Origin of the sequence: Kitasatospora dryopteridis, assembly GCF_050749075.1 — a bacterium.
Classification (GTDB): Bacteria; Actinomycetota; Actinomycetes; order Streptomycetales; family Streptomycetaceae; genus Kitasatospora.
The window spans coordinates 628,047-684,059 of the sequence record NZ_CP192749.1 but is presented as its reverse complement, the minus strand read 5'-3'; the positions used below and the strand labels follow the sequence as shown (position 1 = coordinate 684,059).

At 73.6% G+C, this 56,013-nt stretch carries 50 protein-coding genes, 3 tRNA genes and 2 pseudogenes (1 of these 55 cut by a window edge); 30 read left to right on the top strand and 25 right to left on the bottom strand.

Annotation, left to right across the window (positions count from 1 at the left end):
- Positions 1–70 precede the first annotated feature (70 nt).
- On the bottom strand, positions 71–1,078 hold the full coding sequence (locus tag ACQ614_RS03030) for a GlxA family transcriptional regulator (protein WP_431676578.1): 1,008 nt from the start codon (positions 1,076–1,078) through the stop codon (positions 71–73).
- Between the two features lie 153 nt (positions 1,079–1,231).
- On the opposite strand from ACQ614_RS03030, the gene ACQ614_RS03025 reads away from it, so the two are divergent.
- A complete protein-coding gene (locus ACQ614_RS03025) occupies positions 1,232–1,987 on the top strand; it encodes a hypothetical protein (protein WP_431676577.1) in 756 nt (251 codons plus the stop codon).
- A gap of 60 nt (positions 1,988–2,047) precedes the next feature.
- Here ACQ614_RS03025 and ACQ614_RS03020 read toward each other — a convergent pair whose 3' ends face one another.
- Together ACQ614_RS03020 and ACQ614_RS03015 are read right to left on the bottom strand one after the other, a co-directional pair.
- Positions 2,048–2,452: a hypothetical protein gene (locus ACQ614_RS03020; protein WP_431676576.1), complete on the bottom strand. Its 405-nt coding sequence runs from the start codon at positions 2,450–2,452 to the stop codon at positions 2,048–2,050.
- Positions 2,453–2,504: 52 nt separating this feature from the next.
- Positions 2,505–3,821: an IS701 family transposase gene (locus ACQ614_RS03015; protein WP_431676575.1), complete on the bottom strand. Its 1,317-nt coding sequence runs from the start codon at positions 3,819–3,821 to the stop codon at positions 2,505–2,507.
- Positions 3,822–3,924: 103 nt separating this feature from the next.
- Here ACQ614_RS03015 and ACQ614_RS03010 point away from each other — a divergent pair, with 103 nt between their 5' ends.
- The 3 genes from ACQ614_RS03010 (at position 3,925) to ACQ614_RS03000 (ending at position 7,460) form a co-directional block, all read left to right on the top strand.
- Positions 3,925–5,040 carry a DUF7594 domain-containing protein gene (locus ACQ614_RS03010; RefSeq protein WP_431676574.1) on the top strand — a complete coding sequence of 372 codons (1,116 nt, stop codon included), beginning with the start codon at positions 3,925–3,927 and terminating at the stop codon, positions 5,038–5,040.
- Positions 5,041–5,151: 111 nt separating this feature from the next.
- Positions 5,152–6,471: an MFS transporter gene (locus ACQ614_RS03005; protein WP_431676573.1), complete on the top strand. Its 1,320-nt coding sequence runs from the start codon at positions 5,152–5,154 to the stop codon at positions 6,469–6,471.
- Positions 6,468–7,460: a TolB family protein gene (locus ACQ614_RS03000; RefSeq protein ID WP_431676572.1), complete on the top strand. Its 993-nt coding sequence runs from the start codon at positions 6,468–6,470 to the stop codon at positions 7,458–7,460. Before ACQ614_RS03005 ends, ACQ614_RS03000 begins: the two co-directional genes overlap by 4 nt.
- Before the next feature lie 199 nt (positions 7,461–7,659).
- Here the strand turns inward: ACQ614_RS03000 and ACQ614_RS02995 are convergent, their stop codons facing one another.
- Positions 7,660–9,255 carry a M4 family metallopeptidase gene (locus ACQ614_RS02995; protein WP_431676571.1) on the bottom strand — a complete coding sequence of 532 codons (1,596 nt, stop codon included), beginning with the start codon at positions 9,253–9,255 and terminating at the stop codon, positions 7,660–7,662.
- Positions 9,256–9,527: 272 nt separating this feature from the next.
- Positions 9,528–10,715 carry an acyltransferase family protein gene (locus ACQ614_RS02990; RefSeq protein WP_431676570.1) on the bottom strand — a complete coding sequence of 396 codons (1,188 nt, stop codon included), beginning with the start codon at positions 10,713–10,715 and terminating at the stop codon, positions 9,528–9,530.
- 340 nt (positions 10,716–11,055) lie between these two features.
- Between ACQ614_RS02990 and ACQ614_RS02985 the strand changes: the two genes are divergently transcribed.
- Entirely contained in the window at positions 11,056–11,409 is a 354-nt protein-coding gene (locus tag ACQ614_RS02985; protein ID WP_431676569.1) for a hypothetical protein, read from the top strand.
- Between the two features lie 27 nt (positions 11,410–11,436).
- On the opposite strand, the gene ACQ614_RS02980 is transcribed toward ACQ614_RS02985, so the two are convergent.
- The gene (locus ACQ614_RS02980) at positions 11,437–11,943 is read right to left on the bottom strand and encodes a DinB family protein (RefSeq protein ID WP_431676568.1); all 507 of its coding nucleotides are present in this window, start codon (positions 11,941–11,943) and stop codon (positions 11,437–11,439) included.
- 245 nt (positions 11,944–12,188) lie between these two features.
- On the opposite strand from ACQ614_RS02980, the pseudogene ACQ614_RS02975 reads away from it, so the two are divergent.
- Positions 12,189–13,465 (top strand): annotated as a pseudogene (locus ACQ614_RS02975) (hypothetical protein).
- A 72-nt stretch (positions 13,466–13,537) separates the two neighbouring features.
- On the opposite strand, the gene ACQ614_RS02970 reads toward ACQ614_RS02975, so the two are convergent.
- The 3 genes from ACQ614_RS02970 to ACQ614_RS02960 form a co-directional block, all read right to left on the bottom strand.
- Entirely contained in the window at positions 13,538–15,427 is a 1,890-nt protein-coding gene (locus ACQ614_RS02970; RefSeq protein WP_431676567.1) for a transglycosylase domain-containing protein, read from the bottom strand.
- A gap of 268 nt (positions 15,428–15,695) precedes the next feature.
- The gene (locus ACQ614_RS02965; protein ID WP_431676566.1) at positions 15,696–16,145 is read right to left on the bottom strand and encodes a DUF2306 domain-containing protein; all 450 of its coding nucleotides are present in this window, start codon (positions 16,143–16,145) and stop codon (positions 15,696–15,698) included.
- Complete coding sequence (locus ACQ614_RS02960) at positions 16,130–16,321, bottom strand: hypothetical protein (RefSeq protein WP_431676565.1); 192 nt, start codon at positions 16,319–16,321, stop codon at positions 16,130–16,132. The genes ACQ614_RS02965 and ACQ614_RS02960 overlap by 16 nt, the downstream gene beginning before the upstream one ends.
- A gap of 188 nt (positions 16,322–16,509) precedes the next feature.
- Here ACQ614_RS02960 and ACQ614_RS02955 point away from each other — a divergent pair, with 188 nt between their 5' ends.
- Positions 16,510–17,742, top strand: a complete 1,233-nt coding sequence (locus ACQ614_RS02955) for a histidine kinase (RefSeq protein ID WP_431676564.1) — start codon at positions 16,510–16,512, stop codon at positions 17,740–17,742.
- Positions 17,739–18,413, top strand: a pseudogene (locus ACQ614_RS02950) (response regulator); the annotation flags it as partial. The gene ACQ614_RS02955 and the pseudogene ACQ614_RS02950, both read left to right, overlap by 4 nt.
- Positions 18,414–18,453: 40 nt before the next feature.
- Here the strand turns inward: ACQ614_RS02950 and ACQ614_RS02945 are convergent.
- Together ACQ614_RS02945 and ACQ614_RS02940 are read right to left on the bottom strand one after the other, a co-directional pair.
- Positions 18,454–19,365 (bottom strand): SDR family oxidoreductase, encoded by a 912-nt coding sequence (locus ACQ614_RS02945; RefSeq protein ID WP_431676563.1) that lies wholly within the window; start codon positions 19,363–19,365, stop codon positions 18,454–18,456.
- A complete protein-coding gene (locus ACQ614_RS02940; RefSeq protein WP_363487207.1) occupies positions 19,362–19,973 on the bottom strand; it encodes a TetR/AcrR family transcriptional regulator in 612 nt (203 codons plus the stop codon). The genes ACQ614_RS02945 and ACQ614_RS02940 overlap by 4 nt, the downstream gene beginning before the upstream one ends.
- Before the next feature lie 293 nt (positions 19,974–20,266).
- Here ACQ614_RS02940 and ACQ614_RS02935 point away from each other — a divergent pair, with 293 nt between their 5' ends.
- From ACQ614_RS02935 to ACQ614_RS02920, 4 genes are all read left to right on the top strand, one after another.
- Positions 20,267–21,181: an ABC transporter substrate-binding protein gene (locus ACQ614_RS02935; protein ID WP_431676562.1), complete on the top strand. Its 915-nt coding sequence runs from the start codon at positions 20,267–20,269 to the stop codon at positions 21,179–21,181.
- A gap of 197 nt (positions 21,182–21,378) precedes the next feature.
- Positions 21,379–22,059: a VanZ family protein gene (locus ACQ614_RS02930; RefSeq protein WP_431676561.1), complete on the top strand. Its 681-nt coding sequence runs from the start codon at positions 21,379–21,381 to the stop codon at positions 22,057–22,059.
- A gap of 129 nt (positions 22,060–22,188) precedes the next feature.
- Positions 22,189–22,884, top strand: coding sequence for a response regulator transcription factor (locus ACQ614_RS02925; RefSeq protein ID WP_431676560.1), 696 nt, complete (start codon positions 22,189–22,191; stop codon positions 22,882–22,884).
- Positions 22,877–23,956 (top strand): sensor histidine kinase, encoded by a 1,080-nt coding sequence (locus tag ACQ614_RS02920; protein WP_431676559.1) that lies wholly within the window; start codon positions 22,877–22,879, stop codon positions 23,954–23,956. Before ACQ614_RS02925 ends, ACQ614_RS02920 begins: the two co-directional genes overlap by 8 nt.
- 23 nt (positions 23,957–23,979) lie before the next feature.
- Here ACQ614_RS02920 and ACQ614_RS02915 read toward each other — a convergent pair whose 3' ends face one another.
- Positions 23,980–25,470 (bottom strand): MFS transporter, encoded by a 1,491-nt coding sequence (locus ACQ614_RS02915; protein ID WP_431676558.1) that lies wholly within the window; start codon positions 25,468–25,470, stop codon positions 23,980–23,982.
- 246 nt (positions 25,471–25,716) lie between these two features.
- On the opposite strand from ACQ614_RS02915, the gene ACQ614_RS02910 reads away from it, so the two are divergent.
- From ACQ614_RS02910 to ACQ614_RS02885, 6 genes are all read left to right on the top strand, one after another.
- Positions 25,717–26,088 (top strand): YciI family protein, encoded by a 372-nt coding sequence (locus ACQ614_RS02910; RefSeq protein WP_431676557.1) that lies wholly within the window; start codon positions 25,717–25,719, stop codon positions 26,086–26,088.
- Entirely contained in the window at positions 26,085–27,296 is a 1,212-nt protein-coding gene (locus ACQ614_RS02905; protein ID WP_431676556.1) for an RNA polymerase sigma factor, read from the top strand. The genes ACQ614_RS02910 and ACQ614_RS02905 overlap by 4 nt, the downstream gene beginning before the upstream one ends.
- Positions 27,297–27,458: 162 nt before the next feature.
- On the top strand, positions 27,459–28,436 hold the full coding sequence (locus ACQ614_RS02900) for a hypothetical protein (protein ID WP_431676555.1): 978 nt from the start codon (positions 27,459–27,461) through the stop codon (positions 28,434–28,436).
- 149 nt (positions 28,437–28,585) lie between these two features.
- A tRNA-Gln gene (locus ACQ614_RS02895) sits at positions 28,586–28,658 on the top strand.
- A 12-nt stretch (positions 28,659–28,670) separates the two neighbouring features.
- Positions 28,671–28,755, top strand: a tRNA-Ser gene (locus ACQ614_RS02890).
- Between the two features lie 72 nt (positions 28,756–28,827).
- Positions 28,828–28,910: transfer RNA gene (locus tag ACQ614_RS02885), tRNA-Tyr, on the top strand.
- Positions 28,911–29,117: 207 nt separating this feature from the next.
- Here the strand turns inward: ACQ614_RS02885 and ACQ614_RS02880 are convergent.
- Positions 29,118–29,966 carry a DUF4253 domain-containing protein gene (locus ACQ614_RS02880; protein ID WP_431676554.1) on the bottom strand — a complete coding sequence of 283 codons (849 nt, stop codon included), beginning with the start codon at positions 29,964–29,966 and terminating at the stop codon, positions 29,118–29,120.
- Between the two features lie 143 nt (positions 29,967–30,109).
- Complete coding sequence (locus ACQ614_RS02875) at positions 30,110–30,262, bottom strand: hypothetical protein (protein ID WP_431676553.1); 153 nt, start codon at positions 30,260–30,262, stop codon at positions 30,110–30,112.
- A gap of 107 nt (positions 30,263–30,369) precedes the next feature.
- Here ACQ614_RS02875 and ACQ614_RS02870 point away from each other — a divergent pair, with 107 nt between their 5' ends.
- The 3 genes from ACQ614_RS02870 to ACQ614_RS02860 all read left to right on the top strand — a co-directional run bounded on the left by ACQ614_RS02870 (position 30,370) and on the right by ACQ614_RS02860 (position 32,730).
- Complete coding sequence (locus tag ACQ614_RS02870) at positions 30,370–30,990, top strand: GNAT family N-acetyltransferase (protein WP_431676552.1); 621 nt, start codon at positions 30,370–30,372, stop codon at positions 30,988–30,990.
- A 336-nt stretch (positions 30,991–31,326) separates the two neighbouring features.
- Positions 31,327–31,917, top strand: coding sequence for a DinB family protein (locus ACQ614_RS02865; protein WP_431676551.1), 591 nt, complete (start codon positions 31,327–31,329; stop codon positions 31,915–31,917).
- A gap of 183 nt (positions 31,918–32,100) precedes the next feature.
- Positions 32,101–32,730: an SUKH-4 family immunity protein gene (locus ACQ614_RS02860; RefSeq protein WP_431676550.1), complete on the top strand. Its 630-nt coding sequence runs from the start codon at positions 32,101–32,103 to the stop codon at positions 32,728–32,730.
- A gap of 78 nt (positions 32,731–32,808) precedes the next feature.
- On the opposite strand, the gene ACQ614_RS02855 is transcribed toward ACQ614_RS02860, so the two are convergent.
- Complete coding sequence (locus ACQ614_RS02855) at positions 32,809–33,675, bottom strand: AraC family transcriptional regulator (protein ID WP_431676549.1); 867 nt, start codon at positions 33,673–33,675, stop codon at positions 32,809–32,811.
- Between the two features lie 542 nt (positions 33,676–34,217).
- Here ACQ614_RS02855 and ACQ614_RS02850 point away from each other — a divergent pair.
- From ACQ614_RS02850 to ACQ614_RS02835, 4 genes are all read left to right on the top strand, one after another.
- The gene (locus tag ACQ614_RS02850) at positions 34,218–35,468 is read left to right on the top strand and encodes a hypothetical protein (RefSeq protein ID WP_431676548.1); all 1,251 of its coding nucleotides are present in this window, start codon (positions 34,218–34,220) and stop codon (positions 35,466–35,468) included.
- 40 nt (positions 35,469–35,508) lie between these two features.
- A complete protein-coding gene (locus ACQ614_RS02845; protein ID WP_431676547.1) occupies positions 35,509–36,477 on the top strand; it encodes an endonuclease/exonuclease/phosphatase family protein in 969 nt (322 codons plus the stop codon).
- A 90-nt stretch (positions 36,478–36,567) separates the two neighbouring features.
- Positions 36,568–37,335: a class I SAM-dependent methyltransferase gene (locus ACQ614_RS02840; RefSeq protein WP_431676546.1), complete on the top strand. Its 768-nt coding sequence runs from the start codon at positions 36,568–36,570 to the stop codon at positions 37,333–37,335.
- 526 nt (positions 37,336–37,861) lie between these two features.
- Entirely contained in the window at positions 37,862–38,386 is a 525-nt protein-coding gene (locus tag ACQ614_RS02835) for a hypothetical protein (protein ID WP_363487237.1), read from the top strand.
- 72 nt (positions 38,387–38,458) lie between these two features.
- Here the strand turns inward: ACQ614_RS02835 and ACQ614_RS02830 are convergent, their stop codons facing one another.
- Positions 38,459–39,763, bottom strand: a complete 1,305-nt coding sequence (locus ACQ614_RS02830; protein ID WP_431676545.1) for an MFS transporter — start codon at positions 39,761–39,763, stop codon at positions 38,459–38,461.
- Positions 39,760–40,995, bottom strand: coding sequence for an aminotransferase class V-fold PLP-dependent enzyme (locus tag ACQ614_RS02825; RefSeq protein WP_431676544.1), 1,236 nt, complete (start codon positions 40,993–40,995; stop codon positions 39,760–39,762). Before ACQ614_RS02825 ends, ACQ614_RS02830 begins: the two co-directional genes overlap by 4 nt.
- Between ACQ614_RS02825 and ACQ614_RS02820 the strand changes: the two genes are divergently transcribed.
- Entirely contained in the window at positions 40,994–42,415 is a 1,422-nt protein-coding gene (locus ACQ614_RS02820; RefSeq protein WP_431676543.1) for a PLP-dependent aminotransferase family protein, read from the top strand. The two genes, ACQ614_RS02825 and ACQ614_RS02820, sit on opposite strands and share 2 nt — an antisense overlap.
- Before the next feature lie 100 nt (positions 42,416–42,515).
- Here the strand turns inward: ACQ614_RS02820 and ACQ614_RS02815 are convergent, their stop codons facing one another.
- From ACQ614_RS02815 to ACQ614_RS02795, 5 genes are all read right to left on the bottom strand, one after another.
- Positions 42,516–44,609, bottom strand: coding sequence for a hypothetical protein (locus ACQ614_RS02815; protein WP_431676542.1), 2,094 nt, complete (start codon positions 44,607–44,609; stop codon positions 42,516–42,518).
- Complete coding sequence (locus tag ACQ614_RS02810) at positions 44,606–46,414, bottom strand: HSP90 family protein (RefSeq protein WP_431676541.1); 1,809 nt, start codon at positions 46,412–46,414, stop codon at positions 44,606–44,608. Before ACQ614_RS02810 ends, ACQ614_RS02815 begins: the two co-directional genes overlap by 4 nt.
- Positions 46,415–46,656: 242 nt before the next feature.
- Positions 46,657–47,493 (bottom strand): universal stress protein, encoded by an 837-nt coding sequence (locus tag ACQ614_RS02805; protein ID WP_431676540.1) that lies wholly within the window; start codon positions 47,491–47,493, stop codon positions 46,657–46,659.
- A gap of 334 nt (positions 47,494–47,827) precedes the next feature.
- The gene (locus ACQ614_RS02800) at positions 47,828–48,199 is read right to left on the bottom strand and encodes a fic family toxin-antitoxin system, toxin component (protein WP_431676539.1); all 372 of its coding nucleotides are present in this window, start codon (positions 48,197–48,199) and stop codon (positions 47,828–47,830) included.
- 167 nt (positions 48,200–48,366) lie between these two features.
- A complete protein-coding gene (locus ACQ614_RS02795; protein WP_431683810.1) occupies positions 48,367–48,702 on the bottom strand; it encodes an amidohydrolase family protein in 336 nt (111 codons plus the stop codon).
- Positions 48,703–48,776: 74 nt separating this feature from the next.
- Here ACQ614_RS02795 and ACQ614_RS02790 point away from each other — a divergent pair, with 74 nt between their 5' ends.
- Positions 48,777–49,163: a hypothetical protein gene (locus ACQ614_RS02790; protein ID WP_431676538.1), complete on the top strand. Its 387-nt coding sequence runs from the start codon at positions 48,777–48,779 to the stop codon at positions 49,161–49,163.
- Positions 49,164–49,436: 273 nt separating this feature from the next.
- On the opposite strand, the gene ACQ614_RS02785 is transcribed toward ACQ614_RS02790, so the two are convergent.
- Positions 49,437–50,957, bottom strand: a complete 1,521-nt coding sequence (locus ACQ614_RS02785; protein ID WP_431676537.1) for a glycoside hydrolase family 6 protein — start codon at positions 50,955–50,957, stop codon at positions 49,437–49,439.
- 286 nt (positions 50,958–51,243) lie between these two features.
- Between ACQ614_RS02785 and ACQ614_RS02780 the strand changes: the two genes are divergently transcribed.
- Positions 51,244–51,942 (top strand): DUF6882 domain-containing protein, encoded by a 699-nt coding sequence (locus tag ACQ614_RS02780; protein ID WP_431676536.1) that lies wholly within the window; start codon positions 51,244–51,246, stop codon positions 51,940–51,942.
- A gap of 507 nt (positions 51,943–52,449) precedes the next feature.
- On the opposite strand, the gene ACQ614_RS02775 is transcribed toward ACQ614_RS02780, so the two are convergent.
- Complete coding sequence (locus ACQ614_RS02775; RefSeq protein ID WP_431676535.1) at positions 52,450–53,067, bottom strand: TetR/AcrR family transcriptional regulator; 618 nt, start codon at positions 53,065–53,067, stop codon at positions 52,450–52,452.
- Between the two features lie 107 nt (positions 53,068–53,174).
- Between ACQ614_RS02775 and ACQ614_RS02770 the strand changes: the two genes are divergently transcribed.
- A complete protein-coding gene (locus tag ACQ614_RS02770) occupies positions 53,175–54,743 on the top strand; it encodes an MFS transporter (RefSeq protein WP_431676534.1) in 1,569 nt (522 codons plus the stop codon).
- A gap of 153 nt (positions 54,744–54,896) precedes the next feature.
- Here the strand turns inward: ACQ614_RS02770 and ACQ614_RS02765 are convergent, their stop codons facing one another.
- Positions 54,897–55,688 carry a hypothetical protein gene (locus ACQ614_RS02765; RefSeq protein ID WP_431676533.1) on the bottom strand — a complete coding sequence of 264 codons (792 nt, stop codon included), beginning with the start codon at positions 55,686–55,688 and terminating at the stop codon, positions 54,897–54,899.
- Positions 55,689–55,970: 282 nt separating this feature from the next.
- On the opposite strand from ACQ614_RS02765, the gene ACQ614_RS02760 reads away from it, so the two are divergent.
- A protein-coding gene (locus tag ACQ614_RS02760) for an MBL fold metallo-hydrolase (protein WP_431676532.1) crosses the window boundary here: on the top strand, positions 55,971–56,013 show its beginning. It continues 785 nt past the right edge of the window; 43 of the gene's 828 nt are visible here — the first part of the coding sequence; its start codon is at positions 55,971–55,973; its stop codon lies beyond the right edge, outside the window.

Below are 56,013 nucleotides of genomic sequence, written 5' to 3'. Positions count from 1 at the left end.
GACGGGCGGCGGCCCGGGCGGGCGCCGTCCTGCCCGGGGACGGATGTCGGGGACGGAGGTGCGGGGACGGTCAGGCGGCCGGGGGAGCCGCCGCGTCGGGGGAGCGGAAGCGGCGGCGGTACTCGGCGGGCGTGGTGCCCAGCCGGTTCCTGAAGACGCGGTGCAGGGTCTCGACGGAGCCGAGCCCGGTGCCGGCGGCGATGGCCGGCAGGCTGCGGTCGCTCTCCTCCAGCAGGCGCCGGGCGGCCTCCAGCCGGACGGCTTCCAGATAGTCGGCCGGGGTGCGGCCGGTGCGGCGGCGGAACAGCCGGGAGAAGTGACGCACGCTCAGGTTCAGCCGGTCGGCGAGGACCTGGGCGGGCAGGTCCTCCGCCAGGTGGTCCTGGATCCACAGGCGCAGGCCGTCGATGCGGTCGTCGGCCGGGGCCTGGAGGGACAGCGGGACGCTGAACTGGCTCTGCCCGCCGGGGCGTTTGACGTACATCACCATGGCCCGGGCCACCTCGAGGGCCAGCGCCTGGCCGTGGTCCTCGGCGACCATGGCGAGCGCCAGGTCCAGCACCGCGGTGACTCCGGCACACGTCCACACCCGCCCGCTGCGGACGAAGATCGGATCCGGGTCGACGTCGACCGACGGGTGGCCGGCGGCGAGCTGCCCGGCGGTGAGCCAGTGCGTCGTCGCCGGCAGGCCGTCCAGCACTCCGGCGGCCGCCAGCAGGTGGGCGCCCGCGCACAGCCCGGCCACCCGGCGTGCCTGCGGGGCGGCCCGGGGGAGCCACTCGGTCACGACGGGGTCGACCACCGCCTCGACCCGGCCCGCAGAGAGGTCCATCGCACCCGCCACCAGCAGGGTGTCGACGCCGTCGACCGCCTCGTCCAGTGCCACGCCCGCGACGAGCCGGACGCCTGCGGAGGTCCGGAGCTCCCCGGCCGCCGCCGCTGCGATCTCCACCCGGTAGCCGGGCCGGTCGGGGCCGAGCAGACGCGTGGCGACGGAGAACACCTCCGCCGGCCCGGTGACGTCCAACAGCTCGACGCCCGGGAACGCGGCGACGACAACTCTGCGCGGTTCGGCCATGCCACGATCCTCGCCGCCCTGCTGGCGCGTCTGCAATGACCAGGTTCTGTCAGAAACGGCCACACCCCGCCGTGCGCTGCTGTCGGCGCAGGCCGCTAGGGTCACCCGGACCGACGGGCAGGAGGGCTGCCCGCAGAGCAGGGGGCATACACGATGGCAGGACGAGCGCTGCGCTTCCACGGCCGCGCGGCGACGCTGGCCGGGATGGACCCGGAGGTGTCGGCGGAGGCCGCGGCGGCACTGGACCGCTTCGAAGCCGTGCACGGGCGCGCCGTGCCGGCCTCGGTGCGCGAGTGGTTCGCGCTGGCACAGGGCGCCGACGTACTGCGGGAGTTCAGCAACGACGACGCGGTGTACGGCGCCGACCGGCTGGGCCGCGAAGAGGTCTACTACTGGCCCGAGGACAACGGGGACTGGCCGGACGACGTGGAGGAGCAGGAGGAACGGCCGATCGACCCGGTCGGGGCGCTCGGCCTGCTGCCGTTCCTGGTCGAGAACCAGGGCGTCTGGGTGATGGCCGTCCGCCTCGACGGCTCGGAGGACCCGCCGGTGGTCATCTCCTTCGACGACGTGACACCGTCCGCGGCCTGGCGGCCGTGCGCCGACCGCTTCTCCGACCTGGTCCACGCCCGGATCTGGGACGCACCGGTGCACCGGCACGGCACGCAGCTCGCCACACACGAGGGCACCGAGCCGCCCGCCCTCCTGGACGTCCTGCGGCGGGACTTCACCCCCGGCCCGCCGACCGTCGACGGCATCCAGCGGTACTCCCGCGACGGCGACCGCCAGCGGGTCCTGATCGAGCAGTGGCGCGGCCGGTGGCACACCACGACATGGGCGGCGGACGAGGCCTCAGCGGCGGCCCTGGCCGCCGCCCTCGGCACGGACACCGGCGCCGCCGAGCAGTGATGCCGCAGCGGAGACCCGGCCCGGAGGCCCGGCCCGGGGTGGCGGGCCGGGCGGGTGGCGTCAGGAGGCCGGGTCGAGGCGGGAGAACTCCGGACGCAGCATCAGCTCCCGCAGCTGGGTGCGGCTGACGGGCGCCTCCTTCAGCGGCTCGACACCCGGGTAGTGGGTCGCCGAGTAGGAGCGCATCTCGAGGATGCGTCCGTCCGGGAAGTACCGGAGGGCCATCCAGTACGGCGTGTGGATCGGCGAGATGCCCTTGTTCTTCGCGGCCTCGGCAACCTCCTCGGGGTCGGGAACGGTCCGGCCCCACACGGTCAGCCTGCTGCCGTCGGACAGCCGCTCACTGGTGCACCCCGGGAGCGGCTTGACGTAGAACCCCGGCCCGCAGCGGTCCCCTTCGAGGTTCGACCGGTGCACGACCGGCTCGGGGCTCAGCTTCGTCGGCGTCAGGCCGATCGACAGCACACCGGTGCCGCGGAGAACTCGTCTTTCGCGGTTTTCTTGATCGTCTTGTGGGCTACGCGGCTGCGGCGGCCCAGGCCCGGTGGACGGCGGCGATTTCGTGGTCGGTGGGCTGACCTGCGTGTTCGGGCATATTCCTGGCCGCAATGACGGTGCGCCGGAGCTTGACGACCATGTCCTGGAAGGACGGGGTGGTCTTGGTGGTGTACCAGGGGGCGCGGGCCCGGTGCTCGGCGACGTCGGCGGGGTGGTGGCCGTGAAGGGCGTACCAGATGACGGTGAGGCTGTAGACGTACAGGCCGAACGGCACGGTGCGCTCGACCGCCGCCCGGACCCTGTTCTGGGCCTGGCCGACGCCCAGGTGTTCGCGGACTTCCTCGAAGGTGGTCTCGATCGACCAGCGGCCGGCGTAGCGTTCCACCAGCTCGGCGGCGGGGGTGGTCAGGTCGGTGGTGACCAGGGCCAGGTCGAAGGGCTTGGTCGAGCCCGGGTCGCGGACGAGCAGGACGCGGATGGTGCGGGTGTGGAAGCTGCCGTACCACAGGCAGACGAGCTCGGCGATGTGCACGGTCGCGGGCGGCCGGTTGTACCGGGTGACGGTGTGCGCGGTGAAGACTGCCTGCTCGGCCCAGCTCTTCGGGGTGCCGATCTTGGCGCCCTTCAGGCACGGCCGGCCACGGCGGCCGGTCGGCGGCGGGGCGAGTTCGTACAGGGCGGCGTTGACCGGCAGCCGGCACGTCCACGTCACCGTGCCGGGCAGCTCGCGCAGGGCGCGGCCGTGGTAGGCGCCGTCGGCCACCACGTCGATCCGCCGGTCGGTGAACGCGCGGGCCAGCAGCGCGACCAGGTCGAGGGCGAGATCGACTTTCGTCTTCCCCTGTTTGGGGCGCCACAGCCGGGCCAGGATGGGCAACGCGATCGGGCGGGTGAGGAAAGGCAGGCGCACCACCAGGGCGACCACCACGAAGCAGGTCCCCCGCCCGATGGGCTTCGGTCCGGTGGCCGCACCGTCGTACTGCCACGCGGCACCGAAGACCTTGCGCCCCGTGCGCTTGAACAGCGTGTCGTCGACGGCGACCTGCAGCGCAGCCCCCGCGGGCAGCAGCCGCTCCACGATCAGACGGGCCAGCACGAGGCCGACCCGGTCCAGGTCCCACACCCCGGCGGCGAAGAACCGGTGGGCCCGGTCGTGCGGCCACCGGGCCGACAGTCCGGCGCCGGTCAGCATCCCGGTCACCGTCCGCCGCCCAGTACGTGTCACCGTCCCCGTGACCAGCGCCGCGAGCGTCTCGAACGACGGCGCGGTGAAGCAATCCCGGAAGACCGCCAGCACGAGTAACAGCGAAGGGGGTACGGTCCCCGGTGGAAGCATCGACGGCCCCTCGACAGAGGTGGAACAGACCCGTCGATGCTTCCGCACGTCTACGACACAAGCCCCCTCTTTCGATCATGAAAACCGCGAAAGACGAGGGGCGATGAGCAACACCACCTGGTCCGAGACCGGGGTCACCTGGAACAACCAGCCCGCCGTCGACGGCCAGGTGCTGGGCGCGCTGGGCGCGGTGGCGCGCAACGGCTGGTACGAGGTGGACGTGACCTCGTACGTCAAGGCCAACGGCACCTTCAGCATCGGCGTGACGTCCACCTCGAGCAACGGCGCCGACTACGACTCGCGGGAGTCCGGTGCCACCGCGCCGCAGCTCGTGGTCACCACCGACTCCGGCTCCCCGTCCCCCTCCCCGACGCCGAGCGGCTCGCCGACCGCGAGCCCGACCCCGTCGCCGTCCCCGACGCCGACCGGCGGCGGCGACCCGGTGCTGGTGGGCGCCGGCGACATCGCCAACTCCGGCTCCGGCGACGAGGCCACCGCGAAGCTGCTGGACGGCATCCCCGGCACGGTGTTCAACGCGGGCGACAACGCGTACCCCGACGGCTCCGCCGCCGACTACGCCAACTACTACGCGCCCACCTGGGGCCGCCACAAGGCGCGGACCAAGCCGGCGCCCGGCAACCACGAGTACAACACCCCCGGCGCCACCGGCTACTACGGCTACTTCGGTGCCGCGGCCGGCACCGCCGGCGAGGGCTACTACTCGTACGACCTGGGCAACTGGCACGTCGTCGCACTGAACTCCAACATCGCCACCTCGGCGGGCTCCGGCCAGGAGCAGTGGCTGCGCGCGGACCTGGCCGCCAGCACCAAGCCGTGCACCCTGGCGTACTGGCACCACCCCCGCTTCACCTCGGGCGCCAACCACGGCCCCAGCACCTCGGTCGGCCCGCTGGTGCAGGCGCTGTACGACTACAACGCGGACGTCGTCGTCACCGGCCACAACCACCAGTACGAGCGCTTCGCGCCGATGAACCCGAGCGGCACCCTCGACACCACCCGCGGCATCCGGCACTTCGTGGCCGGCATGGGCGGCGCCAGCCACTACGCGTTCGGCACCATCCAGCCCAACAGCGAGGCCCGCAACAGCGACACCTACGGCGTGCTCAAGTTCACCCTGCACGCCGACAGCTACACCTGGCAGTTCGTCCCGGAGGCGGGCAAGACCTACGGCGACAGCGGCACCACCGCCTGCCACTGATCCCGCCCGCCGCGGCGAGGGGCACGGCCGCACCGCCGCCCCTCGCCGCGCGCGGCCCGCACGCTGCCCCGCCCGCGGGTCGTCACGCAAAGCCAGGCGAAAGGCCACCTCGTGTACCTCTCCACCATCGACCGTCCGGGCGCCGCCGGCCCCGCACCGGCGCGGCACCGCTGGGCGCTGGTCGGCGGCAACGTCCTCGCGCTCGGCACGGTCAGCCTGATCACCGACGTCTCCTCCGAAATGGTCACCGCCGTCCTGCCGTTGTACCTGGTGACGGCACTGAACCTGGGCCCCGCCGCCTACGGCCTGGTCGACGGACTGTACGGCGGCGCGACCGTGCTGCTGCGCCTGGTCGGCGGCTACCTCGCCGACCGCACGCAGCGCCGCAAGGCGGTCGCCGGGGCCGGCTACGCGCTCTCGGCCGTCGCCAAGCTGGGTCTGCTGGCGGCCGGTTCGTCGCTGACCGCATTGGGCGCGGTGATCACCGCGGACCGCGCCGGAAAGGGCCTGCGCAGCGCACCGCGGGACGCGCTGATCACCCTCTCCGCGCCGGCCGACTCGCTGGGCCGGGCCTTCGGGCTGCACCGCACCATGGACGCGGTCGGCGCCTTCGCGGGCCCGCTGGCCGCGCTGGCGGTGCTGGCCGCGGCCGGGCAGGCCTTCGACGCGGTGTTCGTGACCAGCTTCTGCGTGGCCCTGTTCGGTGTGCTGGTGCTCGTCCTCTTCGTCCGCGACCGGCGGGCCGTGCTCCCGGCGACCGGCGCCGTGTCGCCCGCTGCGGCCCTCGGTCTGCTGCGGCTGGCGCCGGTGCGCCGCCTGGTCCTGGCCGCCGCCCTGCTGGGGCTGGCCACCGTCGGCGACGGCTTCGTCTACCTGCTGCTGCAGCGGCGCGAGGCGATCTCGCTCGGCTGGTTCCCGCTGCTGGCCGCCGGCACCAGCCTCGGGTACCTGCTCCTGGCCGCCCCGCTGGGGGCGGTAGCCGACCGGATCGGCCGGCTGCCGGTGCTGCTCGGCGGGTACGCCGCGCTCGCCTCGGTGTACTTCCTGCTGCACGGGCCACTCGGCGGGCCGGCGCTGCCCGTGCTGGTGCTGGCCCTGCACGGCCTGTTCTACGCGGCCACCGACGGTGTGCTGATGGCCCTGGCGGGTCCGCGGCTGCCGCAGGCGCTGCGGACCACCGGGATCGCGCTGGTGCAGAGCGCCCAGGCGCTGGCGTACCTGGTGTCCTCGGTGCTGTTCGGCCTGGCGTGGCAGCTGTGGGGCCCGGCGGCCGCGAGCCGCGCCGCAGGGCTGGCCGTGCTCGTGGCGGCGGCCGCCACCGCCGTCCTACTGGCCGGCCCGTCCTCCGTGCCCGCCGATGCCGCGCCCGGCCACGCCGGTGCCGCCCCCGACCCCGGCCTTCCCACCGACCCTGCGGAGCGAACCCGTTGAACCTCTCCACCCGTGCCCGCGTCGTTGCGGTGGCCGCGGCCGCCCTGCTGCTGGGCGGCGCCGCCACCGGATACACCCTCACCGCCGGCGGCGGGCCGGCGGCCTCCCCGGTCGTCCCCGCCGACCCGGAGGACGGGGCGGCCGGTGCAGCCGCCGGCCCGCGCATCCAGGTGCTCAGCAACGGCCTGCTGTCCTCGGTCTCCCGCCAGGATCCGGGCGGCAGCCGCGAGGTGGGCCGACTGCGTTGCGAGCGCGCGTACACGGCCGGCGGCACGGTGGCCTGCCTGGCACCGGCGGGGGCACTGGAGGGGCCGAAGCTGCTGGTCATGGACCGGGAGTTGCACGAGCGCAGCACTGTGGCACTGGCCGGCATCCCCAACCGGCTCCGGGTCTCGGCGAGCGGACGGATGGTGTCCTGGACGCTGTTCGTGGGCGGCGACTCGTACGCGGGCGGGTCGTTCTCCACCCGCACCGGCATCCTGGACACCCGCGGCGGCGCCGTGCTGCAGACCCTGGAGGACTTCGCGATCACTCGCGACGGCCGTCCCTACCGCGCGGCCGACGTCAACTACTGGGGCGTCACCTTCACCGCCGACGACAACCGCTTCTACGCCACCCTCGCCACCGGCGGCCGCCGCCACCTGGTCGAGGGCGATCTGGCGGCGCGTACGGTGCGGACGGTCGCGGACGACGTGGAGTGCCCGTCGCTGTCGCCGGACGGCAGGCGGATCGCCTTCAAGCAGGCGGTCGACGGCGACCCGGTGAAGGGCTGGCGCCCGGCGGTGATGGACCTCGCGAGCGGCGCCGTCCGGGTGCTGCCCGAGCAGCGTTCGGTGGACGACCAGCCGGCCTGGCTGGACGACGCGACGGTGGCCTACGCCCTCCAGCGGCCGGACGGGGTGAACGACGTCTGGTCGGTGCCGGCGGACGGTTCCGCAGCCCCGAAGCTCCTCGTCCCCGGCGCCAACTCCCCGGCGCCGCTCGCCTGATCCGGCGGGCCGCCGGCCTCGCCACCGCTGTCGGCGGACGGGGCGTCAGAGGCGGATCTCGAGGACCTGGGCCGGCCGCGTCGTCCGGGCCGCCCGTACGGATCTTCATGCGAACATTTTGTACACGCCCGGCACGCCCGGCAGCCCCGGGGTGCGGGAGGCTGCCGGGGCGCCGGTCCGGTGCGGCTGTGCCGGTGGGTCAGGAGACGCTGACGGCGCTCCAGGCCGCTGCGGCCGCGTTGTACTCGGTGCTGCCGGCGCCGTAGAGGTCCTTGGCCGCGTTCAGGGTCGCGGTGCGGGCGCCCTTGTAGTCGGTGGTGGACGTCATGTAGACGGTCAGCGCCCGGTACCAGATCGCGGCGGCCTTCTGGTTGCCGATGCCGATCACCGTGGAGCCGTTGCAGGTGGGGCTGTTGTAGGTGATGCCGTTGATCGTCCGGCTGCCGCTGCCCTCACTGGCGAGGAAGAACCAGTGGTTGCCCACGCCCGAGGAGTTGTGCACGTCGAGCTGGCCGACCTTCTTGCTCCAGCAGTCGGCCGAGCGGCCGTCCAGCGAGGGCTTGTCGAGGCGGCGCAGCCACGGCGGGGTCGACTGGTCGCTGAACAGGTAGTCGGGGGTGTCGACGCCGTTGTGGGCGTACCACTCGACCATGGTGCCGAAGATGTCGCTGGTCGCCTCGTTGAGGCCGCCGGACTCGCCGGCGTAGCGGAGGTTGGCGGTGGCGCTGGTGACGCCGTGGGTCATCTCGTGGCCCATGGTGTCGAGGTCGACCTGCTCGGGGTCGGTGGTGCCGTCGCCGTCGCCGGTCATCATGCAGAAGCAGCTGTCGGACCACTGGGCGTTGTCCCAGTTGGTGCCGACGTGCACGAAGACGGTGGCGCCCCGGCCGTCGTTCTTGATGCCGTTCCGCCCGAAGGTGTTCTTGTAGTAGTCGTACGTCCAGGCGGTGTTGGCGTGTGCGTCGACGGCGGCGGTGGCGCGGTCGGTGGAGAACTTCCGGCCGTCGCCCCAGATGTTGTCGGTGTCGGTGAAGAGCGTGCCGGAGCCCGCCTTCAGGCCGCTCGCCGAGACGTTGCGGGCGTCCCTGGTGGTGTGGCCGCGGACGGGGTCGATCAGCGCGTACGTGCCGTTGGACTGCAGGGTTGTGTCGATCGTGACGGTGCCGGTGTACTCGGAGCGGCCGGTGCCGGCGGCCTCGTGCTCGGCGTCGAACTGCTCGATCTCCTCGCCGGTGGTGGCGTCGGTGACGACGACCCGGCCGGAGGGCTGGCCCTGCTTGCCCAGGCCGCTGACGGTGGTCTCCCAGGCCAGCCGGGCGGTGCCGTCGGCGGCCCAGACGACCAGCCGGGGCTCGGACTTCGCGGAGGATATGCCGGGTGCGGCGGCCAGGGCCTTGGCGGCGGTGGTCTGCGCGGGCACGCTCGGGACGGTGCTCCGGACGGCCGGGTCGTGGCCCTTGGCGCGAGAGGAGTCCTTGAGCCGGCCGCGGGCGTCCTGGTGCACGACCAGGTCGCCGCCGATCACCGGCAGGCCCCGGTAGGTGCGGTCGAAGCGGACGTGCTGGGTGCCGTCCGCGTCGATGACGACGTCCTTGGCCCGGAGGGCCTGCCCGGCGCCGAAGCCGAAGAGTTCGGCGTTGCGGGCGACGTTGGCCTCGGCGCGGGCGACGGCGCTGTCGCGGCCCGGGGCGGCGGTTGCGGTGGTGACCTGCACGCCGGCGGCGACGAGCGCGGCGGTCGCCGCGAGGGCGCCGGCCGCGAGGGTACGGCGACGCGAAGAGGAGGTGGGGCTCACTCTGTACTCCAGTCGGTAGCTGCTGGGTGGCCGACTGAGAGCTTGGCCGTGAACAGACAAACAGTTCTACGAAACAGTATGCAATTTGACCATTCCGTAGCCTGAAAGGTGACCAATTCGGATCGAATCTGACCGAACTGAGCGATCGTCATGGCCGGGCAGGCGCCGCGGCCGGGGCGCGGCGGCGCAGGCCCGGACGGCGTCGGGGAACGAAAAGGCCGCCGGGGCCGCACAACGGTGTTGTGCGGCCCCGGCGGCGGTGGGGGTGCGTCCTAGGCCGCCCGTGCGGTCGATTCCTTCCGGCCGATGTCGCGCAGGTCGATGAGGGCGCCCCTCAGGCCGCGCCGGAGGGCGTACGCCATGGGGCGCTCGATCAGGCGGTGGATCAGCCATGCGAAGACCAGCATCCCGACGGTCAGCGAACCGACGAGGACGTAGGCGTTCACGTTGTCGTGGAGGCGGTGGATGACCTGCCAGCCCAGCTGCTCGTGGACGAGGTACAGCGGGTAGGTCAGTGCGCCCGCGGTGGTCAGCCACTTCCACTGGATCCAGCCGAACCAGCCGGCGGCCACGCCGATCATCACCAGGAACATGAGAGTGATCAGCGCGAAGGCGACGTCGTACGAGACCTTCTGCCAGTAGTAGTCGGCCACGATCAGCCGGAGCTGGTTCTGCGCCAGCATCCAGGAGAAGCCGACGATCCCCCAGAGCAGCAGGTTGGACCCGAACCGGTAGATCATGTACAGCGCAACGCCGGCGATGAAGTAGGGCGCGAACCGCGGGAAGAAGAAGAAGTCGAGGACGGGCAGGTGGGTGCTCACCGTGACGACCGAGAGCACCAGCCATCCGCCGCAGAACGACACCACCTTGCGGTAGGTCAGGCCGCCGATGGCCAGCACGCCGAAGAGGACGTAGAACCGCAGCTCGACCCAGAGGGTCCAGTAGACGCCGTCGACGTCGACGCCGCCGACGCCCTCCTGCATCATCGTCAGATTGGTGATGACATTTGAGTACGAACCCTTGATCACCTCTTTGTTCCACGGGGCGTGGACGGTGAAGGTCACGGCCGCGATGAGCAGCACGCTGAACCAGTACGCCGGGAACAGTCGGGTGATCCGGGAATTCACGAAATGTCCCACCGGGCGGCCCCAGGAGGACATGCAGATGACGAAGCCGCTGATCAGGAAGAACAGCTCCACGCCGACCCAGCCGTAATTCGCCACCCAGTGCAGCTTGGGCATGTACGTCCCGGGCCTGCCGCCCCAGATCGAGGTGTCCCGCTCGATGCCCGCGTAGTGCCAGCCGACGACGGCGAGCGCGGCGACCAGGCGGAGTCCGTCCAGTACGTACAGGCGGGGCCGCCGCCGGGTGGTCGCGGGCGGGGAGGCCGTCGGGGGCGGCGCTTGGGCCGGCGCCGAGGATTCCCGTATCGAATCGGCGAGGGCGGTCTCGGGTGACATGGAGATTCGGCTCCTTGTGAGGCGGGCGTGTGTCCGCCCGTGGTGCAGATCCCGCCGAGAGGGGCGACGGGACCTCGGGATCGTACCGAAAGGGCAGAGAGGGGAGATCACGTCTCCGCGACGGTTCGGTGGCGAAGTGCCGGCGCGGCGGATTCCGTGCGGCTGGTCAGCTGCGAACGGGCCGAATCCCACAAGGCGGCGCGGCGGCCGGGGAGCGCTTTCCGGCGGCTCGCCTTCGTCATCGAATCGGTATCCGGACTGCTGTCCGGCGCGAGCCCGGAGATGGCGCTAAAATCGAACGCAGGTGCGATTGATAGGGTCGGAAGGAGCTGAGGAGCCGATGGCGCGAAGCGGGGCCGTCTCCCCCGAGGAGCGGTACGAGCAACTGGTCGCGCACCTCGCGGACCTGCCCGGGGTGGCCGTGCCGGGGGACGGGCCGGGGCGGGAGGGCCGGTTCGGCGCTGACGCGCTCAAGGCCGGCGGGAAGATCTTCGCGATGCTCGCGCAGGGCCGCCTGGTGGTGAAGCTCCCGCGGGCCCGGGTCGATGAGCTGGTGGACGCCGGTGAGGGCGAGCGCTTCGACCCGGGGCACGGGCGCCTCATGCGCGAGTGGCTCGGCCTGGACCCTGGCTCGGGCCTCTCCTGGGACGCGCTGGCCCGGGAGGCCCTGGAGTTCGTCGGCCCGCGGCGCTGACGCGCGCCGCGGCCGGGCGGGCGGGGGTCAGGCGCCGGTCGTGCCGTCGAGGAGCTCGCGGACGATGTCGAGGTGTCCGTTGTGGCGGGCGGTCTCCTCGATCAGGTGCAGCAGGATCCACCGCAGGTCGACGCGGCCCCCGTCGCCCCGGGGCCGCTCGGCGAGGGCGTCCAGCGAGTGGGCCGCGACGATCTCGCGGTGGCGGGCGCACGCGGCCGCGTACTCGGCGAGGACGTCGTCGAGCGGGACGTCGACGGCGATCCGCATCTCGCGGTCCGGGTCCTCCTCGGTCCAGGGGCCTTCGTCCTCCCGGCCGAGGAACACCACCTCGAGCCACCAGTGCTCGACCCACCGGAGGTGGTTGACCAGGCCGGCGAGGGTCATCAGCGGGGAGCCGGGCAGCGGGGCGCGCCGTGCGTTCTCCGCGGACACCCCCTCGCACTTGGCGCGCGCGGTGGCGCGGGCGTAGTCGAGGAACGTGACGAGCTGGGTGCGCTCGTCCAGGGCTGCTGGAACATCGGTTCGTGTAGTCATCGGGCGGAATGATCCACGCGGAGCCGAGGCCTGTCGAGCGGTTTGCGGGCCGGTCGGCAGGCCGCGCAGGCCGACCGGGCCGTTCATTTACGGTTCGTCGGCAACCTGACGGCTGCTCAGAGGCGTTTTGGGTGGTGGGGGACGGTCGGCCGGCCCGGTCCGGACACCGGCCGCCGCGCCCCCACCGCCAGTACGCACCCGCAGCCGGACTGCACGGCTGCCCTCCCACCGAAACGGGGCAGATGATGAGAACCTCACGCGGCCTGCTCGGCCTTCTCGCGGTCGGCGTCGCCGGCGCCGTCGCCGTGGCCCTGATCCCCGGCTCCGGCGGCGACCAGGCGTCCGCGGACACCGCCTCGCCCGCCGCCACGGGCACCGCAGATCCCGGGAAGGGCCCCGGCACGGCCGGGACCACCGCCGCCCGGCCGGCCCCGCCCGCCTCGCCGACCTGGGACGGCGTCGTCCGGACGATCGGCGACGGCTCCACGTCCGACACCGGACCGCAACCGAACCAGCCGCCCGTCGAGAAGCTCAAACCCGGCGAGAAGCCGCCGCAGTTCGTGGTGTTCTCCTGGGACGGCGCGCTGGAGAACGAGGACCGCCTCTTCTCCCACTTCCGCCAGGTCGCGAAGGAGAACAACGCCCGGATGACGTTCTTCCTGAGCGGCATCTACCTGGTGCCCAAGTCCAAGCGCTCGCTGTACCACCCGCCCCAGCACGCGGCCGGCGTGTCGGACATCTCCTTCCCCACCGACGCCCACCTCCGGTCGACCCTCGAACAGGTCCGCCAGGCCTGGCTGGACGGGAACGAGATCGGCACGCACTTCAACGGCCACTTCTGCGGCCCCAAGGGCGGCGGCGACTGGAGCGTCGCGGAGTGGCAGAGCGAGCTGGACCAGGCCCGCTCGTTCGTCACCAACTGGAAGACCAACACCGGGCTGAAGAACACGCCGGCGCTGCCCTTCGACTACACCCGCGAACTGGTGGGCGGCCGGGCCCCCTGCCTGGAGGGCCAGAAGAACCTGCTCGCCGCCGAGAAGGCGGCCGGCTTCCGGTACGACGCGAGCTCCCCCGGCGAGTTCCAGGTCTGGCCGTCCAGGAAGGACGGGATCTGGAACTTCCCGCTCCAGCTGGTGCCCTACCCGGGCAAGCCCGTCCAGGTCCTGTCGATGGACTTCAACTTCCTGGCCAACCATCCGGGGACAGCACCGAGGGAGATCCGAAGAAGTACCCGGAGTGGGAGCGGCAGACCCGCGACGGCTACCTCAACGGCTTCGAACGGGTCTACAACGGCAGCCGGGCACCGCTGTTCATAGGCAACCACTTCGAGACCTGGAACGGCGGCATCTACATGCAGGCCATCGAGGACGTGGTGAAGAGCGTGTGCAAGCGCGAGGGTGTCCGGTGCGTCTCGTTCCGCGAGCTCGCCGACTGGCTCGACGCCCAGGACCCGAAGGTGCTCGAACGGCTGCGCGGCCTCGACCCGGCCCAGCCCGCCGACTGGTCCGCCCTGGTCAAGTAGCAGCGCGGAGCTGCGGCCGGTGAGGGGCGCGGGGGAACTGCGCAGGTCCCCGCGCCCCTCGCCCGGCTCCGGCTACCCGGTGGGCTGCCGGTTGTAGGCGGTCCAGATCTTCGTCGGCCAGGCGGAGACGGGGTCGGTTGCCGCGGCGCCGCCGATCCCGTCCAGCGGGGACAGCTCCAGGCTCTTCGGGTCCATCCGGAAGACCGTGACCGCGGTGCTGACCTGACCCCGGTAGCCGACGAACCAGCCGGCGGTGCGGTCCTCGGTCGTCCCCGGCTTGCCCGCGGCCCCGGGGCCCGCCGCGGCGGCCTCGTGGGCGCTGCCGTCCCGGACGGCCTCCCTGAGGGCGTCGTCGACCCGGTCGGCGACCTGCTCCGGCAGCGCCCTGGCGGGGGCGGGCCGGATCAGTACGACCGGGCTGCCGTTCCGGGCCACCGAGGTCACCGAGTACGGGTCGGTGTGCATGCCTCCGGCCGCGAAGGTGCCGTACGCGGCGGCCGTGCGGATCGCGCTGGGCCGGGAGTTGCCGAGGGAGAACGACGGCACCAGGTCGCCCAGGGTCTCCGGCAGCAGCCCGAGGGAGGCCGCGGTCGCCCGGACCCGGTCCAGGCCGACGTCCATGCCGAGCTGCACCAGAGGGCCGTTCACCGACTGCGCCACGGCCGTGCGCAGACCGATGCTGCCCCAGCTCCGGTGGCCGTCGTTGGCGGTCTTCGCCATCCGCCCGTCCCGGCCCCAGTACGGGCCCTCCGGGGTCATCACCGGCACCCCGTCGTTGCCGTCGTAGCGCGTCGCCGGGCTGACCGGGCTCCGCCCTCCCTCCCGGCCCTTCCGGATGCCCTGGTCGAGCCCCGCCGCATAGACGAACGGGGTGAACGCCGTGCCGACCGGGACGTTGGAGGTGTTGGCGTCGTCGAAGCCCTGCTTCAGGTAGTCGGGTCCGCCGTACACCGCGACGATCCGCCCGTCCGCGGCGACCGAGGCGGCGCCGATGTGCACATGGCGGTCGGCCTCCCGCGCCGGGTCCAGGGCCGGGCCGGCTCCCCGGACGGCGGCGGTGAGCGCGGCCGTCCGCTGCCGGTCGAAGGTTGTGCGGATCTGGTAGCCGCCCAGGTCCAGCTGGGCGGGGGTGATGCCGGAGTGGCCGACGACGTAGCTCTGGGCGAGGTCCACCAGGTAGCCGGTCTGGCCGGCGAGGCCCTGCGGGGCCGGCGGCGGCACCGGGTCGGGGAAGACCCTGTACGTGGCGCGTTCGGCCGCGGACAGCTTCCCGGTCTCCACCATCCGGTCCAGGATCCAGGACCACCGGTCGACCGCCCGGCGGCGGTTCTCCGGGCCGAGCGCCGGGTCGTACAGCGACGCGCCCTTGAGCAGCGCGGCGAGGAAGGCGGCCTCGCTCGGGTTCAGCGCCGACACGTCCTTGCCGTAGTACGCGGCGGCGGCCCGCTGGATGCCGTAGCTGCCCCGGCCGAACCAGCTGGTGTTCAGGTACCCGGCCAGGATCTCGCGCTTGCTCAGCCTGCGGTCCAGCTTGACCGCTATGACGATCTCGCTGGTCTTGCGGGAGAGGTCCCGGTGCTGGTTCAGGTAGATGTTCTTGACGTACTGCTGGGTGATGGTCGACCCGCCCTGGGACTCGCCGCCCGAGACCGCGGCCCACAGCGCCCGGGCGATGCCCTTGGGGGAGACCCCGGCGTCCGACCAGAAGGTCTCGTTCTCCGCCGAGAGCACCGCCCACTGGACCGGCTCCGGCACCCGGTCGAGCGGCACCTCCTGCCGGTTCACCCAGCCGGTGCGGGCCATCTCGGTGCCGTCCGCCCAGTAGAAGACGTTGTTCTGCTGGGTGGCGAAGGAGTTGAGGTCCTCCGGGACGTCCGTGCGGACGTACAGCCAGCAGGCCGCACCCGCCACCGCCGCGAAGGCGGCCAGCAGCACCCCGACTAACTGCCGCCAGGACGGCACCCACCGCCGCACCCCGCGCCTACCCCTCCGGGGGTACTCCGGCCGCAGCCGCAGCCGCCGCAGCACCCTGCGGACCCTGCCCGCCCGGCCGCCGGCCCGCGGCCGTCTCCCCGGCTCCACCGTGAGGCTCCGGCCCTGCTCTGGGTCACGCACACTCCGCTCCGATCCGTCGACGCCGATGACACCCCCCGCCCGTACAGACGCGTCGGGCACGGGACGGCGTCACGTGATCTTCGTCATGACCACGACGGGAACCGGCGTGCAGCGGTCAGACGTCCCGTTGGTGACGGAGGATCAGCCGTTCGGCGACCAGGAGGTTGAGCAGCCAGCCGATCCAGGCGCCGGGGACGTAGGCGTGCTCGAAGGAGACACCTGCGCCGGTGAGGACCGCCAGCCAGAGCCGGAAGGTCACACCGGTGAAGACCAGCGCGTACGAGCGGACCATCCACGTCCGGTGCAGGGCCACCCGGCCGCGCAGGACCGCCACGACCGCCGCTCCGGTGCTCACCAGGGTCAGGACGGCGAGGACGGCGAACCCGGCCGGGGCGAACGGCGGGTACAGGCCGACGGGCACCAGCAGCAGACCCCCGACGCCGGTTGCCGCGGCGGCCGGCACGTACACCCGGCCGGTCCAGCGGTGCAGGGCAGGGCGACGGGCCCGCAGGCGGGGCAGGAACTGCCACGGCCCGAGCAGCAGGGCGGTCACCGCGCCGCCCACGTGCAGGACCAGGGCGGGCAGGTCGGCAGGTAGGCGGCCCGCTGTTCCGCCAGGAAGGTGTCCGGATCGAGGGTGAGGTACGGCGCGGACACCAGGGCGACACCGGTCGCCAGCACGGTCATCGTGAGCCAGCCGGCCCGGCCCCGCAGGGAACGTCCGGCAGAGGTGGAAGTCATGCCCGGAGGCTAGGAGTCGGCAGGCCCCCGGGCCGTCCCCCGAGGAGGGGACGGCAGCCGTGCCCCCGACGGGCCACCGCCCCCTGGGAGGTGGACCCCGTGTACCCCGACAGGGCGATGCCGTACGGCGATTGCCCGGCTAGGGTGCGAAGCGGCCACCGCACGGCGCGATCCCCACCAGAGCACTGATGAGCCGACCGTCCCTTCCCTCCGGCCGGCCGCGGCCGACCGGCCCCGTACGGCGGCTCGCCGACCGCGGACGGGCGGCCGCCGGGGCCCTGCACGCGGCCCGCCCCTCCCCGGCCGTGGTGGACGGCGGGCCGGCCGGGGTGTTCCTCGTCGCCATGCTCGCCGAACGGCTCGCCGCCGCCGAGGAGATCGGGTCGCGGATGCCCGCCGCCCTGCTGCTCACCGCAGTGATCGCCGGTGCACTGGCACTGCGCCGCCGGGCCCCGGTCGCCGCCTACCTGGCCGGAACGGCGGGCCTGGTCGCCGAGGCGCAGTGGCTGGTCCCCGATCCGGTGTCGCCCTACGCGAACCTCGTCGGCCTGTACGCGCTGGGCCTCCACGCCGACCGCGCCCGGGCCCGGCTCGGGCCCCTGCTGGTGCTGCTCGGCATGGCCGGCTACTTCGCCGACCGGACGGGCGGCCTGCCGGACGTCCCGGCCGGAGCGCTGTTCCTCTGGCTCGTCGCGTGGGCGCTCGGCTACGCGGCCGCCCGGCGGCGGGAGGAGCAGGCCGACGCCCGCCGCGCCCTGCGCCGCCGTGTCGCCGCCGACGAACGGGCCTGGATCGCGGGGGAGTTGCACGACCTGGTCGGGCACTCCGTCAACGTGATGCTGGTCCAGGCGGGTGCCGCCCGCCGCACCGTCGAGCGCGACCCGCAGCGCGCCGCCGCCCTGCTCGGCGAACTGGAGCAGACCGGCCGCGACACCCTGGACGAACTCGACCGGGTACTCGGCCTGCTGGGCCGCACCGCCGCCGTCCCGCCCGGCATCTCCGAGCCCGCACCCGGCACCCCCGGCGGCCCCTCCCGGAGCCTGCAGCCCGGCCTGGCGGACCTGCCCCGCCTCGCGGCACGGCTGGCCCACGCGGGCATCGACGTGACCCTCCGGCTCGCCCGCCCCGCCGACCGGATACCCGTCACCGTCGACCGCTCCGCCTACCGCATCGTCCAGGAGGACCTGACCAACAGCGTCAAGCACGGCGCGGCCGCCGCCGCAGAGGTCTCCGTGGACCGGAAGGACGACGGCCTGGAGATCGTCGTCCGCGACACCGGCCGGGGGCCGGCCACCGGCTACACCCCCGGCCGCGGCCTGCTGGGCATCACCGAACGGGTCGCCGCGCTCGGCGGCACGGTGCGCCACGGGGGAGGCGAAGGGGGCGGCTTCCAGGTGTGCGCGCTGCTCCCGCTGCGATGACCGGGCCCGGCAGGATCAGGGTCGCGCTGGCGGACGACGACGCCCTGCTGCGCGCCGGGGTCGCGCTGGTGCTCGGCACGGACGACGCGATCGAGGTGGTCGGTGAGGCCGCCGACGGCCTCCGGGCCGTGGAACTCGCCCGCACGCTGCTCCCCGACGTCCTGCTGATGGACGTGCGGATGCCCGGCATCGACGGCATCGAGGCGACCCGCCGGATCGTGGCCGCCGGGCTCGGCATCCGCATCCTGGTGCTGACGACCTTCCAGCACCACGAGTACACCAGGGACGCACTGCGGGCCGGCGCGGACGGCTTCCTCCTCAAACGCGCCTCGCCCGAGCGCCTGATCGACGCCGTCCACACCCTCGCGGCCGGAGAGGCCCTGCTCGATCCCGCGGTCACCCGGGACGTGATCGCCCAACTGGCCGCCGCCGCCCCGGCGGTGCCGGCCCTGCCCGCCGCGGCCGGCGACGACCACCGGCTGGCCCGGCTCACCGGCCGGGAACGCGAGGTCCTCTGCCATGCGGCCGAGGGCCGCTCCAACGCGGAGATCGCCGACGAGCTCTACCTCGCCGAGTCCACCGTCAAGACCCACATGAAGCGCATCCTCGCCAAGACCGGCGCCCGCGACCGCGCCCAGGCCGTAGCCCTCGCCTACCGCACGGGCCTGATGGCGGCTCCTGAAGGGGCGTACCGCAAGGGGCACATCCCCGTCAGAGCGGTTCGCCGAGCGGGCCGTACTCGTCTTCCAGGCTCTCGGCCCAGTGGGCGGCGAAGTCAGGCTGCCTGCCGTCGGCGTCGGTGAAGCCGTACTCGCGGTACAGGCCCCAGGTGGCCAGTGCCCGGCCGGACTTGGCCATGACGTCGGGGTCGGCGGCCAGTGCGGCCACCGCCCGCCCCAGGTAGGCCGGGGTCTCGGAGTGCGCGAAGTTCGGGTCCTGGGCGGTGCCGTCCAGCCAGTTGGCCTCGGTGACGCCGAAGTGGTCCAGCATGGCCTCGGAGCGCAGGAAGCCGGGCGTGATCGCCACGGCCGCGACGCCGTGCGGCTTCAGCTCGGCGGCCTGGGCGAAGGCGAGGCGGATGACCGCCGACTTCGCCAGGTCGTAGAAGAACGAGCCGCGGTAGCGGGCGGTGTTGCCGTCGGTGACCTCCACGACCAGGCCGCCGCCACGGGCGACCATCAGCGGGAGTGCGAACCGGCTGGTGATCACGTGGGTCTCCACGGCCCGGCGCAGCAGCCGCAGGCCGGTCTCCAGGTCCTGCTCCCACAGCGGGTGCTCCCAGTCCGTCAGCGGATCGCCGCCCCACACGGAGTTGACCAGGACGTCGAGCCGCCCGTCCTGCTCGGCCGCGATCCGCTCGACGAGCGCCCGGACCTCGTCGGGCCGACTGTGGTCGGTGCGGACGGGGATGCCCTTACCGCCTGCCGCGGTGACCCGCCCGGCGGTCTCCTCGATGGTCTCCGGGCGGTCCAGGTCGGAGCGCCCGTCCGTGCTGCTGCGCCCGGTGACGTACACCGTGGCGCCGGCCGCGCCGAGTTCGACGGCGATGCCCCGCCCGCCGCCGCGGGTGGCTCCGGCGACCAGTGCCACCTTGCCGGCCAGGGGCCGCGGGTCGGTCGTCATGCTTCCTCCGGGTTGTCGTGGTGGGCGGTGTGCGGGGCCAGGAGGGTGGCGAGCTCGTGCGCGAGCCGCTGGGCGAGGGTGCCGTGGCGTTCCAGCGCCCAGGTGAGGCCCGCGCCTGCGGTGATCGCCTGGACGGACCCGGCCAGGGCCGCCGTGTCGGTGCCGGCCCGGAGCTCACCGGTGGCCGCGGCGTCCGCCAGGAGCCGTTCGATCGCCCGGCGCTGCGCCAGGTGTGCTGCCAGGGCGTGCTCGTGGAGCTGCGGGTCGGTGAGGTCCGTGCACAGGAAGGCCAGGTGGTTGGCGAAGCGCTCGGGCGTGTCCATCGGTGCGAGCCATTCGGTGACCAGGGCCGACAGCGCGTCGAGTGCCGTTCCGTGCTCCGTGCGTGCCCGCTCGGACACGGCGTCGGCGTCCTTCACGGACTGCTCGGCGAGCGCCGCGAGGAGACCGCGCTTGGAGCCGAACCGCTGGACGAGGGTGCCGGGCACCAGCCCGACCTCCCGGGCCACGGCCGCCAGCGTCAGCCCCGCAGGGCCGACCCGTCCGACCACCTCGGCGGCCGCGCGGAGGATCACCACGTCGTCGATCCCACGAGGGCGTCCGGCCATTCCCACTCCCGCCATTAATAAATGCCTGTTCATTCATTAAAGCGCCCGACCCGTGGGCCGGCAAGCCGCGCCGGCCCCGGCCGGGCAGGGGGACCCCCCGGCGAGCCGTTCGCGGTCGCTCGATTATGATCGGCCGAGTACAGCGTCCCTTCGGAGGTCGCCGGGCGTCGTCCCGGTCGGCCTCGGCGGCCGGAGGCGACTCATCTCACCGGAGCGGGGCCAGTGAGAGCCTTCGGACCACTGTCATCGTCGTGTCCCGAACTTGCCGCGCTCTGCAAAAACTTGGGAAAACGATGACTTCTCTGTCCGGGCGCGGCCGCACCGCCGTCACCGCCGTCCTGTCCTCCGCCCTCCTGCTGAGCGCCTGCAGCGCAGGCAGCTCCGCGAAGGGCGAGGCCGACCTCCACGAGCAGCTCCCCGAGGCCGTCAAGAAGGCCGGCGTGATCCACGTCGGCGCCTCCCTCACCGCCGCGCCGGTGGTCTTCCGCGGCCCGGACGGCGGGCCGGACGGCCTCGACCCCGACCTCGCCGCCGCCATGTCCAAGGTCCTCGGCGTCAAGCTCGAGTTCCAGGACGTCGGCCCGTTCAGCAACGTGCTGCCCGGGCTGCTGGAGAAGAAGTACGACATCGCGATGTCCGGCATCACCGACAACCTCAACCGCCGCCAGGGGCTGGACAAGAGCGGCAAGCAGGTCAACGACGGGGTCGACTTCGTCGACTACTACATGGCCGGCATCGGCATCATGGTCGGCAAGGGGAACCCCGAGAAGATCGCCAAGATCGACGACCTGTGCGGACACGGCGTCGCCGTGAAGAAGGGCACCACGCACAACGACCTCGCCGTCCGGCAGAAGGCCGTCTGCGACAGCCTCGGCAAGCCGCTGAAGGTCCTCGAGACCACAGACGACGCCGCAGCCATGGACGACGTGCGCAGCAGCCGGGCCGACGCCTACGTCACCGACTACCCCAAGGCGCTCTACAACTCCCAGGCGGTGGCCAACGGCCAGGCCTTCGACATCGCCGGGCCGCAGCTCCAGCCCAAGCCGTACGGCATCGCCCTGCGCAAGAGCGACCAGCAGCTGCGCGACGTCCTGGCGAAGGCGATGCGGCGGCTGGTCGCCGACGGCACGTACGAGGAGATCCTCACCCGGCGGCAGCTCACCATAGGCGCCATCCAGAGCCCGGTGGTCAACGGAGGCACCAGCTGACCCGGCAGCCGGGCACCCCGTGAGGGGCGCGTGGGGGCACCTCCCGGCCGAAGGCTGGGGGAGAACTGCGCGAACCGGAGGAAGCGGCGCCGCACCCGCCGACTCGCGCAGTTCCCCGGTGCCGGGGGCCCCGTGTATCGCGGGCGTATCGAAAATCGCATACGCCCCCGCAACGGCCCTCCGGCTCCAATGGGGGCATGAACCACACCGCATCCCTGCCGGCACCGCCCCGCCGCACGCGCAGGATCGTGCTCATCGGCCTGGCGGTCCTCGGTCTGGCGAGCGCCGCGTTCGTCGTACGGCGGCCGCTGATGATGTCCGCTCCGAGGTGCATGGCCGGGCGGTGGCACGGCTGCTTCGACACGTTCAACGGTGTGGTGCTCATGACGCTGGTCACGTTGCCGTTGGCCGCGCTGGTGGCGTGGGCCCTGGCGCGCCGTCGGCGTGCCGCCGGCGTCGCGCCAGCGTGGCCGATGGCGCTGGCCGAGGTCGGCATGGTCCACGGGACGGTGCCGTTCCTCTGGCTGACCATGATGCCGGGTGCCGGGGCCGGTACCGTCCCCGGCCGGGTGAGCCTGGTGCCGCTGCGGGACCTGCTCACGATGGGGCCGCTCGGGACGGTCGGCAACCTGCTGGTCTTCGCGGCGCTGGGGTTCTTCGCCCCGATGCGGTTCGCGGCGCTGGCGTCCGTGCCGCGGATCCTGGCACTCGGGGCGGGCTGCTCGGTCCTGGTCGAAACCGCACAGTACGTCCTGCAGCTGGACCGGGTGTCCTCCGTGGACGACGTCCTGGTCAACGCCGCCGGCGCCGTGCTGGCCGCACTGGCGTCGCGCCGCTGGTGGCGCACCACGGCGGAAGCGCCGTCCGGGCGCGAGTAGTTGCGGTACGGGGCCCTCGACCCGTCTGACGCGGAGCCTCCCCGCCTGCTCCGCCACGCCTCGACCGAGACCGGTGCGCACGCGTCTCCGCATACGCCGGCGATATGTCGTGCTGCTTAGGCTTCGGGCATGCGCGTACTGATCGTGGAGGACGAGCCCTACCTGGCCGAAGCCGTCCGTGACGGCCTGCGGCTGGAGGCGATCGCCGCCGACATCGCCGGCGACGGCGACTCCGCCCTGGAACTGCTCAGCGTCAACTCCTACGACCTCGCGGTCCTCGACCGCGACATCCCCGGCCCCTCCGGCGACGAGGTCGCCCGGCGCATCGTCGCCTCCGGCAGCGGCATCCCGATCCTCATGCTCACCGCCGCCGACCGGATCGACGACAAGGCTTCCGGGTTCGAGCTCGGCGCCGACGACTACCTCACCAAGCCGTTCGACCTGCGGGAGCTCGTCCTGCGGCTGAGGGCGCTCGACCGCAGACGCGCGTACGCCCGGCCCCCGGTCCGCGAGATCGCGGGGCTGCGGCTCGACCCCTTCCGCCGGGAGGTCTTCCGCGACGGACGCTACGTCGCGCTCACCCGCAAACAGTTCGCCGTGCTGGAAGTCCTCGTCGCCGCCGAGGGCGGGGTCGTCAGCGCCGAGGAACTGCTGGAACGGGCCTGGGACGAGAACGCCGACCCCCTCACCAACGCCGTGCGCATCACCGTCTCCGCCCTGCGCAGACGGCTCGGCGAACCATGGATCATCGCCACGGTGCCCGGCGTCGGCTACCGGATCGACGCCGGCACGGACACCACCGCCCCCGGCGGTGCGCATGCCTAGACGTTCGGGGCTCAGCGTCCGACTGAAGCTCACCCTCAGCTACGCCGGATTCCTCTTCGTCGCCGGAGCTCTCCTGCTGGCCGTGGTGTGGATGTTCCTGCTGCGCTACGTGCCCGACAACAGCCAGGGCCTGCTCGGGATCTCGCCCAACCGCTACCTCCTCGTGCACACCTTCGCCCCCGCTGCGGCCGTGGCGATGGCCTTCCTCCTGGTGTTCGGCCTGGTCGGAGGATGGTTCCTGGCCGGCCGGATGCTCGCACCGCTCACCCGGATCACGGCCGCGGCACGGACGGCCGGGAACGGGGCGCTGTCCCACCGGATCCGCATGAAGGGCCGCCGGGACGAATTCCGTGAGCTCTCCGACGCGTTCGACTCGATGCTCGAACAACTCGAGTCCCACGTCGCCGAGCAGCAGAGGTTCGCCGCGAACGCCTCCCACGAGCTGCGCACCCCGCTGGCGATCTCGCGGACGCTCCTCGACGTCGCCCGCAAGGACCCCACGCGGGACCGGGGCGAACTCGTCGAACGCCTGCACGCCGTCAACGCACGGGCGATCGACCTCACCGAGGCCCTCCTGCTGCTCAGCCGCGGCGACCGCGGCAACTTCCCCCGCGAGAGCGTCGACCTCTCGCTCGTCGCCGAGGAAGCCGCCGAAACGCTGCTTCCCCTCGCCGAACAGCGCCGGATCACGCTCGACGTCACCGGCGGGGCGGCCCGGACGAGCGGCTCCGCGGAGCTCCTGCTGCGGATGGTGACGAACCTCGTCCAGAACGCCGTCGTCCACAACCTCCCCGCCGGCGGCAGCGTGACGGTCCACACCGAGACACACGGCGACACGAGCGTGCTGCGGGTCGAGAACACGGGCCGCCGGCTCCCACCGGAACTGGTACCGACCCTCACCGAACCCTTCCGGCGCGGAACGGAACGCGTACGCACCGGCGAGCACGCCGGCGTCGGCCTCGGCCTGGCCATCGTGCACAGCATCGTCCGCGCCCACGACGGGACCCTCGACCTGGCCCTCCGACCCGCCGGCGGTCTCCTCGTCACGGTCCGGCTCCCCGGCACGCCGTAGGCACGCCCCCGAGCCCGGCACCGCTACGGGCGGGTCGCCTCGTACTCGGGCACCGGAGCCGCGGTGGTCCTGGGCGCCGGGCGCATGGCCAGGGTCAGACAGGCCAGCCCGGCGAAGACGGCCGCGGCGACGGCACCGGTGACGTGCAGGCCGGCGGTGAACGCCTCCCGCGCGGTGTGCAGCAGCTCCGCGCCCCGGCCGTCCGGAAGGCGGTGGGCGGCGGCGACCGCGCCGGCCAGGGAGTCTGAGGTACCGTCCGTCCGGCTCCGGTAGACCACTGCGGCCAGCGAACCGAGCAGTGCGAAGCCGAGCGAACCGCCGAAGTAGTTCCCGGTCTCCGACATCGCCGCCGCCGAGCCCGCGCGCTCCGGCGGCACGGACCCGAGGACCAGTCCGGTGCCGAGCGCGAACAGCGGCCCGGTGCCCAGCGCCAGCACCGTGATGCCGGCCACCACCAGCGGCAGGGCCCCCGCACCGTCGGCGCCGACCAGCAGCAGGCTGCCCAGCGCCGACACCACCAGCCCGCCGGCGATCGCGGTGGTCGGCCTCGTCCGCCGGGCCAGCGCCGGCGCCACCACGGTGCCGACCGCCACGCCCAGGCCCATCGGGGCGAACAGCACCGCCGACGCGAGCGGCGAACGGCCCAGCACGCCCTGCAGGTACTGGGTCACCAGCAGGCCCGTGCCGGCCATCGCGATGCCGGCGAAGACCAGCGCGACCAGGACGGCCGTGAACGGGCGGTTCCTCAGCAGCCGCAGGTCCAGCAGCGGCGCCTCCACCCGCAACTGCCGGCGCACGAACAGGAGACCGACGGCCGTGCCGGCGACCAGCGCCGCCGCCGGCACGGCCGGCACGCTCCCGACGGCCAGCCGCTTGATGCCGTACACCGCCAGCAGCACCGCCACCAGCGACAGCCCCACTCCGGCCGGGTCCGGCCGGCCGGCCCGGTCGCTGCGGAACTCCGGCAGCAGCACCGGCCCGGCGAGCAGCAGCACCATCGGCGGTACGGCCGCCAGGAACACCGAGCCCCACCAGAAGTGCTCCAGCAGCAGCCCGGCGAGTACCGGGCCGAGCGCGCCGCCGGTGAACTGGCAGGCCGCCCACACCGCGACGGCCTGCCCGCGCTGCCGTTCGTCACGGAACATGCTGGTGATCAGGGCGAGCGTGGACGGCGCCAGGGTCGCGCCCGCGGCGCCCAGCAGCGCCCGCACGACGATCAGCATCAGCGGGCCGGTCGCGAAGGCGGCCACGACCGACAGCACCGCGAACGCCGCTGCGCCGGTCATCAGCAGCCGTCGGCGGCCGATCCGGTCGCCGAGCGTGCCCGTGGTGATGACCAGCCCGGCCACCACGAGGCCGTAGCCGTCACTGATCCACAGCTGCTCGACGCCCGTGGCGCCCAGGTCGGCGCTCAGCTGTGGGAGCGCGAGGAGCAGCGCCGTCACGTCCATCGCGACGATCAAGGTCGGCAGCATGAGGAGGGCCAGCCCCAGCCGTGCCCGGGTGACTCGCATGTCAGGAATCCTGTTCTCTCGACGTTCTGCGGGGCGGTCGGAGCGGCCGGGCGTTTCTTGACACCGCTCGGACTCGGATCCCGCGAGGGCCGCACCGTCCGGGCGGTGCGGCGGCGCGCAGCCGGTGCGGACCCGTGCGAGATTTGCCCGCGGGGAGTTGCCGGGGGATGTCAAAACGGCGCGGGCGGCTCCGACCACCGGTCGAAGGGCCCCGGCCCGGGGCCCGTGAACGACGAGGAGTACGCGATGAAGTTCCTGATCGGCCTGCACATCAACCCCGCCGTGCTGGACGCACTGACCGACGAGGAGAAGGCGGCGATCGGCGCCGGCCACGGCAGGTTCATCGAGGCGCTGAAGGCGTCCGGCGAGCTGATCACCACCCAGGCGCTGGTCGACCCGTCCCAGGCCGCGGTGGTGTCCGTGCGCAACGGCCGGCCCGTGGTGACCGACGGCCCCTTCCTGGAGGCCAAGGAGTACCTGGGCGGCTTCTACCTGATCGACTGCGAGAACAAGGAGCGGGCGATCGAGCTGGCGGCGCAGATCCCCGACTCCGCGATCGAGGGCCTGGGTGTCGAGGTACGGCAGGTGATGTTCTCCGACGGACACTTGGAGGCATGACAGCTCCGGACTTCGAGGACCTGCTGCGTGGGCTCACGCCGCAGGTCCTCGGCACGCTGGTACGCCGGTACGGCCGGTTCGAGGGGAGCGAGGACGCCGTGCAGGAGGCCGTCCTCGCCGCCACCGTGCAGTGGCCGGCCGAGGGAGTGCCGGAAAACCCGCGCGGCTGGCTGGTCACCGTCGCCTCCCGGCGGCTCATCGACCGGATGCGCAGCGACCGCGCCCGCCGCGAGCGGGAGTGGGCGGCCGCCGCCGAGGTGGTGCCCGAGGACGTGCCGGACACCGACGACACGCTGCTCCTGCTGTTCCTGTGCTGCCACCCTGCACTGACCGCGGCGTCGCAGATCGCCCTGACGCTGCGCGCGGTCGGCGGTCTGACCACGGCCGAGATCGCCCGCGCCTTCCTGGTGCCGGAGGCCACCATGGCGGCCAGGATCAGCCGGGCCAAGCAGCGCATCAGGGCGGCCGGCAGCTCGTTCGTCCTGCCGGACGGCCCGGAGCGCGAGGAGCGGCTGCAGGTCGTCCTGCACGTGCTCTACCTGATCTTCAACGAGGGCTACACCGCCTCCTCGGGCAGCGAACTGCACCGCGCCGACCTCGCCCGAGAGGCGATCCGGCTGGTCAGGGCGGTGCACGCGCAACTGCCCGAGGACGGCGGGGTGACCGGCCTGCTCGCGCTGATGCTGCTGACCCACGCCCGCCGGGAGGCCCGTACGACGGCGGGCGGCGACCTCGTGCCGCTGGACGAGCAGGACCGCACCCAGTGGGACCGCGCACTGATCGACGAGGGCACGGACCTGGCCAAGGCCGCCCTGGCCGGCCCGGCCCTGGGGCCGTACCAGCTGCAGGCCGCCATCGCCGCCACGCACGCCGACGCGGCCACCGCGAAGGAGACCGACTGGCCGCAGGTGCACGCCCTCTACCTGATCCTGGAGCGCATCGCACCCAACCCGATGGTCACCCTCAACCGGGCCGTCGCCCTCGCCGAGACCGAGGGCCCGCAGGCCGGACTGGCCCTGCTGGCCACCCTCGACGGCGACGACCGGATGGCCGGGCACCACCGGCTGCTGTCCGTACGGGCACACCTGCTGGAGAAGACCGGCGACACGGCCACGGCGTACGAGCACTACCGGCGCGCCGCGAAGTCCACCGCCAGCCTCGCCGAGCAGCGCCACCTGGAGTCCCGCGCCGGCCGGGTCAGGCCGTAGGGCGTGTCTTCCGAGCTCATGGGTGCCCCAGCGCCCCTGAACCGACCACCCGCGTGCCCTTTGAGGACGGGCCCTGGCGTCCTCGCCTCCTGGCCCGGCCGACCGGAGAGGTGCGTCGGCGGACGCTGCTACCGTCACGGTGATCATCAAGGGGGATCCACGGTGGACGGCACACGGATCGCGGCACTCGCCGAGCGGCTCACAGGCACCGACTGGGGCGACAGCACGGACGAGGCCGGGGAGCAGGCGGTGGCCGAGCGGTTCGGATGGGCGTGGTCGGTCACCCCCGGCGGACCGCGGGCCGCCACCGGGCTCGCCGCGGACGGCGCCCGGGTCGACCGGATCGTCAGCACGCCCTGGGGCGGAGAGGAGTTCGCAGAACTCGCCGTTCCCGTGCTTCGGCCGGGCGGCGCAGCCCTCGGCCACGCCCGGGCGTTCCGGTACGCGGCCGGCGCCGTGCGGGGCGTCCTCGGCCACCCCGACACCGTCGGCTCCTACGGCACCACCGACCCGTACGGCCGGCGGACCGGCAGGCGCTGCGACTGGGGCGCGCCCCACCTGCGCCGGGAGGGCGTCGCCGGCGGCCGCCGCGTACTGGAGCTGACCGCCGGAGCGGACGGGCCGGAGTTCCTGCTGCGCTCCGGGTCCCGGCTGTTCGCGATGCGCCACCACTGGCGGTACGAAGCCGAACTCCGGACCGGCTTCACCGGCACGGGGGAGGACGAGGACGACGATGCCGACGAGGAGGGGCGCGGCACCCGGCGGAACGGCCGTCGCGGCGCTGCCGGGGGACGGCGGCGCGGTCCGTGCGGGCGCAGGGGACCGGGCCCACGCGGCGAGCGCGAGGACGAGCACCGCGGGAATCGCGGACGCCAGGACCCAGCCACGGGAGTACGGGCGAGGAGACGCGGCCATCGGGGCCTCTTTCCGGTAGAACGGCACTGCCGAGGTGCAGGGCACGGGCGGCTGCGCACACCCCGCACAGAACAGGAGATCCGCAGCAGCCCCCGGAATAACCGAAACCGCCCCGCCCTGCGCGGCCGGGTGGCCGGTGGCCCTAAAAACCGGTTGTCCCCTCGATCGGGCGTGCGGCACAGTGGGCGCATCGCGCCGGACGACCAGGAAGGAGCGCGACCGTGAACACCACCACCCGTGGCCAGTCCTATCAGCGCTCCTCGAGTTCCCAGTACAGCGGGACGTCCTCGTAGCGCGCTGACCGGCCCCTGTGGCCGGGCCGCCCGCGGGGATCGTTCCCCGCCCGGGCGGCCCTTTTCCGTGCCGCCCACCCGTGCCGGATGGTGCAACTGGCAGCACACCTGACTCTGGATCAGGAAGTTCGGGGTTCGAATCCTCGTCCGGCAGCGCAACACACCAGGAGAGTTGGCCGAGTGGTAAGGCAGCGGCTTGCTAAGCCGTCGTCGGGGTCACACCCGCGCGCGTTCGATCCGCGCACTCTCCGCGCAGCACAATCAGCAGTTCACGGAGGAGACCGCGGCCGGCAGGCTGCACCGGCCGCGGTCTCCTCCGCCAGGGGCGAGCTGGGCACTGGAGAGCCCAAGGGTCTGTAAAACCCCCGCTTCGGCTGTGGCGGTTCGAATCCGCCCTCGCCCACCACACCTCCGTCCGCGAGCACTCAGCGAGCCGGTTTCCAGACAGGTGCCGTGCAGATGATGTAGCCCTTGGGGTCACGCCAGGGCGTGCGGTTGTCGCTGAACCAGCGCGCCGCCGGCACCGTCCGGATGTTCGCTGTCGAGGCGGTGCGTGAAGATGCGGGTCCGAAGACCGTCCAGGCTCACGTACTCGGCCACGACGGCGGTCGGGTCAGTCCCACCACAGCGTCCAGCTGTCGGCACCGACGAGGCTCTCCGCGTACACGGCCAGAGAGCCGACGCCCTGCAGGATGTTGTCGGGACAGACCGCCAGGTGCTCGGCAGCTGCCAGGTGTGCCTCGTCCACGCCGGTGGGCGGGTCCGCGATGCTGAGCCAGAGGGTGTCGAAGCCGGCACAGACGACCTGAGCCCCGAAGCGCTGCCCCCAACTTCCGATCACCGCAGCAATCCTGCCGATGTCTTTCTCGTGGTTGGCCGGGCCGCTCCACCCGCAGGCGGCCAGCGCGGCGGCACCGTTGTCGGCCGGGACGAGTCCGATTCGAAGGGCCGGACGACCGCGCAGCAGCCGGGCGGCGTACGCCCGAGCGTGCGCGTCGGCGTCCACTGCCGAACCGGGCGCGGGCGTCTGCCCCGGCCAGGAGGGGCCGAACGGGGCTGTGATGGCGGACCGCTGCTCGGCCTCGTCCGGATCGTCCGTCCGACACACAGCCACGTCCTCCCACGCTGCGCGCAGCAGGGTCGCGGCGTCGTGCTCGGCCGGGGACGACATCTCCCGCGGGTACAGCTCCTGGGACAGCCACGGGCGGAATTCCCGGTCGTCGTGCAGCGGAGCGAGGAGCAGCGGCCGGAGCCCCGAGTGCTGCCGCTCGCGGTGAAGTGCCTCCCAGAGTCCGGCCGGTGCCGGACCGTCGCTCATCCACATGACCGGTGTGGCGTCGTCGCCTTCGTCGGACCCGATGAGACGGCCGGCCGGGAGAGAGGTTGCCAGGGCCAAATGGCGGGCGGCCTCGGCCGGGAACAACGGGCGTACTTCAGCAGGCAGCGACGCGGAGACGGTCATGCCCACACGCTATGGGTACGCACCGACAGCAGGGCGAACCAATCCGTCCGCCGGTCGACGGCTCCGCTGACGACCCGGGGCGGCCGGAATAACCGGATGCGGCCCGGCCCGGCGGGTCCCTACGGTGGGGGGATGGAGTCGGTTCAGGTCAGGCTGATGTGCGAGGACGATCTCGCCTCGGCGGAACGCGCATCCGCGGTGACGTTCTTCGAGGCGGAGCGGAGCACCCGGCGGGTCAGCGACCCGGAGGCCAGGCCGCGTTCGGCAGCCGCCTCGCAGCAGTGGATCGACCGCATGCGGTACTACCTGGGCGTCGACCCGGGAGGCTGCTGGGTCGCCGTGGCGGAGGAGTCCGGCGCCTCCGAGGTCGTGGGGCTTCGCCGTCTCGCAGAACCGCGGGCCGTTGTGGGTCCTCGCGACCTACGGCGTGCTGCCGGGCCATCAGGCCCGCGGCATCGGGAAGCGGCTGATGGACGCCGCGCTCCGTCACGCCGACGGACGCCCCGGCATCTTCTCCTCTAGCGTCCATGCGGGTGCCACCCGCCGGTACCGGCTGGCGGGATTCTCCCTGCACCCGGAGATGCAGATGGTCGGCACCGTCGACCGGTCCATGCTCCCCGCGGTCCACGGCCTGCAGGAGGGCCGGGCCGACGACTTCGAGTGGATGGACCGGCTGGACCGGGACCTGCGCCTGGCCGGCCACGGCCCCGACCACGGCTACATGCTCGACACCCTGCGGCTGGTTGTGTCCCGGGACGCGGCGAAGCCGGGATACGTCTACATCGACGACCGCGGGCGGGCCTCGCTGCTGGCGGCCGCCCACCCGGAGACCGCACAGGAGCTGCTGTGGGAGGCCCTGGCCTCCTCGCAGGGCGACACCCTGGTCAACTGCATCACCACCCCCAACGAATGGGCGATCGACGTCGGCCTGGCCGCCCGCCTCGACATCGGCCAGGAGGGCTACATCGCCGTCCGCGGCATGCCCGTCCCGGCCCCCTACCTCGCCAGCGGGCACTTCCTCTGAACCCTGCGGCTCTTCGCCGTCCGCGGGACTGGCCCGGCTCTGTGATGCAGCAGGTGAGCACGGTGGACGAGAGGCTGTTCCACCGTTACCCGACCGACTTCGAGGAACCGAACGGCGAGGCGAACAGGTCCTGCTGCAACCCTCGGGCGTCGGCGTCACACGCAGGGTCGTTGCCGGCTTCCGGTTCGGTCGCACCGCCCGCCGACACCGCGGCCGGCGGAGCCGGTACTGAGGGGTTGGGATCGGGTTGATCGGCGCGGTGTACGTCAGAGGGGAGCGGCAGTAGAGTCCAGCTGAAACTTGCTGCAAGAACTTGCACTGCGAGAGGGTCCCGCCATGCCGAGAGTCGTCCCGCCCGTCGCCGATGAGCGTACGGCGCTGACCGCCTACCTGGCCCACCAGCGGCGCGCGCTGCGGGTCACCGCCTACGGCCTGACCGAGGAGCAGGCCCGCATGGCGGCCTCCCCCAGCGAGCTGAGCATCGGCGGTCTGATCAAGCACGCCGCACGGTGCGAGGGCTACTGGACCGACCTCGTCCTTCAGCAGCAGCGCGGGACGCAGCGGAAAGCGGACGAGTCGGACGCGGACGAGTTCCGACTCGCCCCGGACGAGACCCTCGCCGAGGTCCTGGCCGCGTACGCCGAGGCGGCCGAGCGGACGGACGAGGTGATCGCCGGTGTTCCGGACCTCGGGCAGGCCGTTCCGGTGCCGCAGGGGGCTCCGTGGATTCCGGCAGAGGTCAAGGAATGGTCGGTCCGCTGGGTCCTGCTGCACCTGATCGAGGAGACGGCACGGCACGGCGGCCACGCCGACGTCATCCGCGAGGGCATCGACGGCGCAACCTTCGACCCGCTGCTCGCCGCAGCCGAGGCGTGGCCCGCCCCATGGGTCCAGCCGTGGGAACCCGCTTCCCCGGGCGTCGGCTGACAGCAAGTGCCGATCGATTGATCGTGCACCCGCGCCGGGCTGCGACTCGAACCTTGTGGGGAGTGGCGTCACCACCGTCACCCTCCGGGCAGTCCGCAGTCGCTGTCCCGCTCGCGCGCCGCCGACGGGCTGATACGGGACAGCCTTCAGCTCCGGGACTTCGCGAGCTACAGCAGTGCGGCGTTGGTCGACTTCAGCCCGTCCGGCTCGGCGCCGGGCCCGGGCGCGGAGGGTCTGCGGGAGCGGGAGACCGCGCCCAACCTGTTGCCCAGGGACGCCTGGTGGGACAGCGAACGGCTGACGCCCGGGGATGTGCAGCCGTACTACCGCGGTCTGGTCCTCGCAGACCCGGTGCGGCTCGCCGAGGCGACCGGCGGCGCGGAGGCGGCCCGGGCGCTGGGCTCGCTGGGACTGCCCGAGATCTCGGCACTCGGCTGGTTGGACACCGATCGGGCCCTGACGGAACTGGCTGTCGAGGACGGCCGGCTGGTGGTCGCACACGTCCACGGGGATCCGGCCCTCTGGGTCGACCTCACCACCGGCCGGGTCCTGGACTCGTACGGCGGCACGGTCAACAGTTCGCTCACCGCGTTCGCCGCCTGCCTCGCGATGAGCGACTGGGCGCTGTGCCTGTCGGTCGGCCGCGACACCCGTGGCGACGACCTCATGGATGAGCACTACGCCTTCCTGGCCTTCGTCCGGTCGTCCCTCGCCCGGATCGACCCGGCGGCCGCGGCCGCGGCCGACGCGGAGGGCGGGACGTGGTGGTGGCGGGCACAGACTGAGGACCACTGCTATTCGTTGGGTGCCTGACCTCGCCGGTGCGGCAGATGTGCCGGGCCCGGCCGGCGCACCCCCAGGGTGAGCCGGCCGCGGCCCGGAACACCGGCGTCAGGGCGCGCTGCGCACCACGGGAATCCACAGCTCGGCATCGGCATGCGCGCCGTCCGGCGACAGCCGGGTACTGAGGATCTCCGGGCCCGGCCTGCTCTCGTACGGGTTGGACGGGAACCACTGGGTGAACACGTCCCGCCACATGTACTGCAGGGCCTGCGGGAACGGCCCCGAACTGTCGAACACCGCCCACGTCCCGGCCGGCACCGGGAGCGCGTCCAGATCCTCGGGCGCCGGACGGCCGGTCACCGCCGCGTGGTAGTAGTCGACGTCGACCCCCTCGGCGCGCCCGGCAGCAGGCAGCACGCTCACCGACACCACCCCGGCCGGCTCCTGGTCGCTGAGCTGTGCGATCTGTTGCACGGTCTCCTTGCCGAGGCCCCGGATGAAGGCGGCGATCGCCGGATTCACCCCCTCGTGCACCAGCGGGACGGTCACCTTGCACCCGACCACCCGGAACTCCCCCTTCTCCACGATCCGGTACCGCATACTGCTGCTCCCTTCGACGACGAGGCGGAAGGACATCCGGGGCTGGGACTGCAGCGCTGCGCCGGTCTCCCTGGCCTCGCGCGGCCCGACGCCGTGCATGGCGCGGAACGCCCGGGCGAACGCCTCGCCGGAGCCGTAGCCGTGGCGCACTGCAATGTCGAGCAGTGTCCGCCGACCGGCCAGCACTTCGGCGCCGGCGAGGGTCAGGCGCCGCCGCCGGACGTACTCCGACAGCGGGATGCCCGCCAGCGCGGAGAACAGCCGCCGCAGGTGGTACTCCGACGTCGCCGCGACACGGGCGAGTTCGGCCGCCTCGATCTCCTCGCCGAGGTGGCCCTCGATGTACTCCATGGCCTGGTTCAACCGCTCCAGCACCCCGGTCTCCTTCCTGTTCTGCCGTCCACGCTAGGCCGCCGCGCCGGCCGCCCACCCGACATCCTGTGCCCGTTCCGGTCTGGTCGCCGACCGCGCCAGGCGGCGGGGCCGCCCAGGCAGGTGTGCAGCAGGTAGTGCGCCGAGATGGCGGTGACGCCTGCGGTGCGGGGCGCTCCTCGCCGCAACCGCAGCAACCGCAGCAACCGCAGCGACCGCCCGGGCCATGACCGCGAGCCGCCGCGACCGCACCCCACTGTGACGGAATGTCACGAAGTCGAGGCGAAGCGCAGGTTCATTGTCACAGCGAGTGAGTGCAGTTGTGCGGCCCGGTGAGCGGGGGAGAATGGATGGGCGGGGCGGACACGCGAGCCCCGCCCTTCCCCGCGCGCAGCGCCGAGGGCGCCCTGCCGCCGGTCCGGCTGCCCCGGGTCGGCCACGGCGGACAGCGCGCCCCCGCCCCGGCGCGTCGCGATCCGAGTCACGGTCACCGCCGTCGACGCATCCATTCTCTTCGGGGTGTTCTTCGGAAGAAGTGTTCCGAAATGGCTTTGTCGTACGACGAACTCCGCCATCTGTCGCGCGAGGTGGGGTTCGAGGAGAACGAGGTCGACGTCGCCGCCGCGGTGGCGATGGCCGAGTCGACCGGCCGGCCGGAGGCGGTCGGCGACGAGAACCTGGCCAACGCGAAGTGGGGTCCCAGCATCGGCCTGTTCCAGATCAGGTCGCTCCGCCGCCCGCAGGACTTCGGGTTCCCCGACAACCTGCGGGTGGAGGCGGCGCTGCGCGGGCCCACCTACAACGCCAAGGTCGCACACGCGATCCAGACCGAGGCGCGCGGCTGGTCGCCGTGGTCGACGTACACCAGCGGCCGCTACCAGGACTTCCTGCCGAACGGCGGCTCCGTCGGGCCGCGTCCGTCCAAGTCCAGCCTGCGCAGGTGCCTGGACCTGCTGATGGCCGAGGCGGGATACAGGGAGGGTTCGAACAACCACAACAAGTACGCCAAGGAGCTCATCGACGCCGGCAAGGCGCCGGCGTGGTGGCAGAACCAGCCCTGGTGCTACATCTTCCAGTCCTGGGGCACCTGGCGCGCGGGTCTCGAGGACTACTGCAAGCTGTCCGCCTCCTGCCCGGACGGAGTGCAGTACTACAAGCAGAAGGGCTGGTGGTCGGAGTTCCCGATGGTCGGCGCCGAGGTGTTCTACGGCGTGGCCGGCGAGCAGTTCGGCCCCGGCGGCTCCCACATCGAGCGGGTCCACCGGTTCGACCCCGAGCACATCTGGACGATCGGGGGCAACACCAACCTCACCGGTGCGAGCAACGGCGACGGCGTCTACAAGCGCGGGCCGATCCGCCGCCGCGAGGTGCGGGTGTACGGGTACGGCTGCCCGCCGTTCCCGGAGGGGCGGCTCTCTGCCGACCCCCGCTGGGGCGGCCGGGCCTCCGCCTCGTACACCGATCTTCCGCCGGCCACGTCGGGCTCGGACGGCCAGGACCCCAGGCCCTGGGTGTACCTCGGCCAGCTGGAGCACGCCATCGCCGCGGACGTCCTGGCGCCGACCGGCCACCGCTCGTACAGCTGGGAACAGGTGCTCGTGGTCGAGAAGGCGCTGGAGGGCGAAGGACTGCTCGACTCCCGCTGGGCCGACGGCTCCTGGGGCACCCTGACGCTCCGGGCCTACGCGGAGTGGCAGGAGCACTGCGGTTTCGCCGGAGCCGACGCCGACGGACACCCGGACCTCGAGTCCATGCAGAAGCTCGCCGACAAGTACGAATTCCGGGTCGGCAACTGACGGGCTGCCTGCAGCCCGGTCGACGGCGAAGGGAACAGCCGTGATCACCATAGGAACCTGGAACGTGGAGAACTTCTGCCGGCCCCTGCCGGCCGGCACTCCGCCCAACCCCAACAAGTGCGCCGCGAAGGACCAGGCGGCCTACGAGGCCAAGGTCGAAGCCCTGGCCGGAGTCGTCTCCGAGATCGCGCCGGACCTGCTCGGCGTCCAGGAGGTCGGCAGCCAGGAGGCCCTCGACGACCTCGTGGCCGCGCTGCCCGGCGTCTGGCACACCGCGGTGTCCGACCACCCGGACCCGCGCGGCATCCGGGTCGGCGTCATCAGCCGCAGCCCGCTGCTGGACGTCCAGCAGCGGCTCGCCTTCCCCACCCACCTCGGCGGCGTCCAGGTCAACGACGACGGCACCACCATCGACGAGATGGGCCGCGGCGGCCTCGCCGTCCGTATCGAGCCCACCCCCGGCCAGAGCGTCCACGTGGCGGTCTGCCACCTCAAGTCGAAGCTGCTCACCTTCCCCGGCGGCGGGCACAGCACCCACGACGAAGGCCTGCGCGCCCGCTTCGCCGCCTACGCGCTGTTCCGCCGCGGGGCCGAGGCCGTCACCATGCGCGACCTGGCCGACGACCTGCTGCAGGGCGACGGCAAGACGCGAGAGGTGATCGTGCTGGGCGACTTCAACGACGACTGGAAGGCCGCCACCACCCAGATCCTCTACGGCCCGCCCGGCTCCCAGATCGGCACCGGCGGCTTCGCACACCCCGACCAGGGCGACGCCAAGCGGCTGTGGAACCTCGCACCGCGCATCCTCGAACAGGGCGGCTTCTCCCGGCTCTTCGAGGGCCAGCCCGAACTGATCGACCACATCATGATCAGCCACGCCCTGCTGGCCAAGGTCACGGAGGTCTCCACCGGCAACGAGAAGCTCCCGAACGTCACGGAGGCCCACCCGACCGCCGCGCACGACAAGCCCTCCGACCACTCACCCGTCATCGCGAAGTTCGACCTGTAGCCCTGCCGCGGGGCCGGCGCCGGCGTCCGGGCGGCGCCGGTCCCGCGCCGGCCCTGCGCCGGCGGTGCCGCCCGTGTCAGGATGCTCGGCATGTCTGGTCGAGCACTGAGCTTCGGGACCATCGCGGAAGCCTATGAACGGCACCGGCCGGGGTATCCCGCCGAACTGTTCGACATGGTGGCGGCATACGCCGGCCGTCCCCTCCTTTCTGCTCTCGAGATCGGCGCCGGGACGGGCAAGGCCACCCGTCTGTTCGCCCGACGGGGCGTCACGGTCACCGCCACCGAGCCCGACGGGGCCATGCTGGCCGAGCTGCGCAAGCACGTTCCGCCGAGCGTCCGAACGGTGCAGGCAGCCTTCGAGGACCTGCGGCCCGGCGAGACGTACGGCCTGGTCTACGCCGCGGCCGCACTCCACTGGACGAACCCGGAGGGCCGGTGGCCGCGCACGGCCGCACTGCTGGAACCGGGCGGTGTGTTCGCCTCGTTCGGCGGCCCGGTCCGGTTGGCCGATCCGGCCGTGGAGGAAGCCGTCCGCACCGCACGGGCACCGTACCTGGACACCGACGAGATCCCGTCCCCGGACGGGACGCCCCCGGAGCGCGACATGCAGTGGCCGGGCACGGAACTGCAGCGCGCCGAGTGGTTCACCGACGTCCAACAGCACGTGATCGAAAGGCGCCTGACGCTGAGTGCCCACGACTACGTCGGCCACCTGTCGACCGTCTCCGCCTACCTCGTCCTGCCCGCCCCGCACCGGCAGCAGGTGTTCGCCCGCATCCTGCACACCCTCCCCGACGCCGTCGAGCTGTCCGCCGACATCACCGTCCACCTCGCCCGCCGACGCAACGGGCTGTAGTACCCGCAGCGCCCGGGCCGGCCGGCTGCGATGCGGAACGGCGGCACCGCGCCCCGGCCGGACGTCGCCGTGGTGTCCGGCGCCGCGTACTTCGTGCAGCGCGGCTCGACGGTGCACACGCTCTGCCTGACCGGGTCGTCCCGTCCTCGCCGCTGTCGGTGGGGTCGATCTTCCGCGCGCCGGTGATCCAGGGCCTGCGGCCGGCCGGCGGGGCGACGCCGATCCGGTGCACGGGCTGCGCGAGGGCGTCGGGCTGCGCATGGAGCTGCACCCCCCGACGCCCCGCGTTCCGGCGGTTCCCCGCGTTCACCGCCACCCGGCGGATGCCTGTCCGGTCCGCGTCTGCGACACTCCGGTGTGGCGCGACTGCATCGGTCGTGCCGGTCGTGATGGCGTATGTGTGCAGCGTGACGGTTGTCTCTTGTCGGCACGCGAATGCCATGGTTTGATCACGATGTTTCTTGTGGGTGGCCACCGCAGGTGGGGCGCCGCACCGGAGTGTGTCGGCATCCTGCACGCGGGGGTCGTGTCGGGGGTGATGGGGCTGTTCACGGATGCTGATCCCGTCGGAGGCGGTGACGAGCCGACTCCGGCGGAACTACGGGACCTGCAGGCGCGCGCGGACGCACTGGCGCGGGACGTCGCCGCGATGCGGGAGCGGCTGAGACAGCAGCCGGGCCTGCCGCGCGCCGTGCGGGCCTCCCTGCCGGGTGCGGTGGACGACGCCCTCGCTCAGGCGGCACGGCGGATCGGTACCGCGGCCGAGAAACTGGCGCGGGTGCGTGCCGCCCAGTGGCAGGGGTCGTGCACGGCGTGGTGGGGGATCTGCCCCCGCTGCGGGTCGGCGCTGCGGGCGGAGGGCAGCCGGTCCTGGTGCGAGGGGTGCGGCGCCGGATGGGGCTACGACCGGTCCCAGGGCCCGTGCGGCGAGCCGGGAACCTTCCTGGCCATGGACGAGCAGGGCGGAACGGTCGTGGTGTGCGCCGCGCACGGCCGGTACATGCAGGAGCGCCTGGACGGCGGTCTGCTGCTGGAGATCCCCACGGCGTAGCCGCCGCACGCGGTCGGTCCTGGACGGCCCCCGCTGCCCCGGGCACGGCCCCGGGCAGCGGGGAGACGTTCGTCACCGGGGGAGCGAGGGTTCCTCCCCCGGCGCCGACGGCAGGGTGCGCAGGCGGACGACGGGGGAGAGGAACAGCCCGACGGCCACGGCGGCGGAGGCGACGGCCGCGACCGTCAGGGCGCCGCGGGCGCCGATCCGGCCGGCGAGGAGGCCGGCGGTCAGGCCGCCGAGTGCGCCGCCGCCGAACAGGAGGGTCCGGAAGGCGGCGGTCATCCGTCCCATCATCGACTGCGGCGTGAGCGCCTGCCGCAGGCTGACGATGACGACGCCCGCCACGCCCAGGCCGAGGTAGGTGGTGAAGAAGGACAGCACGAACATGCCGATCATCACCGGTCGCGGCCCGGCGGCCGCGGCGATCAGCGACGGTCCGAGCAGCAGCGCCGACTGGGCGACCAGGTAGACGCGGCCGACCGGGAAGCGCCGGACGACCCGGCGGGAGACGAGTGCGCCGATCAGTCCGCCGACGGAGGCGGTCGAGAAGACGGCGCCGAGGGCGGTCGGGTCCAGGCGGAGGTCGTGGGTGCCGTAGAGCAGGAACATCGTCCAGACGGTGATCATGGAGAAGTTGCAGCAGAACCCGATGAGCGCGAGCGCCCGCAGCACGCCGTCCCGCAGGACCCAGGCCAGGCCGTCCCGGAGCTCCCGCAGCAGGTGCCGCTCGGCAGCCGGTTCGGGGCGGGGTTCCGGGGTGCGGACGAGCAGCAGGGAGACGAGGGACACGGCGTACGAGCAGGCGTCCACGACCAGCGCGACCGGTGCGGTGAGGGCGGAGACCAGGACGCCCGCGAGCCCGGGGCCGGCCACGTCGGCGGCGGACGAGCTGGCGCCCATCTTGGCACTGGCCTCGACGTAGTGCGCGGGGCTCCGCACGAGCACCGGCACGTACGACATCCAGCTCACGTCGAAGACCACCGACGCGATGCCGACGGCGCAGGCGACGGCCATCAGGACGGGCAGGTCGAGGGCGTCCCACCAGTACAGCAGCGGTACCAGGGCGAGCAGCACCAGCCGGACGAGGTTGGCGCCCAGCATGACGGGCCGGCGGCGGACCCGGTCGGTCCACACCCCGACCAGCAGGGCGAGCCCGAGGTAGGGGACGAGCTGCAGGAAGCGCAGCAGCCCGACCTGTTCCTCGGTGGCACCGAAGGCCCGGATGGCGGTCAGCGGCAGGGCGAGGGCGGTGATCTGGGTGCCGAGCAGCGACACGGTCTCGCCGAGCCAGAAGCGGAGGAAGTCGCCGTTGTGCCAGAGGCTCTGCGCGGCCCCGGCGTCGACGGCAGCGGGCGCGGTGGGGGCCTGGGTCATCGGGTGCGCCCCGCCAGCTCGGCGATGCCCGCGGCGACCGCGTCCACCTCGTCCTCGGTGTTGTAGTAGTGCGGTGACAGCCGCAGGCACCACTCCACGTCCTTGTCGGCGAAGTCGAACTGCGCGAACTCCCGGAAGCTCAGAGCCGAGTTGATGCGGCGCTCGTCCAGCGCCGCCTTGAACGGCTGCGGCTGCCGACCCTCGATCGCGAAGGTGACCAGCGCGGCGGGCGCCGGACCGCGGTCGAGCAGCCGCACGCCGGGAACCCCGGCCAGCCGCTCGCGCAACCGCCCCGCCAGCGCGGGGGTCCGGCGGGCGACCGGGGCGATGCCGACCCGCAGGGCGTACCGGACGGCGGCGGCGCACCCGAGCACGGTCGCGTACGGGAACTCCCACTCCTCGAACCGGGCCGCGGTGTCGACCGGCCGGTAGCTGCCGGGTGCGGTCCAGCGCGCACCGTGCATGTCGACGTACAGCGGCTCGTACCCGGCCCGCAGCACCCGGTCGGAGACGTACAGGAAGCCCGAACCGCGCGGCCCGCGCAGGAACTTGCGGCAGGTCGCGGTGAGCAGGTCGCAGCCGATCTCCTCGACGTCGAGCGCGAACTGGCCGGCCGACTGGCAGGCGTCGACCAGGTACAGCAGGTCCAGCTCCCGGCAGTGCCGGCCGATCTCGGCCACCGGCTGGACCAGGCCCGAGTTGGTGGGCACGTGGGTGGCGGCGCCCAGGCGCGGGCGGCGGGAGCGCATCAGCGCGGCCATCGCCGCCACGTCCACCCCGCTGCCGTCCGGGTGGTCGGGGGCGTGCACGATCTCGACGCCGTGGCGCCGGCGCAGGGCGAGGAAGGCGATCTGGTTGGAGACGAAGTCGTTGCGGGTGGTGAGGACGACGTCGCCCGGGCGGAAGTCGATCGCGGAGAGCGCCTTGGTGTAGGCGTGGGTGGCGCTGGCGGCGAAGGCGATGTTGCCGGGCCGGGCGTTGACGAGCTCGGCGGTCGCCGCGTAGAAGTCGGCGATCCCGGCGGCCCGTGCGGCAGAGGCCTCGTAACCGCCGACGGCGGCCTCCAGTTGCAGGTGGTCGAGCATCGGCTGCAGCACCGGACGGGCCATCAGCCCGCAACCCGCATTGTTGAAGTGGATCACCGAGTCGCAGCCGGGAGTGTCGGCCCTCAGGGCGTCGAGATCGAGGAGCGGTTCCGGCGTCGAAGTGAAAGCGCTACCATGCTTCTTCATGTCCGACAGTAGCAGTACTGAGACTCTGCTGGCGATCCTCCGACGGGAGGTCGCCGGGCTCGCCCCCGGCGACCGGCTGCCCAGCAGCCGGGAACTGATCGCCCGTCACGGCGTCGGGCCGGTCACCGTGGCCCGCGCCATCGCCCAACTGGCCGCCGAAGGAACGGTGGTCACCCGCCCCGGCAGCGGCACCTACGTGGCACCGCGTCAGGCCCGCTCCGGCGACGCCCCCGGCGACACCTCCTGGCAGGCCATCGCCCTCGCCGGACGCGACCGGGGCACCATCGACGCCGACCCCGGCGAGGCCGACGGACCGCCCGCACCGCCACCGCCCGGCACGGTCCCCCTCTCCGGCGGCTACCTGCACGAGAACCTCCAGCCCACCCGGGCACTCGGCGCCGCCCTGGCCCGCGCCGCCCGCCGCCCGGACGCCTGGCACCGCGCCCCCGCCGCAGGCCTGGCGCCGCTGCGCGCGATCTTCGCCCGCCAGGCCGGCGGCACCGTCGGCCCGGAGGACGTCCTGGTCACGGGCGGCGGCCAGGGCGCACTCTCCATGCTGTTCCGCGCCGTCGCCGCACCCGGCAGCCCACTGCTCGTGGAGTCGCCCACCTACCCCGGCGCGCTCGCCGCCGCCCGCGCCGCCGGACTGCGCCCGGTACCCGTGCCGACGGACGAGGACGGTGTCCGCCCCGACCTGCTCGCCGACGCCTTCGCCATGACCGGGGCCCGGCTGTTCTACTGCCAGCCGACCTTCCACAACCCCACCGGCACCGTCCTCGCACCCCGACGCCGCCACCAGGTCGTCGACGTGGCCCGCGCCGCCGGGGCGTTCCTCGTCGAGGACGACTTCGCCCGCCACCTCGGCCACGGCGGACCGGTACCGCGACCGCTGGTCGCCGACGACCGCGACGGCACCGTCGTCCACCTCACCTCACTGACCAAACCGGCCTCCCCGAGCCTGCGGATCGGCGCCGTGATCGCCCGCGGCCCGGTGATGCGCCGCCTGCTGGCCATGCGCCGCGTGGACGACTTCTTCATCGCCCGCCCACTGCAGGAGGCCGCCGTCGAACTGCTCAGCACCCCGGCCTGGGACCGCCACCTGCGCTCCCTGGCCACCGCCCTGCGCGAACGCTGCGCCGTCCTGGCCGGCGCCCTCGCCCACGAGCTCCCCGACTGGACGCTCGCCCGGCCCCCGGCCGGCGGCCTCCACCTGTGGCTGCAACTGCCGGCCGGCCTCGCCGACACCGCCCTCACCGAAGCGGCCCGGACGCACGGCGTGGCCGCCAACCCCGGCCGCCACTACTTCCCGTCCGAACCGCCGGCCACCCACCTGCGCCTCAACTTCGCCGCCGCCACGGAGCCCGTCGACCTGACCGAAGCCGCCCACCGCCTCGCCACCGCCGCCCACTCCCTGACCTGACCGGACAAGGCAACCCCGCAGCCGGGTAACCAGAATGACGGACTGCCACTTGCCGATGGTCGCAGCTGCGGCAGCGGCCCGACCGCCGCCGAGTCTCCCGTCAGTCCTCCTCGTCGTCCAGGTCGGTCTCGTCCAGGCCGTGGGTGCTCAGGAGTTCGGCGGCCTCCTGGTCGGCGCCGCGGGCCTTCAGGGCTCTGACCAGCACCAGGATCTCCTCCCAGGCGTCGTCCGGGTCGTCCAGTACGTCGAGTGCGGCCCGGGCGGCCTCTTCGGCGGCGGCGGGGTCGCCGAGCCGCAGGTGCACCTCGCCGAGCTCGGTGAGCACCGCGTTGAGCGCTCCCTCGGTCTCGGCCGGCGGCCGGCGTTCGAGCAGGGCCCGGGCGGTCAGCAGCCGGTCGGCCGCCTCGCGGTGGCGGCCCGCGGACCGCAGGTGGCGGGCGTACTGGAGCAGGAGCTCGGTGACGGTACCCGTGTCCGCCTCCTCCGCGGCGGCGGTGCCGCCGTCGGCCGCCTCGCCGAGGAGATCGTCGAGGACGGTGCCGGTTTCGCCCAGCAGGTCGGCGAGGGTGCCGGAGACGGGGCCCCTGCCACCCCACGGGTGGCGGCGCAGTGCCTGCGCGAGGGCGGAGAGCCGATCGGCGTCCCGGTCGGCGGCGGCGAAACCGCGGGCGGCGGACAGGTACCGGGCGGCCGCCTCCGGGCCGTGGCCCAGCCATTCGCCGAGGCGGGCCTCGAGTTCGGGGCGCGGCGGCAGGGCCGGGGAGGAGGTCTGCGGATCCTGCGAGTCCAGGAGTTCGCCGAGGGCTGCGGCGGCCCGGCGCCACTCGCCGTCCTCGCGGTGGGCGCGGGCCAGCAGCCAGCGGCAGACCGCAGCCTCGCCGGCCAGCCCGAGGCGGCCCAGTTCGCGGACGGCCTCCTCGGCGGCCTCCGCGGCCTCCCCGTTCCGCTCGTCGGCCAGCAGGGCCTCGGCGGCTGCGACGCGGGTGCGGGCGGCCCCGGCGAGGTCGCCCGCGGCGGTCAGTGCCGCGACCCGGTCGACCAGCCGGCGGACCTTCTCGCCGCCGCGGTTCTGCAGATCCCGCTCGAAGACGGACAGCGGGGTCGGCTCGCCGATCGGCCCCGCGTTCATCCACTCCCGCATCCGGGTGCTCTGGTACGTGTTGCCGTTGCGGGTGTCGAAGCGGGCCGCGACGGACAGTGCCCGTGCCCGCAGTTCCGCGGCGAGGTCGGTGACCCGGGCGTCCGGGCGGCGCCGGCCCTCCACCGCGGGGAAGCGCAGGGTCGATGCGCCCTCGCCCCCTGCCTCCACGGCGGAGAGGACGGCGGCGGCCGCCGCGGCGAACTCCATCTCCGCGAACGGGGTGCGTGCGCGGTCCAGCCAGGACAGGTGGCGCTCGACGAGGTCGAGTCCGCGCCCCAGGTTCCCGGAGTGCACGCAGAACAGCACGTTGGAGGCCAACTCGCCCAGGTGGTGCGGGTTGTCGCGGATACGGCGGTAGGCGCTGCGGTGCGCCTCGGCCGCCTGCTCGCCGAGGCCGGTGCGGACGTAGGGCAGCAGCAGCTCGGAGTTGATCCACTGCGGCTGCTCGGTGCAGCCGGAGCGCCGGGCGGGCCTGCCGATGCGGATCGCCTCCTCGTCCCGGCCGAGCGCCACCAGGGTCCGTACCTGGCTGCTGGGCACGCAGCCGGAGCAATCGGACAGCCCGTCACGGCGGGTCAGCGCCATCTGCTCGTAGAAGTCCTGGGCCTGCTCGAGGTCGCCGAGGCTCTCGGCGACCAGGCCGCGGTGCTGGAGGACGGCGTGCATGCTGTGGCCGCCGCGGCGGTAGCGCCGCTCCATGTCGTCCAGCAGGTCGAGCGTCCGCCCGAGCGGGACCTCGGGGAACTGCTGGACGCTGTAGACCATCCACTTGAACTGCCAGAGCAGCGTGTGCTCGTGATGGCCGGCGAAGCGCTCGGGCTCCCGGTCGTAGGCGGCCAGGCACCAGGAGAAGGTGAGGAACGCCTTGGACGGCACCCAGCTGTGCTGGAACACCGAGGTGGCCGACATGCGGACGTCGAAGGCGAACTCCACCAGCCCCAGCGCGTCGGCGTGGCGGATCACCTCCTCCAGCGCGGCGAACTTCGCCGGGCCGGCCGGCATGCCGTGGGTGCTGTGGTAGAGCTCCCGCAGTTCCTGCTCGGTACGGCTCATGCGGCACCCCCGGCGACGGCCCGGCCGATCAGGCCGAGGAAGGACTGGTTGAGCGCCGCGGTGTCCGCCGGGCGCAGCGGGTGGTGGCCGAGCAGCAGGGCCTGGACGTACAGGCCCTCCAGACACATCGCCTGCAGTCCGGGGTCGGCCAGCGTCAGCACCTGCCTGGCCAGCGGGTTGCGGTGGTTGAGCACCAGGCGGGGCCGGGGCTCGGCGGTGGACTGGAAGCTGCCGAGGATCGCCGCCCAGGTCTCGTCCACATGCTCGCGGGCGCCGCGGACGTCCAGCTGGAACGCGGTGTCATCGTCCAGCAGGTACAGGGCGGGCAGGCCGGACGGCTCGAAGGAACGCACCAGCAGGTCGCAGCCGAGCCGGGCGAGCACCCGGTCGGCCCCGGCCAGGACGGGCGCGAGCGCCTGCTCCTCGGCCGCGTCCAGCCGCTCCAGGTGCGTGGCCAGGTCGGCGGCGCGCAGCTGCTCGACCTCCAACTGCCGGTCCGTGGTGGCGAGCCGGTCGATCAGCTCGGCGTCGTAGACGTAGCCGGCGTTGACCACGGCCAGGCCCTGGGCGGCGGCCACCGGTGCCAGCTGGCGGAACTCGTCGAGCAGCGGGGTGAACCGCAGCAGCCCGTAGCGGTCGGTGAACTCGGCGAGGGTGAGCGGGCCGACGTTGGTCTCCATCGGCCAGAACTCCGTGACCAGGCGCAGCATCTCGTCGTCGTGCAGGGCGAGCGCCTTGACGCCCAGGTGGTGCACGCGCAGGAACGCCCGCAGCCGGGCCGGCTCCTGCACGCTCAGCCGCACCAGCCAGCCGCGCAGCTGCTCGCCGAGCGCGTCCCGGGTGGCTTCCAGCAGGGAGTCCTCGTACAGCGCCTCGCGGCTTGCGGTGGGCCGGAGTTCGGCGGTGTCGACCACGCAGCGGACGAAGAACGCCCACTCCGGCAGCAGCCGCTCGGCGCCCTCGGACAGCAGCATCTGCTTCAGGTACACCCGGTGGGCGGCGGGGACGGCGGGGTTGGCCGGCATCGGCAGCACGAACGCCACCCCGCGCAGGCCGGCCTCGGCGGCGGCGACGTCCACCACGTCGAACGGCGTGAAGCCGAAGACGTCCTCGCAGTAGGCCTCCAGGCGGGCCCGGCGCGCGGCCGGGCTCTCCCCGTCGGGCCGGTCCCACGGGGCCCGGCCGCCGGTGACGGTCTCGCCGTCGACCGTGACCGGGTGCGGAAGTCGTGCGCCGTAGTGGGTGACCAGCCCGGTCACCGCGCGGCGGGTCAGCAGGTGCTCGCAGCCGGGGCGGGGGCGCAGGGTGACGGTGGTGCCGACCTCCTCGCGCTGCCGGTCGGCCGGGGCCTGCTCGACCTCGTAGCCGCCGTCGGAGCGGCCGCGCCACAGCACGGTGGGCTCGCCGGCGCGGCGGGTGGTCACCTCGATCGCGTCCGAGACCATGAAGCAGGACAGCAGACCGATGCCGAACTGGCCCAGGAACTCGTGTCGGGCGAAGCCCAGGTCGTCGCGCTTGGAGCTGCGGCCGATGGTCGCCAGCAGCTCGTGGACCTGGGCCTCGCTCAGGCCTATGCCGTTGTCGCTGACGGTCAGTGAGCCGTCCCCGGTCGCGTCGCCGGAGGTGATGGTGATCCGGCCGCTGTGCGGCGCCGCCTCCGCGGCGTCCTGGCGGACGGCGGTGATCGCGTCGACCGCGTTCTGCAGCAGCTCGCGGGCGTACACCTGTGGGCTGGTGTACAGGTGATGGCTCAGCAGATCGACGATTCCCCGCAGATCGACGCGGAAGGTCTGGCTCACGGACATGCTCCCTGATCTTGGCTGGGATGCACCTTAGAGCCGGCCGCCGACACAGGGGAGTGAATTTCGACCGCCGGTTCGGCCTGCGGCGGAGTGTCGGGCACGGCAGGCCGGCGGGGTGACCCTGCCGGAGGCCCGCTGCGGGTCCGCCCCGGCCCGGTTGTCCGACCTCCTCCCGGAGCCGGACCGGCGCCTGCCGGGCCTGCCTCGGTCGGAGGGGGCCGGCCGGACACGGGCATGCCCTGGACTCAGACCACTCCCGGCGAGGGGTGGCGGACGACGGCGACGGGGCAGTGGGCGTGCTGGATCACCGCCTGGCTGGTGGAGCCGAGGAGCAGACCGGCGAAGCCGCCCCGGCCGCGGGCACCGACCACCAGTAGTTGGGCCTCCTTGCTCGCCCCGAGCAGCGCGGGGCGGGTGTGCTGCTCCACCAGCCGGGTCCGGACCTCGACCTCCGGGTACCGTTCGCGCCGGCCGGCCAGGGCCTCGGCGAGCACCCGCTCCTCCTGGTCGGCCCGGTCCGTGCGGGCGTGCCAGGCGTGCAGGGCGGTCAGACCCGCCCGGCGCACGGAAGCCTCGGCGAAGGCGAATTCCACCGCCTCGGCACCCCGCTCCGAGCCGTCCACGGCCACCAGTACGTCGCCCGTCGGATCAGGACGACCGCGGGTGATGAGCACCGGGCAGGCGGCGTGCGCCGCCAGGTGCACGGCCACCGAACCGATCAGCAGGGCGCCGAACCGGCCCAGCCCCCGGCTGCCGACGACCACCAGGCACGCGTCGCGCGCCCGGCCGACGAGCACGCCCAGCGCCTCACCTGTGACGATCTCCCCGGCGACGTCCATCTCCGGATCCAGCGTGCGTGCACGGCGCTGTGCGTCCTCGAGGATGCCCTCGGCCTGGTGCTGCAGTCCGCCCTCTGCCGGGCCGACCTTCGGCGGCCCGACCGACACGTGCATGAGCGGCCAGATGAACGCGTGCACGATCCGCAGCCCGCAGCCGCGCAGTCGTGCCTCACGGACCGCCGCCGTTACCGCGGCCAGGCTCGCCTCCGAGCCGTCCACACCCACCAGCACGGGCTTGCTCATCCTGCTGCCTCCTGTCGGAGCACCGGACGCTCCCGGGCGCCCGGGCCACCGGATCCTCGTGCCCGCGGTGCGGGCCGGGCGGTGAACGCCGGGCCGGACGTGTCGACGGGCCGGAGCGGTGGACCGGGTCGCCGTTGCCCTCGGGGCCGTCCCGGTTGCGGCAGGTGAGGTCTTCCGGGGCAGTGGCCGAAGAGCGACCCGGGCACCGGTGGCCGCCGGCCGAGTGTCCGTGCGTGCGTGCCCTTCGCGCGAACGTCCGCACCATGGTCTGCCGCGCTCGGGCCCGGCGGCAACCCGACCGGGTGCACCGCCCGGGCGGACGGCTCCGGCCGGTTCAGGCCGCCCAGGTCCGCAGGACGGCGGCGAGGTCGGCCGCGGTGGAGCCCGCGCGCCCCAGTTCGGCGGCCATGGACGTCACCCGCTCCTGGTCCAGCTTGACCGCGACCCCGCTGGCCACCAGGTAGCCGTGCGCAACGGCCACGGCCACCCGGAGGTTGGAGCGCTCCAGCCAGGGCAGCCGGCCGAGCGTGTGCGCGAGGGCCGCGGCCCGCGCGAAGGCCCCGTCGTAGACGTCCCGCCCGGCGACCACCGCCCGGTGCCGCTCCACGGCGGCGATCGCCACCCCGTAGTCGACCGGCGCCGGATCGCCCACCCCCGCCCGCTCGGCCACCTCGAGGATCCACGCGAGATCGACGTGCAGGATCACGCCGCCTCGATCCCGTCGGCCGGACGGCCGCCGCGGCCGGCGGTCCCGCCCCTGCGGGCGCCCACCTGAGTCTTCGCCATACCGCCGAAGATAGCAGGTGATAGCAGGCGGCCGCCGACGGCTCGCCACCCGGGAGGCGCGGGCCGCGGCGTACCGGTGGCGGGCGGTCAGCCGGCCCGGTGGACGACCTCGCCGCCGAGCACACCCAGCTCCACCCGGGTGTCCGGGTAGGCCTCGGGCTCGACGGCGAACAGGTCCCCGGAGAGCATCACCAGGTCGGCGTGCCTGCCCGGCGTGAGGCTGCCGAGCCGGTCCTCCAGGTGGACGGCGTAGGCGCTGCCCAGGGTGTAGCCGCGCAGCGCGGTCGCCAGGTCGAGCGTCTCGCCGGGCATCCACGGCTCGCCGCCGTCCCGCTGGAGCTCGCGGACCAGCGCCGCATCCAGGCCGTCCAGCACGGCAGCCACACCCTTCCCCCGTCCGTGATCCCGTCCCGCCGAGAGCAGTCGGCCGTCGCAGGCCGGTGGCCGCGGCGGCCGGTCACGGCGGAGCCCGGGCCCACGAGGTGCCGGCGGGGACGGTGGCCGACCGGGAACAGCTCCACACCCACCTGGAGGCGGCCTGGCGGACCATGCGCGACAACCTGCCGGTCGTGATCGCGCTGTTCGAATCGACCATGGCCGACGCCCCGCACTCCGGCCGGGCGCGGCAACGCCTCACCCAGGACACTGACATGCTCCGCGACCACCTGGAGTACATGCGCGACCGCGGCAACCCCCTGCCGGGCGACCCCACCCTCGTGGCCGCGGCCATGGGCGGCATGCTCTCGATGCTCGCCTACGCGCTGCTCACCTCGGAGTCGGCCGGCAGGCCCGACGAGGAGGTCGTCGACACCCTCACGGATCTCCTGCTCAACGGCCTGACCGGGCCCGGCCGCCCCGATCGGGACGGCACGGGCGCCGGGTAGGAGAGCGGAACGGGACCACGGCACGGCCGCTTCCCGACGGCCGTTCCGGCCCGGGCCGCGAGCGGGGCGGCGGTGCCGAGCACGGCCGCGGTCGCGAGTGCGGTGGTGACGACGACCGTGCGCCGGGCGGCGACGGCACCCGGTCGGTGCAGGGCGGGCCGGATGCTCGCGACGGCCGTCTCCCGGCGCGCCGGGCGTCCGCGCAGGTTCGAGTCCTGCCCCCCTGCGCCGAAGGGGAGGACGGCCGGTTGCACCTGCCGCCCGGACCGGCGGTCAGCGGCCGTCGATCAGGGCCTCCGCGAGGTCGGGGGAGAAGACGCCCGCGGCGGGGGAACCGGCCGGGCACTGGGCGGAGTTGCCGTCCGAGTCGCCCGGGTTCTTGATCCAGAGGCGGTACTCGGCGGTGCCGGCTGCGCCGCTGCCCGCACGGGAGGTGACGCCGAGCTTGCGTCCGGCCGGGTTGCAGAAGCCCACGTGCCCGCTGCCCGGCACACCCGGGGTCAGGTAGCCGCCGTTGCCGTTGCGCGAGGTGTCCACCACCCAGCGGGAGGCGATGCCCCGGTCGGCCTTGAGCCGGGCGGCCAGCCGGCTGCCGTAGTCGTCGGAGACCGCGTCGGAGTCGAAGTTCGAGACGTTCACCGCGAAGCCGCGGGTCATCGAGACGCCGGAGCTGTCGAGCAGTTCGGCCATCCGCTCGAGGCCGATGCCCCGGGTGTCGTCCAGGTCCGGGCCGAGCGTCCAGGTGGCGTTGCCCGCGTCCAGGTACGTCTGTACGAGGCCGCCCTGCTGCTGCAGGCGCTGCGCCGCGTACCGGAGCATGTCGAACCGCGCCTGCTCGCCGCCCTTCATGCAGCCCGCGTCCGAGGACTGGGCCACGGCGTCCGGCTCCAGGACGACGACGGCGGGGCGTCCGGCGATGCCCCGGGCGAATTTGTCGATCCAGGCCTTGTACTTGGCCGGGTCGCCGGCGCCGCCAGAGGAGGCCCCGCCGCAGTCCCGCCCGGGGATGTCGTACGCGACCAGGACGGGCAGCCGGCCCTGGGCGGCCGCGGCACCCACGTAGCCGCCGACCTCCGCGCCGATGTCGGTGGCCGGATTGCCGTCGGCGTCCCAGTCGCCGAACCACTTCACCGTGCTCCGGTCCGCGATCGCCGACCTGATCTTCGCGGCGCGGCCGTCCGCGGGGTGCTTGCCGACCCAGGCGGCGGCGTTGTTGCCGGGGTCGACGTAGAAGCCCTCGCGGGCGGTGGAGGTGGTCAGCGAGACGTTGTCGAAGGTGAACACCGTCCTGGCCGGCAGGCCGCCGAGCTGGAGCGTGATCGCGCCGCCGACCGTGTCGACCTGCGAGGTGAACGTCCAGCTGAAGTGCTTGGACGCGGTGCCGACGGCGGCGTCCTCGGCCAGCGTCGTCGTCCAGGGGCTGTCGTTGAGCTGGACGGTGGCCTTGATCGTCGCTGCGGCGGTGGCCTTCGCGTCGAACGAGAGCGTGTAACGGGCACCCTTGCGCAGCCTGAGGTCGGCCTGGCCGACCATCGCGTCCCAGAGGTTCACCGGGCCGCCGGCCGACGTCCTGGACTCGACCGTCGCCGTCAGGGCGCCGCCCGTTGCGGCGAGTGCGGCCTTCTGCGACCACCAGGAGGCGGTGCCGGAGGTGAACGTGCCGTTCAGGGCGAGCTCGCCGTACACGGCCTGGGAGGGGGCGGCCGAGGAGGAAGGTACGGCGGTGCCCAGCAGGGCGGCCGCCACGGCCGCGGGTACGATCGCGGCACGGAGCCGGCGGCGGGTGGTCGTCATCCTCACGTCCTTGCGTCGGGGTCTTCCGGCGTGCCGACCACCTGACGGGTGATCAACGGACCACCCTACGGACGGAATCGCGTCATGCAGCACAGGGTTCACTTACCGGGGGATGCAGGGAGCGTGCGGTCGGGATCGGTCGGCCGGGAAGACCGTCGGTAGATCGGATGCGCCTTACAACTGTCGAGCCGAGCTCCCGCACCGGCCCTCCGTGCGGCGGGCACCCGGGCGGGCCCGGGCGGGCCCGGGCGGCGGGGGTGTCGGTGGTGGGCGGTAGGAATGGTCCGTGACCACCGCATTCAGTGACGCGCTCCTGCAGGCCGCCGAGTACCACGCCGCGTGGGGGGCCGAGCAGCTCGAAACGCTCAACACCCATGTCCCGGGCGGGCCGTGGACGGCGGACCTGGAGGCCCGTCTGTTCCGGCAGGGCGGGCGCGAGTTCACCTTCTCCGTCCTCGGCACCTTCGACCCGGCCGAGCGGTCCTGGCTGTGGGGCTGGGCGAACCCGGGCCTGCGCGGCATACCCGCGGTCGCCGTCACCGAAGGCGCCCACGCGTTCGGCCTCCGCCACGGCATCCCCGAACTCACCGAGGAGTTCCTCGACCTGGCCGGCTTCCCCGACCCCCGGTACGCCGCGGAGACGCTCGCCTTCGCCGCCATGGGCATCACGGGCTCCGCCGGTTACCTGGGCGTCGACGCCGGGCCCACCACCCGGCTCTACCTCGTCCCGGACGACCCGCAGGTGCCGCGGGCGGTGCCCGAGCCGGTCACCCTGCCGCGCTTCCTGCTGACCGGCGCCGGACTGTTCGGCCGCTCCGCCCGCAACGCCGTCACCGGCTACCTCGACCACCACGGCCTCCCCCACCACCAGGAGGAGGCCCGGGTCCGCGCGGCGCTCCCCGACGGCTCGGCCGTCACCGTGGACTTCGACCCCGCCGGACGCATCGCCTCCGTCCACGTGGACGCGGTCGCCCCACGGGCCTGACAACGCAAGGAAGGCGGAGCGGCACACGAACGGGCAGGCAGGAGAAGGGGTGAGCGGCACCAGGGACGCGGCACGGGCGGCGGAGCTGCTGGACGAGCCGCTGCGCGGCCGGGCCCTTACGGAGCTCGGGGTCGAACGCCCCGCAGAGCCGGAGCGGCCCACGGCACCGGTGGACCCGACCGGGCCGCTGCGCGCTGCGGGCAGCGTCCTGCAGGCGGACGCGGTGCTCACCGCAGCGGGGGTGCCGGACTGGGCCGCACTCGCCGCCGCGCAGCGGCGCGAGCCGTTCGGCCTGCCGCAGCAGCGTGCGCTGATAGCCCGCCCGGACTGCCCGGACTGCCCGGACTGCCCGGACTGCCCGGACGCGCTGACGGCCGCTCTGCTGCCGGGCTTCGACGGCACCCTGCCGGAGGCCCTGGCCGCCGCCCGGGCGTCCGCCGCCCGACGGGCGATGAGCCGGCGGCCGCCCCGTACGGGCCGTGGCCGGCGGCGCGTCCGGCGCCGCCGTCAGAGTCCGCGGGCGACGGTGGCGAGCACGGTCTCGACGGCGAGCCGTACCTCGTCGGCGGGGAGGTCGTGCAGCGGGCCGTCGACGAGCAGGTCGGCCAGGCCGTGCACGGCGGACCAGGCCGCGTACTCCGCGCCGGGCCGCCGCTCGGGCGGGATCGCGCCGACCTCGACGAGCTCGTCGAGGCGGGCGGCGAGCAGGGTGTACGGGTCGGTGCTGCCGGCCCCGGGGTCCGGCCGGGGCAGCCCGCCGCCGTGCGCGGCTGCGCCGGAGAAGGCGGTGCGGAACCAGCCGTGCTCGGTGACGGCGAAGTCGACGTAGGCGCGGCCGATGGCCGCCAGCCGGGCCCAGGCGCGGGGGACCGGTTCGTCCTCGGCGACCTGGTCGGTGCGGCGGACCATCAGCAGGCCGAGCTGCTCCATGCAGCGGGCGGCGACGGCGGCCAGCAGCTCCCGGTGGTCGGCGAAGTGCCGGTAGGCGGCGTTGTGGGAGACGCCGGCCTCGCGGCTGACGGCGCGGAGCACCACGGCCGACGGCCCGCCGGCACGGGCCAGCGCGACGCCGGCGGTGACCAGGGCCTCGCGGAGGTTGCCGTGGTGATATGTCCGTTTCTCCAAGGTTTCACCACTTTCGAGGCTGGGTGTTGACAGTGTCCACTTTGGGTGGAAACGTGTCAATCACCGCATGTTGTCGCTGTCAACATGCCCGGCGGATGGAGCCACTCATGCCCGCCCTCACCCCTCGCCGCCGCGCGCTCGTCCTGGCCACGGTCTGCCTCGCCGCCTTCGCGATCAACCTCGACACCACGATCGTGAACGTGGCCCTGCCGGACCTGAGCCGGGAGCTGGGCGCCACCACCCGCGACCTGCAGTGGGTCGTCGACGGCTACAACCTGGCCTTCGCCGCGCTGGTGCTCGCCGCGGGCTCGCTCGGCGACCGGTTCGGCCGCAGACCCGCCCTGCTGCTCGGGCTCGCCGGGTTCGCCGCCACCAGCGCGCTCGGCAGCGCGGCCGGTTCACCGGCGGCCCTGGTGGCGGCCCGGTTCGCCATGGGCGCCTGTGCGGCGATCATCTTCCCCACCACGTTGTCGATCATCACCAACACCTTCCCCGACCGCCGGTCCAGGGCCAAGGCGGTCGGCGTGTGGGGTGCCGTCACCGGCCTCGGCGTCGCGGTCGGCCCGGTGGTCGGCGGCCTGCTGCTGGCCCACTTCGGCTGGCCGTCGGTGTTCCTGGCGCTGGTGCCGGTCGCGCTCGTCGCACTGGCCGCGACCTGGGCCTGGGTGCCGGAGTCGAGCGAACCCGCCGCTGCGCGCCTGGACCTGCCCGGGCTGGCCGCGTCCTCGGCCGCCATCGGCATCCTGGTCTACACGATCATCGAGGCGCCGAACCGCGGCTGGGGCGCCCCCGCCACCGTGGCCGGTTTCGCCGCCACCGCCGTGCTCACCGCGGCCTTCGTCCGGATCGAGCGCAGCCGCGCCCATCCGATGATCGACATGACGCTCTTCCGCACCCCGGCCTTCTCGGCCGCCAGCGGCTCGGTCACCCTCGCCTTCTTCGCCCTCTTCGGCTTCATCTTCCTGGTGACCCAGTACTTCCAGTTCATCCGCGGCTACGGCACGCTCTCCACCGGTGTGCGCATCCTGCCGGTCGCGCTGACCATCGCCGTCGGCTCGCTCGGCGGGGTCGCCCTGGTCGCCCGGCTCGGCACCCGCGCCGTGGTCACCACCGGCCTCGTCCTGCTCGGCGTCTCCTTCGCCTGGATCGCGGCCTCGCCCGCCTTCATGTCCTACGAACGGATCGTCGGCCAGATGGTGCTGATCGGCCTCGGCCTCGGACTGACCACCGCCCCGGCCACCGAGTCGATCCTCAGCGTGCTGCCGCCGGCCAAGGCCGGTGTCGGCTCCGCGGTCAACGACGCCACCCGCGAGGCGGGCGGCACCCTCGGCGTCGCCGTCCTGGGCTCGGTGTTCACCTCGCTCTACGCGAGCCGCCTCGCCGAGACGGCCTTCGCCGGGCTGCCGCCGCACACCGCCGCGGCCGCCGAGGACTCGGTCGCGTCCGCCCTCGGCACCGCCGCGGGCCTCGGCCGGGCCGACCTGCTGACCGCCGTCCAGTCCTCCTTCATGGACGCCTTCCACCTGGCCTGCCTGGTGGCCGCCGGCGTCTGCCTGATCGGCGCGGTCGCCGCCCGGCTCGCCCTCCCCGGACGCCCCACCGCCGGCCCGACGCCGGCCGCGGCCCGTCCGGCCGAGCAGCGCACCGCCGTACGGGCGGGGCAGCGGCAACCCTGACCCCGACCGGGCGGACGGCTCGAACGTCCCCGCCGCCGGACCGACGCTCCGTCCGAGGGAGCGCCGGTCCGCGTGCGCGGTGTCCCGATACCGGTTGAGGAGCGCTTCGCGCAGCAGTGGCACCACGGAAATGGCACCGGCCGCCGGGCCGATTCAGATGCCGGGGCCGGCGGAGTCGGAGCCGAGGGCCCAGGACTCGGCGTAGCCCGTACCGCCGTCGGAACGGCTGACGATGTCCCTGGCCGTCCGCCCGCCGAGCATGCCGGTCCGGGCCGCGAAGACCGGCAGCAGGGCCCGCAGGGCGCGGCGACCGTGGAGCGCGACCAACAGGGCTGCCTCGTCGGCCGGGCCGGGGCGGTCCACCGGGCGGGCCGGCGCCCGAGGGGCCGGGGGCAGCGGGTGGAGCCGCCTCCGGCTGGCGAGCTCGCGGCGGCCGGCGGCGGTCCGGGGGCCGATGGTGAGCAGTGCCAGGCCCGCTGCGGCGACCGGTGCGCCCAGGACGGCGGAGCCGTGCAGGATCGCGGCCGCCGCAGCGCCCGCGGTGCCAAGTGCGACCACGTACGCCGCGGCCCTCCGGAGGAGCCCGCAGAGCAGGTGACGGGCGACCAGCTCCCGCCGGGCCCGGAGCACCACGGGCAGCGCCGCCACGTCGGCGAGCGCGAGCGGCCTCGCCAGAACGCTGCGCACCGCCCGGTGCAGTGGCGTCGGCGTGCCGGGCGGCTTCGCCGGCCCCTGCAGCCGCAGCCGTCCGCCGCGGTCGGCGTCGAGCGGGCCCGCGAGCCGGTATTCGACGACGACGACCACGAGGGCGGCCCTCGAACCCCCGCGGAGTGCCGCGAGGTGCGCGGTGGTCAGGCCGTCCGTCCGGCCGCGCAGCGGCCGCAGGCGCAGGAGTGCGGCAGTGGCGAGTCCGGCCAGTGCCCAGGCCGCCCAGGACGTTCCCATCATCGACCTCCGGGTGCGGGAAGGGGCGGCGGCGGGGGAGCACTGCAGCGACCGCTGCCGTCGGCCTGAACGGAAGAATTCCCGAACTCGGCGGCTCAAAGCCGGACTTGAGCACCCTCAGAGGTTTCTTCCGAAGGCGGCCGCGCCGACCGCGTACGCGTGGGTGCCGCATGATTCCTACCCGCTGGTACGCTGCCGCGCGGCATCGATGCCCCGGCACCATCCGCAGACCACGACGACCGGCCACGACGCCCGCCGGCGTCCGAGACGCCTGGAGGCCCCGTGCGAGTGCACCACCTGGACTGCGCCACCATGTGCCCCATCG

Coding starts and splice junctions, on each gene's coding strand:
- ACQ614_RS03030 (WP_431676578.1), bottom strand. CDS start 1,078: ATGGCCGAACCGCGCAGAGTTGTCGTCGCCGCGTTCCCGGGCGTCGAG.
- ACQ614_RS03025 (WP_431676577.1), top strand. CDS start 1,232: ATGGCAGGACGAGCGCTGCGCTTCCACGGCCGCGCGGCGACGCTGGCC.
- ACQ614_RS03015 (WP_431676575.1), bottom strand. CDS start 3,821: ATGCTTCCACCGGGGACCGTACCCCCTTCGCTGTTACTCGTGCTGGCG.
- ACQ614_RS03010 (WP_431676574.1), top strand. CDS start 3,925: ATGAGCAACACCACCTGGTCCGAGACCGGGGTCACCTGGAACAACCAG.
- ACQ614_RS02990 (WP_431676570.1), bottom strand. CDS start 10,715: ATGTCACCCGAGACCGCCCTCGCCGATTCGATACGGGAATCCTCGGCG.
- ACQ614_RS02985 (WP_431676569.1), top strand. CDS start 11,056: ATGGCGCGAAGCGGGGCCGTCTCCCCCGAGGAGCGGTACGAGCAACTG.
- ACQ614_RS02980 (WP_431676568.1), bottom strand. CDS start 11,943: ATGACTACACGAACCGATGTTCCAGCAGCCCTGGACGAGCGCACCCAG.
- ACQ614_RS02960 (WP_431676565.1), bottom strand. CDS start 16,321: ATGACTTCCACCTCTGCCGGACGTTCCCTGCGGGGCCGGGCCGGCTGG.
- ACQ614_RS02955 (WP_431676564.1), top strand. CDS start 16,510: ATGAGCCGACCGTCCCTTCCCTCCGGCCGGCCGCGGCCGACCGGCCCC.
- ACQ614_RS02945 (WP_431676563.1), bottom strand. CDS start 19,365: ATGACGACCGACCCGCGGCCCCTGGCCGGCAAGGTGGCACTGGTCGCC.
- ACQ614_RS02940 (WP_363487207.1), bottom strand. CDS start 19,973: ATGGCCGGACGCCCTCGTGGGATCGACGACGTGGTGATCCTCCGCGCG.
- ACQ614_RS02935 (WP_431676562.1), top strand. CDS start 20,267: ATGACTTCTCTGTCCGGGCGCGGCCGCACCGCCGTCACCGCCGTCCTG.
- ACQ614_RS02930 (WP_431676561.1), top strand. CDS start 21,379: ATGAACCACACCGCATCCCTGCCGGCACCGCCCCGCCGCACGCGCAGG.
- ACQ614_RS02925 (WP_431676560.1), top strand. CDS start 22,189: ATGCGCGTACTGATCGTGGAGGACGAGCCCTACCTGGCCGAAGCCGTC.
- ACQ614_RS02920 (WP_431676559.1), top strand. CDS start 22,877: ATGCCTAGACGTTCGGGGCTCAGCGTCCGACTGAAGCTCACCCTCAGC.
- ACQ614_RS02915 (WP_431676558.1), bottom strand. CDS start 25,470: ATGCGAGTCACCCGGGCACGGCTGGGGCTGGCCCTCCTCATGCTGCCG.
- ACQ614_RS02910 (WP_431676557.1), top strand. CDS start 25,717: ATGAAGTTCCTGATCGGCCTGCACATCAACCCCGCCGTGCTGGACGCA.
- ACQ614_RS02905 (WP_431676556.1), top strand. CDS start 26,085: ATGACAGCTCCGGACTTCGAGGACCTGCTGCGTGGGCTCACGCCGCAG.
- ACQ614_RS02880 (WP_431676554.1), bottom strand. CDS start 29,966: ATGACCGTCTCCGCGTCGCTGCCTGCTGAAGTACGCCCGTTGTTCCCG.
- ACQ614_RS02875 (WP_431676553.1), bottom strand. CDS start 30,262: ATGCGGTCGATCCACTGCTGCGAGGCGGCTGCCGAACGCGGCCTGGCC.
- ACQ614_RS02865 (WP_431676551.1), top strand. CDS start 31,327: ATGCCGAGAGTCGTCCCGCCCGTCGCCGATGAGCGTACGGCGCTGACC.
- ACQ614_RS02850 (WP_431676548.1), top strand. CDS start 34,218: ATGGCTTTGTCGTACGACGAACTCCGCCATCTGTCGCGCGAGGTGGGG.
- ACQ614_RS02840 (WP_431676546.1), top strand. CDS start 36,568: ATGTCTGGTCGAGCACTGAGCTTCGGGACCATCGCGGAAGCCTATGAA.
- ACQ614_RS02830 (WP_431676545.1), bottom strand. CDS start 39,763: ATGACCCAGGCCCCCACCGCGCCCGCTGCCGTCGACGCCGGGGCCGCG.
- ACQ614_RS02820 (WP_431676543.1), top strand. CDS start 40,994: ATGTCCGACAGTAGCAGTACTGAGACTCTGCTGGCGATCCTCCGACGG.
- ACQ614_RS02825 (WP_431676544.1), bottom strand. CDS start 40,995: ATGAAGAAGCATGGTAGCGCTTTCACTTCGACGCCGGAACCGCTCCTC.
- ACQ614_RS02815 (WP_431676542.1), bottom strand. CDS start 44,609: ATGAGCCGTACCGAGCAGGAACTGCGGGAGCTCTACCACAGCACCCAC.
- ACQ614_RS02810 (WP_431676541.1), bottom strand. CDS start 46,414: ATGTCCGTGAGCCAGACCTTCCGCGTCGATCTGCGGGGAATCGTCGAT.
- ACQ614_RS02805 (WP_431676540.1), bottom strand. CDS start 47,493: ATGAGCAAGCCCGTGCTGGTGGGTGTGGACGGCTCGGAGGCGAGCCTG.
- ACQ614_RS02785 (WP_431676537.1), bottom strand. CDS start 50,957: ATGACGACCACCCGCCGCCGGCTCCGTGCCGCGATCGTACCCGCGGCC.
- ACQ614_RS02770 (WP_431676534.1), top strand. CDS start 53,175: ATGCCCGCCCTCACCCCTCGCCGCCGCGCGCTCGTCCTGGCCACGGTC.
- ACQ614_RS02765 (WP_431676533.1), bottom strand. CDS start 55,688: ATGGGAACGTCCTGGGCGGCCTGGGCACTGGCCGGACTCGCCACTGCC.